The sequence below is a fragment of the bacterium genome (genome assembly GCA_021372775.1).
GTDB lineage: Bacteria > Acidobacteriota > Polarisedimenticolia > J045 > J045 > JAJFTU01.
In genome coordinates this window covers 1-51,739 of the sequence record JAJFTU010000196.1, presented here as the reverse complement: position 1 = coordinate 51,739, position 51,739 = coordinate 1, and the positions used below count along the sequence as shown (strand labels likewise).

Genomic DNA, 51,739 nt, shown 5'->3' with positions numbered 1-51,739 from the left:
GACGTGGACGCGCAGTGGGGCGTTTTCCTGCGCGCGCACCTGAAGAGCGGGGCGGACCGCGGCCGGCTCGCGCTCTGGGAGAACCGGAACCTCAAGATCGCGGCGCGGATCCGCGCCCTGACGGCGCGCTACGTCGGCAAGCGCGTGCTCGTGATCTACGGCGCGGCGCACAAGCCGTTCCTCGACGCGTATCTCGGCGCCTGCGCCGACCTGCAGGTCGTCCAGCCGGAGACGATCCTGAAGTGACCGGACGCGACGGCGGCGCCGCGGGCGCGGGGCGGCGCGGCGACGGGCGGGGGATGGTATCCTCGCCTCGGGACTGCGGAGGGCCGAACGTGACGACGAGCGACCGCGCCGACGGGCGGGCGTCCGACGCGCCGGACGAAGCCGCGCTGCTGGAGGCGATCGACCTCGCCGCGCTGCCGCGTCACGTGGGCGTGATCATGGACGGCAACGGCCGTTGGGCGCGGGCCCGCGGCCTGCCGCGGATCGCGGGGCACCGCGCCGCGATCGCCTCGGTGCGCGAGATCCTCGACGTCTCGGTCCGGCTGGGGGTCGAGGTCCTCACGCTCTACGCGTTCAGCCGCGAGAACTGGTCCCGTCCGCCGGCCGAGGTGCGGGGCCTGATGGCCCTGCTCCGCGAGTATCTCGCCAAGGAGCTCGACGGCATCCACCGGCGGAACGTCCGCTTCCGCGCGATCGGCGCGCTCGAGGACCTCGAGCCGAAGCTGCGCGCCTCGCTGCGCGCGGCCGAGGAGCGGACGAAGGACAACACCGGGCTGACCTTCCTCGTCGCGCTCTCCTACTCCGGGCGCGGCGACATCGTCGAGGCGGCGCGCGCCCTCGCGCGCGACGCGGCCGAGGGACGGCTCGATCCGCGGACGATCGACGAGACGGCGCTCGCGGCGCGGCTCAGCACCGGCGGGCTGCCGGATCCGGACCTCCTCATCCGCACCTCGGGCGAGCTGCGGCTGAGCAACTTCCTGCTGTGGCAGATCGCGTACGCCGAGCTGTGGGTCACCGACGTCCTGTGGCCCGACTTCCGGCGCGTTCATTTCCTTCAGGCGATCGCGGACTATCAGCGCCGCGAACGCCGTTTCGGCAACGTGGGGCCGACGGGCGCGGCGCGTCCGGCGGCGGCCCGCGGCCCGCGGCGGCTCGATTCGTGAAGCGACTCCTGACCGGCCTGTCCCTCGCGGCTTTCGTCATCGTCCTCGTCTGGTTCGCCCCGCCGCCGGCGGTCTGGGCGGCGATCGGCGTCGGCGCGGTCCTCGCGTCGGAGGAAGTGCGGCGGATCCTCGCCGGGATCGGGATGGCGCCGTGGCGCGAGGTGCTCTACCCCGGAACGCTCGCGCTGATCGCGGCGATGATCTGTCCCGCGCAGCCGGTGGCGATGACGCTGGCGACGTTCGCGCTGCTGCTCTTCGCCCGCGCCCTGATGCCGACGCAGCGGCCGGAAGAGGGGATGCACCGGATCGCGGGGACGCTGCTGCCGATGCTGTGGATCGGGCTGTCGCTCGGCCACGTGGCGGCGATGCTGGCCTGGGGGCTCGACGCCGCCGCGGTCGCCCGCGGCCGCTGCCTGATCCTGCTCCTCGCCGGAATCGTCTACATCGGCGACACCTTCGCCCTCTACGGCGGCAAGCTGACCGGCCGGCACAAGCTGGCCCCCGGAATCTCGCCGAAGAAGACCTGGGAGGGGGCGTTCTGGGGGATCGTCGGCTCGGTCGTCTGGGCGCTCGGCGCGCGGGCGACCTTCTTCCGCGACCTGCCGCTCGGGCACGCGATCGGCATGGCCGTCGTCGGCGGCGTCGTCGGCGTGGTCGGCGATCTGGCCGAGTCGCTCCTCAAGCGCGGGGCGGCGGTCAAGGACTCCGGCGCGCTGCTGCCCGGCCACGGCGGCGTCTTCGACCGTCTGGACAGCCTGCTGCTCGCCGCGCCGGTCGTCTACTGGTGGGATCGGCTGCTGCTCCACTGAGCGCGCCGCGGGGCGCGCCGGACGCGCGCCGTCGCCGCGAGAAGCGATCGGGCGAGGGCGGGCGCGCCCCGGTACAATTCGAATCCGCCGCGCGGCCGGCCCGCGCGCCGCCAAGGACCATTCCGTTGCCGCAACGCCTCGTCATCCTCGGTTAGACCGGCTCGATCGGCCGGCAAACGCTCGACGTCGTCTCCCGCAAGCCGGAGGCGTTCGAGGTCGCGGGGCTGGTCGCCGGCCGCAGGACCGACCTGCTCGCGGAACAGATCAAGCGCTTCCGTCCGGTCGCCGTCTCCGTGGCCGACGACGCGGCCGCGGCCGACCTGCGCGCGCGGCTCGGCGCCGAGGCGCCGGAGATCCGCGTCGGCGGAAACGGCGCGGCGGAGGTCGCGGTCGGCTGCGGCGCGGACATCGTCGTCGCGGCGATCGTCGGCGCGGCCGGGCTGGTGCCGACCTTCGCCGCCGCCACCGCGGGGCTCGTCGTCGCCCTCGCCAACAAGGAGACGCTGGTCGCCGCGGGCGAGCTGATGGTCCGCGCGGTCAAGGACAACGGGGCGCGCCTGCTGCCGGTGGACAGCGAGCACAACGCGATCCACCAGTGCCTGCGCTCCGGCGCGCGCGGCGAGGTGCGGCGGCTGATCCTCACCGCCTCGGGCGGGCCGTTCCGCGGGCGGACGCGCGCGGAGCTGGCGTCGGTCACCGCCGACGAGGCGCTGCGCCATCCGACGTGGCGGATGGGGCCGAAGGTCACGATCGACTCGGCGACGTTGATGAACAAGGGGCTGGAGGTGATCGAGGCCCGCTGGCTCTTCGACGTGCCGGGGTCGTCGATCGACGTGCTCGTCCACCCGCAGAGCGCGGTGCACAGCATGGTCGAGTTCAAGGACGGCTCGATCATCGCCCAGCTCGGCGCGGCCGACATGCGCCATCCGATCCAGTACGCGCTGACCTGGCCGGAGCGCCTCGAGGGGGTCGTCGCGCGGCTCGATCTCGCGGCGCTCGGCTCGCTGACGTTCGAGCGGCCCGACCGCGACGCCTTCCGCTGCCTCGACCTCGCCTACCACGCGCTCGCCGCGGGGGGCGACGCGCCGGCGCGGCTCAACGCCGCCGACGAGGTCGCCGTGCGGGCGTTCCTCGACGGGCGGATCGGGTTCCTCGACATTCCGGAGCTTCTGCAGCGGGTCTTGGATAGCGAGCCGACGAATCCGATCGTCGAGCTCGAGGACGTTCTGTCCGCCGACCGGCGGGCGCGCGAGGCCGCGCGCGCGATCCTCGCGGCCCTGCCGAGTCGATGATGAGCGCCCTCGTCGGTTTCCTCGCCACCGCCTTCTACTTCGTGCTGGTCCTCGGGATCCTCGTCTTCATCCACGAGTTCGGGCACTTCCTCGCCGCGAAGGCGTTCGGCGTGCGGGTCGAGGTCTTCTCGCTCGGCTTCGGGCGGCGGGTCGTCGGCTTCAAGCGCGGCGAAACCGACTACCGCCTCGCGGCGATCCCGCTCGGCGGCTACGTCAAGATGTCGGGCGAGTTCGGCGCGGAGGACGACAAGGCGCCGGACCCGAAGTTCTTCACCTCGAAGCCGCGCTGGCAGCGCCTGATCGTGATGCTCGCCGGGCCGGCGATGAACGTCGTCCTCGCGCTCGTGCTTTGGACCGGGCTGTTCATGCACGGCACCGAGGTGCCGGACCTGCCGGACGGCCCGCCGGTCGTCGAGCGGACGGAGGCGGGCTCGCCGGCGGAGAAGGCCGGCCTGCAGCCGGGGGACGTGATCGTCGAGCTCGCCGGAAAGAAGATCGACTCGATCGACGACTACGAGACCGAGCTGATCTTCCACCCGGGCAAGGAGGTCGTCTACGGGCTGCGGCGCGGCGGGAAGGGCGTCGAGGCGCGCGTCGCCGTCGCCGCGCATCCGCGCTTCGGCACCGGCTGGGACGGCGTGCGGCCGCGGATCCCGATCATCGTCGGCGACGTCGTGCCGGGCGCTCCCGCCGAGAAGGCCGGCCTAGCGAAGGGGGACCGGATTCTCGAAGTGGACGGGCGCGCGCCGGCCGGGATCGAGGCGGTCAGCAAGCTGATCAACGCCGGCGGCGCGACCGTGGCGATGACGGTCGAGCGCGGCGGAAAGACGATGACGATCGACGTCGCGCCGCAGCAGAAGGGCGCGTCGCGGATGATCGGCATCTCCGTCGGCGCCGCGCGGCGGCTGGTGCGCTACTCCTTCGGTCAGGCGGCGCTCCAGTCGGGGGAGTACGCCTGGAAACAGGCGGGGTTCCTCTTCCGCACGATCGGGGCGCTGCTCAAGCGCGACGTCGGCCTCAGCGTGATGTCGGGGCCGATCGAGATCGCCCGCGCGTCGCGCGAGCAGGCGCAGGCGGGGTTCGTCGCCTTCGTCGCCTGGATCGCCTTCATCTCGCTGCAGCTCGGCATCTTCAACCTCGTGCCGCTGCCGGTGCTCGACGGCGGGCACGTGGCGATTCTGGCGATCGAAGGGGCGGTCCGCCGCGATCTGCCGCTGGTGGTCAAGGAGCGGATTCTGCAGATCGGCTTGGTGCTGCTCCTCGCGCTGGCGGCGGTCGTGATCTTCCAGGACATCGGGAAGATCTTCGGGCGGCGCGAGCCGCCGCCGGCCGCGGCCGCCGAAGCGCCGGCCAAGCCCGCCGCGCCGAGCGCGCCCGCGGCGCCGGCCAAGCCCGCGCCGGCGCCGACGCCGAGTCCGCAGCCCGCGAAGTAGCGCTTCGTCCCGTTCGCCGCGAAAGCCCCGACGCCCGCCGCCGGGGCTTTCGCGCGTTCGGCGCGCCCCGGGCTCGCTTGTCCGCGGCGCGGAGGGCCTTGCGCGTGCGGCGTGTCGCGGGCTCGCACGTCCGCGGCGCGCGGCTCGTCGTCCGCGGTGTCCGGTGTCCGTCCGGCGTCCGTCTGCCGGCGGACGAACGCGGGGCGCGGCGCGCCGGAAGTCCGCGCCGCTCCGCGCGGCACGCCCCTTGCGTTTCCTCCCGGCGGGCGCCGCGCGCGACGCGGCGCCGAAGGGAGGACACGTGAAGAAGCTGCTGGTCGTCGCCGCTCTCGTTCTCGCCGCGCTCGCCGCGGCCCCGCAGGACGCCTCCGCGGGCGCCTCGCGCAAGGGCGCCTCCGCCGCGGCCGCCGCCGTCGCCGCGGGGCCGGTGGACGTCAACGCCGCCTCGGCCGAAGAGCTGGACAGCCTGCCGGGAATCGGCCCCGCGCTGGCCAAGCGGATCATCGACTACCGTCAGGAACACGGCCCGTTCGCCAAGGTGGACGACCTCCTCGCCGTGAAGGGGGTCGGGCCGAAGATGCTCGCCAAGATCCGCGACCGGCTGACGATCGGCGCGCCGAAGGAGAAGGCGAAGTGACGCTTCGGCGCGGCGACGGGGGGCGCACGCTGCTCGAGCTGCTGCAGGCCCTGGCCGTCTTCTCGCTGGTTTGCGGCGTCGCCGCGGCGGGCCTCGCGCCCGCCGCGGGGGGGCGCGTCGCGGAGGCCGGCGCGCGGGCGCTCGCCGCGCGCCTCTCCGGCCTCGCGGCGCGGGCCGTCGCCGAGAACCGCGAGACGGCGCTCGTCTTTCCGGCCGCGGCGAGCGAGCCGCTGCGGGAGGCGGCGGACGGCGGCCGCGACGGCGTGACGCGGCGCGGCGTCGAATCGGGGGGCGATCCGTCCGGTCCGCCCTTCACGCTCGCCTCCGAGGCCGAAGGGGCGCGGATCGCGCTTCCGGCGTGGGACTCGTTCCCCGATCCGGCCGGCGGCGCGGCGGTGCGGCGCGGGGACGCGCCGGTCCGTTGCGGCGCGGCGCGGATGTTCGTCTTCGATCCGGAGGGCCACGCCACCCCCGGAACGGTTTTCGTCGGCGACGGGGGAGATTCTCTCTGCGCGGTCGTCGTCGCCGGGGGCGGGGCGCGCGTCCGCGTGCTCTGCTACGACCGCGCCGCGCGGTGCTGGCGGCGGCGCTGACCGGCGCCGCCGCCTCGCGGCGCGCGGCGCGCGGCCGCGCGCGTTGCCGCGCCCGCGCGTCGGGTGCTACGATCCGACCTCACCCGCTCGTCGATCGGCCGCCGGCCCTCCCGGACCCGCGGCCCCGCGTGCCACTCGATCCCGCCTCCCCGGCGGGAACGCGCAGAGGTCGGGAATGGACAACGGAAACGCCACCGGCGGGAGCCTGCTGCGGACCCCGCTCTACGAGCGCCACGCCAAGCTCGGCGCGAAGCTCGTCCCCTTCGCCGGCTGGGAAATGCCGGTCCAGTACACGGGCGTCATCGAAGAGCACAAGGCCGTGCGCTCCGCGGCCGGGCTGTTCGACGTCAGCCACATGGGCGAGTTCGAAGTGCGCGGCCCCGGCGCCGGCGCCTTCCTCGACCACGTCACGCCGTCGCGCATCTCCGCGCTCGACGACATGCGCGCCCAGTACACCGCGCTGACGACGCCCCAAGGCACGTTCGTCGACGACTTCATCGCCTACCGCGTCTCCGCGGAGCGGATCCTCCTCGTCGTCAACGCCTCGAATCTCGCCAAGGACTGGGCGTGGTTCAACGAACAGGCGAAGGGGTTCGACGTCGAACTCGTCAACCTGTCCGACGAGACGGCGCTGCTCGCGTTCCAGGGGCCGAAGGCGCTGAAGATCGTCGCAGGCCTCGCCGAAGGGTTCGACGCGCTGGCCGTGAAGTACTACCACCTCGCGGTGGGCAAGGTCGCCGGCTGCGACGTTCTGGCCGCGCGCACCGGCTACACCGGCGAACTCGGCTACGAACTGTTCGTGAAGAACGAGGACGCGGGCCGTCTGTGGGACGCGCTCCTCGACGCCGGCAAGGAGTTCGGCGCGATGCCGGCCGGCCTCGGCGCCCGCGACACGCTGCGGCTCGAGGCGGCGATGCCGCTCTACGGCAACGACATCGACGACCAGCACACCGTGCTCGAGGCGGGCCTCGAGTGGGTCGTGGACTGGACGAAGCCCGAGTTCCTCGGCCGCGCGCCGCTGGCCGCGCAGAAGGAAGCCGGCCTCAAGCGAGTGCGCTGCGGCTTCGAGATCAAGGGGAAGGGGATCGCGCGCCACGGCGCCGACGTGCTCGTCGGCGGCGAGGTCGTCGGCCCCGTCACCTCCGGGACGTTCGCGCCCTGGGTGGAGAAGGCGATCGGCATGACCTACCTGCCGCCGGCCGCCGCCCAGCCCGGCACGCCGTTCGAGATCGACGTCCGCGGCCGGCGCCTGCCCGCCGAGGTCGTCCCGCTGCCGTTCTACACGCGTCCCAAGAAGAAGAAGCAGTAACCCACGAGCCAAGAAGGAGGTCCGCATGCCGCGGCCTGAAGACTGCCTGTACACGAAGGACCACGAGTGGCTGCACGTCGAGGGCGAGTTGGCGCGCGTCGGCATCACCGACTTCGCGCAGAACGAGCTGGGCGACATCGTCTACGTCAACATGGGCGAGGCGAACCGCTCGGTGAAGGCCGGCGACGAAATGGGCGAGATCGAGTCGGTCAAGGCCGTGGCGCAGGTCTACGCGCCGGTCGCCGGCGAGATCGTCGAGATCAACCCCGGCCTCGACTCGGCCCCGGACAGCGTCAACCACGACCCGATCGGCGAAGGCTGGCTCGTGATGATGAAGCCGGCCGACCCCGCCGAGCTGAAGGGGCTGATGGACCACGCGGCCTACGCGAAGTACCTCGCGGAGGCGGCGCACTGAATTGCGCGGGCCCCGCTTCGCGGCGGGGCCCGCTTTTCTCCTCAGCGCCCGTCGAGCGCCGGGCCGGCGAGGCCGGCGGCGGCGGCGAGCCGTCGCACGACCTCCAGCGGCAACCCGACGACGTTGCTCGCCGAGCCGCGGATCTCCTCCACGAACCAGCCCGCCGCGCCCTGCAGCGCGTAGCCGCCCGCCTTGTCGTACGGCTCGGCGCCCGAGACGTAGCGCTCGATCTCGTCGTCCGCGACGGGGGCGAAGCGGACCCTCGTGCGGGCCGCCTCGCACCATTCGGCGCCGTCGGGCGCGCGGAGCGCGACGCCGGTGACGACGTCGTGCCAGCGGTCGGCCAGCAGCTCGATCATCGCGCGCGCCTCCGCGGCGTCGCGCGGCTTGCCCAGCACCTTGCGGCCCACGACGACGACCGTGTCGGCGGCGAGGACGTGCCGGCCCGGACGGAGCGCGGCGGCGGCCGCCGCCTTCGCGCGGGCGAGGCGGAGCGCGCAGGCGGCGCCCCGCTCGCCGCGGAGCGGCGCCTCGTCGATCGCGACGGACGTCGCCTCGAACGGCAACCCGACGCGGCGCAACAGTTCGCGGCGCCGCGGCGAGGCGGAAGCGAGCAGCAGCGGCGCGGCGTTTGCGGCCTGATTCACGTTCCCGACCCTTTCTTTGCGCGCCTTGGGGCGCCGGCCTATTCTGACCGAGGACGAACCCAACCGCGATGATCGCCTTCGCCGTGCAGAGCAAGCGCCCCGCGCCCCACCTCGCCAGCGGCGCAGCGGGGCGGTCGCGGCGCCGTTGGTTCGGCGCCGCGTGCGCGCTCGCTTTGTCGTGCGGCGGCGCCTTCGCCGCCGGCGCGCCTCCGCACGCCGTGCTCCTCTTCACCGGCGGGGTCAAAGGGTGCCTCGAGGATCCGGGGCTGGCCCGCGCGCCGGGCGGCGGGATCGACCGCCGCGCCGGCTTCGTCAATCAACTGCGGCGGCGCTGGCCGACGACGGCGGTCGGGGTCCTCGACGCGGGCGACTTCGCCGACGCGCCGGGCCCGGCCGGCGAGCTGCGGACCCGCGCCATCGTCCACTCGATGAACCTCATGGGCTACGCGGCCGCCGGGGTCGGGGAGCGCGAGCTCGCGCTCGGCGCGGAGCTGTTCCAGCAGATCGCCGAGGCGGCGCAGTTCCCGTTCGTCGCCACGAACCTCGTGCGGGCCCGCGACGGCGCGCCTTGGCTCTCGCCGAACGCCGTGGTGCGCCTCGGCGGGATCAAGTTCGCGGTCTTCAGCGTCGTGCGCCACAACCCGGCGATGAGGCTGCCGCTGCCGGACGGCGACGCGGTCGAGACGATCGACCCGGTGCTGGCGCTGCAGCGCTACGTGGGGCGCGACGCGACCCAGATGACCGTCCTGCTCACCGACCTGCCGGTCGAGGACGCGCGGTTCCTCGCGCGCCGCGTGCCGGGGATCGACCTGATCCTCGGGGCGCACGGCGGGCGGATCACCCCCGGCCCGATCGCCGAGGGCACGACCTTCATCGTCTACGCCGGCGGGGAGGGACGCTACGTCGGCCAGGTCGAGGTCCATCGCAGCGGACCGTCGTCGATTCCGGACATCGGCGCGCGGGTGGCGAGCCTCTCCGCCGACGTGCCGGCCGAGCCGACCGTGACGAGCTTCGTCGCCGAGGTCCTGGCGCGGGCGCGCGAGCTCGAGCGGCGCGGCCGCGGGCGTCCCGAGGGGCCGCGCACCTTCCTCGGCCCGAGCGCCTGCCTGCCGTGCCACGAGCCGATCGTGAAGGAGTGGCGCGGCACCGAGCACGCCAAGGCCTACCAGACGCTGGCCCGCCGCGGGTCGTTCTCGCCCCGCTGCGCCGCCTGCCACGTCACCGGCTGGGGGCAGGCGGGCGGGTTCGCGGACCCCGGCGCGTCGCCGCACCTGCTCGACGTCTCGTGCGAGGCCTGCCACGGCCCGGCGGCGGACCACGTCCGCCAGCCCGCGCGGCCCTACGGCAAGATCTCGATCGCCAACTGCACGTCCTGCCACACGCCGGAGATGGACGCCGGGTTCAACTACTACGAGGACGTCCAGCTCGTCCGCCACAGCCAGGCCCGCTGAGCCGCGGCGGGGCGGGGCGAAATGAAAAGGCCCGCCGGACGGCGGGCCTTGCGGTCTTCAATTGTGGGGGGGCTCAGCCAAGGTTGAGCTGAAGCTGCGTGCGGAGGGTGCCCAGCCGCTCGCGGAGCTTCATCTTGGCTTCCTTTTCCAGCTGGCGGACGCGTTCGCGCGACAGGCCCAAGATCTTGCCGATCTCTTCGAGAGTCATCTCGTCGTTGCCCATGACGCCGAACCGCTTGAGGAGGATCAGACGCTCCCGTTCCGGCAGCTCTTCGAGCGCCTGACGGGTGATCTGGACCAGCTCCTTCTTGTACACGTCCTCTTCCGGCCGAGCCGTGCCGGGATCTTCCATCAGCTGGGACAGGCGCGTTTCGCCGTCGTGATCGACGAAATCGTCGAGCGACTTCTCTTTGAGCAGCCAAGGGATGTACATCTCGTGTCCTCGCTATGGAAAAGGGGGTTGCCCCTCTTTATGCAAGTGAGGTGCCAGCGAAAACGGCCCGAAACCGCCGGAAACCGACTCCGGCGCGCGCCACTTTGGCGCGACGAACCCCCTTCGTGCCCAATTGGCCTAGTTTACGAAAGGGAACGGTTCGGTTTGCCGGCCCGGAACGTTGCGCGCCGGAGGCGCGGTTGGCTCGACGGACGGTCGAGGATAACCTCATTTCGTGGAGGCGTCCCATGGGCCGGATTCACGTCCTGCCGCCCGCCCTCGCCGACCGGATCGCCGCGGGCGAGGTCGTCGAGCGGCCGGCGGCGGTCGTCCGCGAACTGATCGACAACGCCCTCGACGCGGGGGCGGGACGGATCGACGTCGACCTGGAGACGGGGGGGATCGACCTCGTCTCGGTCGCCGACGACGGCTCGGGGATGGCGCCCGAGGACGCCGCGCTCGCCTTCGCCCGGCACGCGACGAGCAAGATCCAGGACGGCGCCGACCTCGACGCCGTGCGGACGCTCGGCTTCCGCGGCGAGGCGCTGGCGGCGATCGGGGCCGTGGCGCGCGTCGAGCTGGTGACCTGGCCGCGCGGCGGCGACGCCGGCTCGCGCGTCGTCGTCGAGCGGGGCGAGCGGCTGGAGGAAGGGCCGGCCTCGCGCGCCCCCGGCACGACCGTCGCGGTGCGCGGCCTCTTCGCCGGCATCCCCGCCCGGCGCAAGTTCCTCAAGGCGCCGGGGACGGAACTGGAGCATTGCCTCGCCGCCGCGCAGCGGGCCGCCCTGGCCCGCTTCGAGGTCGGCTTCAAGCTGCGCCAGAAGGGGCGGGATCTGCTCGCCGCGCCGCCGGCGGCCGACCCCGGGGCGCGCCTCGCCGACGTCCTCGGCGGGCGCTGGGCCGAGGGACTCACCCCGGTCGAGCACGACCGGGGCGAGATCGTCGTGCGGGCGTGGGCGGGGCGGACCGACGTCCATCGCCCGACGCGGGACGGCGTCCATCTCTTCGTCAACCGCCGCCCGGTGCGCGACCCGGTGTTGATGCGGGCTGTCAACGACGCCTACCGCGACCTGCTGCCCCCGGGCCGCTTCCCGGTCGTCGCGCTCTATCTCGAGCTGCCGCCGCACGAGGTGGACGTCAACGTCCATCCCGCGAAGTCGGAGGTCCGCTTCCGGCGCCCCTCGGAGATCCGCGCCGCGATCCTCGACGCCCTGGCGAAGGCGCTGGGGCGCCGCGCGTCCATTCCCTACTTCGGCGGGGGACGCTGGAGCGCGCCGCCTTCGGCCGACGGCGGACCCGACGGGTCGGCGCAGGGCGTCTTCGCCGCCGGGTGGGCGCCCGCCGCCTTCGCCGGATCGGGCGGGACGGCGCCCGGCGAAGACGGACCCGCCGGTGTCTCGGGAGCGGGCGGAACGGCGCTCCGCGACGGCGAGGCCGCCGCGGCTTGGGACGCGGGCGTCGCGTCGGCCGGCGGGCCGGGCGCGGCCGCCGCGCCGCCGCGGGTCCGCGCCCTCGCCCAGTACCGGAACTGCTACATCGTGGCCCAGGACGAGAAGGGGCTTCTTGTCGTGGACCAGCACGTGGCCCACGAGCGGATGATCTACGAGCGGCTGCTGGCGCAGTTCGACGGCGGGCCGCTGCCGCGGCAGCGGCTGCTCTTCCCGCTGACCCTCGAGGTCGGCCCGGCCGCGGCGGAGTTGGTCGGGCGGCGCGCGGCGGAGCTGACGCGGATCGGGTTTTCGGCCGAGCCGTTCGGCCCGACGACGGTCGTCCTGCGGGAGGCCCCGTCGATCCTCGGCCGCGGCGTCGGCGAGGACGAGTTCCGCGCCGTCCTGGCGCGTCTGGCCGAGGAGGACCGCGCCGGGGCGGTCGATCTCTTCCAGCACCTTCTGGCCACGGTCGCCTGCCATTCGGCCGTGCGGAAGGGGATGCCGCTGCCGCTGGAGAAGCTCGACTACATCCTGCGCGGCCTCGACGCCTGCGCCGCCCCGTCGCACTGCCCGCACGGCCGCGTGATTTCGCTGCGGATCGACCTCTCGGCGCTCGACCGCGGGTTCGATCGCGTATCCTGAGGCGCGATGCGGATCCCGCCCCTCGCGCTACTCCCTCTCGCCCTCGCCGCGCTGGCCGCGGCGGGCGGGGAGGCGCGCGCCGCGCAACGGGTGACGTTCCGCGACTTCCGCACGCTCGTCGTCGAGGAGGTCGCCTTCGCCGGCGAGTCGGCCGAACTCACCCTGCGGGGCGGGGGACGGGCCGAAGTGGCGCGGGCGTCGGTCCTCGCCGTGGACGAGTACGTCCCGCCCCCCGAGCCGGCGGACGGTCCGCCCGCCGCCGCGGAGCCGGTCGGGCCGCCCGCGCCGACCTGGCGCGACCGGGCCGGCGCCCACGCCGCGGCGATCGAAAAGGCGTCCCGCGCCTGCCGCGTCGATCCGGCCGTGCTGACCGCCATGGCGCTCGTCGAGTCCCGCTTCGACCGCTTCGCCGTCAGCCGCAAGGGCGCCCGTGGCGTGATGCAACTGATGCCGGCGACGGCGCGCACCCTCGCCGTGCGGGACGTCTGGGACGCGGAGGAGAACATCTCCGCCGGGGCGCGCTTCCTGCGCCGCCTGCTCGACGCCTCGGGGGAACGGCTCGATCTCGCGTTGGCGGCCTACAACGCGGGCGAGGACGCGGTCCGGCGCGCGGGGGGGATTCCGGACTATCCTGAAACGCGGGCCTACGTCGCGCAGGTCCGCCGCTTGGCCGCCGCCCTGGGGGCCGGTTTGCCCCGGGGTGCGGCGCTGCTATAATCCGCGCGCCTCGAGGGGAACCATGCTGTTTGACCTCAGCGATTTGGACCCACGAGGGGTCGAACTGGACCGCGTCGTCGCCGTCCCGCCTTTCGCCTACGAAGGGGACGATGTTGAATGCGGCCCCGTGCGGCTGGTCGGGACGCTTCGCCCGACCCGGCGAGGGATCGAGTTCGCGGCCGAGTTCGAGACGGTCGCGAAGCTTCGCTGCTCCCGCTGCCTCGCGCCGGTCGAACTCTCCCTCGGGGAACGGTTCCGCCTCTTCCTCGTTCCGCCGCCGGCGGAAGCGGAGGACGAGGCGGTGGTCGAGCCGATCCCGGACGACGACCCCGACGCGGTGGATCTTTTCCCGCTCGACGGGCCGGTCGTGGACCTCGCGGAGGTCGCCCGGGAGCAGGTGGACTTGGCTCTGCCGCTGCGCGTGCTTTGCCGCGACGACTGCCGCGGGCTTTGCCCCGGCTGCGGCGCGGACCTGAACCGCGAGGCGTGCCGCTGCACTTCGGTCGGCGGCGACGAGCGCTTCGAGGGGCTCGCGCGGTTGAAGGACGCACTGGTTAAGAAGCGGACGGGGGAAGACCCCTCCGCAGGGAGATCGTAAATGCCCAATCCCAAGCGGCGTCATTCCAAGGCCCGGCGCGACAAGCGCCGCGCCCACGACGCGCTGGCCACGCCGTCGCTGTCCCGTTGCCCCAACTGCCAGGAGCTCAAGCTCCCGCACCGCGTCTGCCCCTCCTGCGGCTACTACAAGGGGCGCGAAGTCGTCGAGACCGAGCAGAACGGCTGACCTCGACCACTCGATGAAACCGCGGATCGCAGAAGGCGCCCCCGGCGGCGGCCGCATGCCGCACCGGGGCGCGCGGCGTCATGACTGAGACGTCGGCGTCCGTCGTCCCCGGCGTGGAGCGCGCGCTCGCGCTCGACGCGATGGGCGGGGACTACGCGCCGGCGGAGATCGTGCGCGGCGGCGTCGCCTTCGCGCGCGAGACGGGGCGGCGCGTCCTCCTCGTCGGACGCCGCGAGGCGATCGAGCCGGAACTGTCCGCGGCGAAGGCCGGCGACGCGCCGGTCGAGATCGTCGAGGCGTCGGAAGTCATCGGCTTCGAGGACCACATCGCCGCGGTCCGCAGCAAGCGCGATTCGTCGCTGCACGTCGGCGCGCGTCTGGTGCGCGACGGCAAGGCGGCCGGCTTCGTCTCCGCCGGCCACACCGGCGCGATGATGGCGATCTGCAAGACGGTCCTCGGCGTGATCCGCGGCGTGGACCGGCCGGCGCTGCCGGCGCCGCTGCCGCGGCTCGACGGCGGCCGGGTGATCATCGTCGACGCCGGCGCCAACCTCGCCTGCAAGGCGGAGCACCTGCGCCAGTTCGCGGTGATGGGCTCGCACTACTGCCGCCGCGTCTTCGGCGTTCCCTCGCCGAAGGTCGCCTTGCTCAGCGTCGGCGAGGAAGACTCGAAGGGGAACGAGGTCGGGCGCGAGGCGGCGGAGCTGCTGCGCGCCTCCTCGCTCGAGTTCGTCGGGAACATCGAAGGGAACAGCCTTCTGTCGGGGCGCGCCGACGTCGTCGTCTGCGACGGCTTCGTCGGCAACGTCGCGCTGAAGGTCGCGGAGGGGGTCGCCGAGACGGTCGGCGGAATGCTGCGCAGCGAGTTGACGCGCCGCCCGTGGCGGCTGCCGCTCGCGGCGTGGTTGCGGAGCGTGATGCGCCCGCAGTGGCGGCGCCTCGACTACGCCGAGGTCGGGGGCGTGCCTCTCTTGGGTTTGGCGCGCGCGGCGGTCGTCGCGCACGGCCGTTCCTCGGCGAAGGCCACGGCCAACGCGCTGCGCGTGTGCGAGGCCGTGGTGGCGGGGGGAATGATCGAACAAATTGCCGGCGAGTTCGCCGCGGCCGCGGCCGCGGCCGGGGTTGGGGCGCCGGCGACGGGAGTTGCCCGATGAGCGGAGGAACGCGTTGGGCGGCCTTGTTCCCCGGGCAGGGGAGCCAGACTGTGGGGATGGGGCGCGCCTTGGCCGAAACGTGGCCCGAGGCGGCGGAGGTCTTTCGCACCGCGGACGAGGTGCTGGGCGAGCCGCTCTCGAAGCTGATCTTCGAGGGGCCGGACAGCGACCTGCGCCTCACGCGGAACACGCAGCCGGCGCTGCTCACGGTGTCGATCGCGGCGTGGCGCGTGCTCGAGAAGCGCGTGCCGCAGCCGATCGTCGGCGCCGGGCACAGCCTGGGCGAGTACTCGGCCCTGACCGCCGCGGGCGTGCTGAAGCTCGAGGACGCGCTGCGGGCCGTGCGGCTGCGCGGCGACGCGATGCAGGACGCCGTCCCGCCGGGCGAAGGCGCGATGGCGGCGATCATCGGCCTCGACGCCGCGGCGGTGGAAGAACTCTGCCGCGAGGCGGCGGGGGACGAAGTCCTCGTTCCCGCGAACTTCAACGCCCCCGACCAGATCGTCATCGCCGGCTCGGCAGGCGCGGTCGAGCGGTTCATGCAGCTCGCTCCGGGACGCGGCGCGAAGCGCTGCGTGCCGCTCCCCGTGTCCGCCCCCTTCCACAGCCCGCTGATGCGCCCCGCCGCGGAGCGGCTGGCGAACTTCCTCGCCGGCGTCGAGTTCCACGAAGGGCGCTTCCCGATCGTCGCCAACGTGGACGCCCAGCCGGTGATGGGGGGCGAGGCCTCGCGCGAGCGGCTGATCAAGCAGGTCGCGGCGCCGGTCCGCTGGGTCGAGGGGAGCCGCAAGCTCGAGGAGGACCACGCGGCGACGATGGGGGTCGAGATCGGCCCCGGACGCGTCCTGACGGGGCTCTCGCGGCGGATCAACGACCGGCTGAAGGTCGCGCCGTTCTTCGAGCCGGAAGACCTCGAGAAGACGATCGCGCGCCTCGCCGCGGAAGGCGAGGCGGCGGCGAAGGAGACGGCGTGAGCGAAGGGATGCGCTGGCCGGGGCTCGCCGGCAAGCGGGCGCTCGTCACCGGCGGGACGCGCGGCATCGGCCGCGCGGTCGCGGAGACGCTCGTCCGCTCGGGCGCCGAAGTCGTGCTGACCGGGCGGAGCGAGGAGTCCGCGGCGCGCGTCGCGGCGGAGATCGCGGCGGCCGAGGGCGGGAAGGCGCGCGGGATCGCGCTCGACCTCTCGCAGCCGGCCGAAGCCCTCGCGCGGTTGGAGGCGCTGGCCAAGGAGACGAAGGACGACGGCGGCGTGCCGCTGGTCGTGCTGAACGCCGGGATGACCAAGGACGGCCTGCTGATGCGGATGCCGCTGGCGGACTGGAACGCCGTCCTCGACGCCAACCTCACCGGGGCGTTCGTGGTGACAAGGGCGCTCGCTCCGGGTATGATCCGCAACCGCTTCGGGCGGATCGTGGCCATCTCGAGCGTCGTGGCCCGGATGGGCAACGCCGGGCAGACCAACTACGCCGCGTCGAAGGCGGGGATTCTCGGGTTCGTGCGCTCGTTGGCCCGCGAACTCGGGTCCCGGAACGTGACCGTGAACGCGGTCGCTCCGGGGTACGTGGAGACGGACATGACCCGCGCGCTGTCGGAGGAGCAGCGCGGCAAGTTGCTGGGCCTGGTTCCGTTGGGCCGCTTGGGGCGTCCCGAAGACATCGCCGCGTCCGTGGCGTTCCTGCTGTCCGACATGGCGGCGTACGTCACCGGCGAGGTCCTCGACGTGAACGGCGGCATGGACATGTGACTTCCGGGCGCCCGAAGGGACGCCCTCATTGGAGGCAACACAGATGGCTTCTCGCGAAGAGATCCAGGGCAAGGTCGTCGACATCATCGCCAAGAGCTTCAAGCTCGATCCCTCGGCCGTGACGCTGGAGAAGTCGTTCCAGGACGACCTGGGCGCCGACTCGCTGGAGATCGTCGAGTTGGTGATGGCCCTCGAGGAAGAGTTCGGCATCGAGATCTCGGACGAAGAGGCCGAGAAGATCAAGACCGTGGGCAACGCGGTCGAGTTCATCGCGTCCCACCAAGGCTGAGCCGTGCCCGCCGCCGAGATCAAGACGGCGCGCCGGGTCGCGGTGACGGGGCTCGCGGCGATCTCGCCCTTGGGGCTGGACGCCGCGGCCACCTTCGCCGCGTTGATGGACGGGCGCTCGGGCATCGGGCCGATCACGCTCTTCGACGCCGGGAAGTTCTCCTCCAAGATCGCCGGCGAGGTGCGCGGCTTCGACCCCGAGCAGTGGATGGAGGCGCGCGACGTCAAGAAGGTCGACCGCTTCCTCCACTTCGCCATGGCGGCCGCCAAGCAAGCGATCGACGACTCGCGGCTCGACCTCGAGGCCGAGGACCGCGAGCGGATCGGCGTCGTCATCGGCTCCGGGATCGGGGGGCTGTCGCTCCTCGAGGCGCAGCACAAGATCCTCCTCGAGCGCGGCCCCGGCCGGATTTCCCCGTTCTTCATTCCCGGCATGATCATCAACATGGCCAGCGGAATGGTGGCGATCGCCCACGGCCTCAAGGGGCCGAACTGCGCCACCGTGACCGCCTGCGCTACGGGCAACCACGCGATCGGCGAGGCGCTCCGGCTGATCCAGCACGGGGACGCGGACGTCGTCGTCGCCGGCGGCGCCGAGGCGGTGATCACGCCGCTCGCCGTGGGCGGCTTCTGCGCGCTGCGCGCCCTCTCGACGCGCAACGACGAGCCGGAGCGTTCCTCGCGGCCGTTCGACAAGAACCGGGACGGCTTCGTGATGGGCGAAGGCGCCGGGTTGGTCGTCGTCGAGGAGCTCGAACGCGCCAAGGCCCGCGGGGCCCACATCTACTGCGAACTCGCCGGCTTCGGCATGAGCGGCGACGCCTACCACATGACGGCGCCGTGCGAGGACGGCGACGGCATGGTCCGCGTGATGCGGGCCGCGCTGCGCGACGCGGGCATGCAGCCCGAAGAGATCGACTACGTCAACGCCCACGGCACGTCCACCCCGACGGGGGACGTGATCGAGGCGCGCGCCGTGCGGCGGGCCTTCGGGGCCGCGGCCGACCGGCTCTACGTCTCCTCGACCAAGTCGATGACCGGGCACCTGCTCGGCGCGGCGGGCGGGCTCGAGGCGGTCGTGACCGCCCTCGCGCTCGAGAGCGGCAAGATCCCGCCGACCGCCAACCTCGACGAGATCGATCCGGAGATCGCCGACCCCGAGAAGGGGATCGGCCTCGCCGCGGAGCGGTTCGTGCCCAACAAGGGGATCGAGGTCCCGCTGCGGGCCGCGATGTCGAACAGCTTCGGCTTCGGCGGCACCAACGCGACGATCATCCTGCGCCGGCTCGACTGAGCGCGCCGAAGTTCGGATTCGTTGGAAAGCGCCCCGCTTGCGGGGCGCTTTCCGTTTATGACCCGGGCGCGCGCATCGAAGAAGAGCCCCCGCCGCGGGCCGCGCGGCGGGGGCTCTCCGAACGCCCGGAAAGGGCTCAGACCTCGGGGAAGAAGTACGGCCCGAGGCACTGGACCCGCTTGTCGTACGTTTCCTTGTCCAAGTACCAGCAGGTCGCGGCGACCGAGGAGAGGAGCGGGTTGCCGTCCTGCGGGGTGAAGCAGAAGCCGACGACTTCCCAGCCGCTCTCGGTCTCGCGGACGGCGATCGTCTGCTCGATGATGACCGTCTGGTTGAGGATGCGGCCGAAGTGGCCGTGGTCGCGCCCGAACGAGAAGACGGAGTTGGCCGACTTCTTGTGGGTCATGGCGATCCGGTCGTTGGCGCGCAGCCGCTGGATGACGTCCTCCACGGTGCACTTGTTCTTCAGCGTCAGCGAGAACCAGATCGTGTGCATGTACTGGGAGTTGATCTTCAGCGCCGAGCTGAAGAGGTTGAGGTCGTAGCCCAGCGTCTGGAAGAGGTGCCAGGCGTCGCGGGCGTGGTGCGTGCCGAACTTCTTGTCCTTGTGGCTGCCGACTTCCGGCGCGGGGACGTAGGAGCCGTCCTGCGAGATGTCGTTGGCGCGGCGGATGCAGACGAAGCGCCCGTTGACGAGGTTCGACGGGCCGCCGTCGGCGAGCGCGATGGCGTGCACGAGGACCGACACGTTGTGCGTGTTGCAGGAGACGACCTGCAGGAACTGGTCGGCGTCGCGGTCGAGCGCGGCGTCGTTGATCCCGCGCGCGTACGGCTTGCCGAAGCCGAACTCCGACCCCTGGGCGATGAAGCCGAGGGTGTTGTGCTTGAAGCGTTCGTAGTAGTCGACCTTGTTCTGGGAGCCGACGCCGGATGGAGTGCAGTCGATGACGACCGACGCGCGGTCGAGAGCCTCGTGCGTTTCGAGTTCGGGATGGAGGCCGATCTCGCGGAAGGCGTCGAAGGCTTTGGAGTCGGTGACGAAGCGCGCGCCGCGGCGGATCAGGTTGGCGACCTTGGAGCGGTCGGTCAGCAGCGGGGTGCGCTTGTGGAACGTGACTTCGTCGATGCCGAGCTGGTCCTTGAACGCGACGAGAAGGCCGATGAGCGGTTCGCCGATGGTGCCGGTCCCTACGATGTGCACGATCTTTTGGCTCATATTTCGATCTCCTCCCTCTGACGCCTTAAGCGCGAGGGCGAAAGCATAGCCGTGCGCTAGGGGCGGAAGACCGCCCGTCAAGGTACGGTCAGGATACACCAGCGGCTTGACACATTTGAAGCGCGGAAACTAGCATAGAGAGGGCGATCCAGCGGTCAGACGACAGTCCGTCCATCAAGGGGCTTTGGGCCAAGTGAGCGCGCGCGCCGACGAGCGGGAAGCACCGACTCTGCAGGAGTTCATCGCCGCGCTCGCGCCGCGGTTCGCGGTCAGCGCGCTCTGCGGCGGCGACCGGCTGGACCGCGCGATCCGCAGCGTCGCGATCCAGAAGCCCGGCCTCGTCCTGACCGGCCTCTTCCAGTACTACCACGTCGATCGGCTGCAGGTCATCGGCCGCAGCGAGCTCCGCTTCCTCGAGGAGATCGGTCCCGAGCGCGCGGCCGGCATCTGCGCGCGGCTCTGCGATCCCGCCGTGCCGGCGCTGCTCCTCGTCTCGGGGCTCGAGGCGCCCGAGCCGCTGCTCGCCGAGGCGCGCCGCGCCGGCGTGCCGATCCTCTTCACCGAGGCGACCGCCGCGCAGGTGATGGAGCTCGGCACCCACTACCTCGCGATGCGCATGGCCCCGCGGGTGCGGGTCCACGGCACGCTGATGGACCTCTACGGGCTCGGCGTCCTGATCGTCGGCGACTCGGGGCTGGGCAAGAGCGAGTCGGCGCTCGAACTCGTGACGCGCGGCCACCGCATGGTCGCCGACGACGCCGTGGACATCCGGCTGGTCGAGGACACGCTCTTCGGCGCCGCGCCGGAGCTGACGCGCCACGTGATGGAGGTGCGCGGCCTCGGCATCGTCAACGTCCGCGAGATGTTCGGCGTCGGCGCCGTGCGCGACGAGAAGGCGGTGGAGATGGTCGTCCGCCTCTTCCGTTCGGAGAGCGCGCCGTGCGACCGCCTCGGCTCGGACCGGAAGCTCTGGCCGGTGCTCGGGCAGTCGCTCCCGCTGGTCGAGATCCCCGTCGCCCCGGGACGAAACCTGGCCGTCCTCGTCGAGATCGCGGCGCGCCGCCAGCTGCTGCTGCTGCGCGGCCACGACGCGTCGCGCGACCTGCAGCGGCGGCTCGCCTCCCGGCTCGCCCCGCCCGAAGGCGGGGACGAGGAGCCGCGTCCATGACCCACGTCGTGGTGATCACCGGCCTCTCCGGTTCGGGGAAGACGCTCGCCCTGCGCTGCCTCGAGGACATGGGGCACTTCGCGGTGGACAACCTCCCCGTGCCGCTGACCGAGTCGTTCATCGACCTTTTGGCGCGCGGCGAGGGGAGCGAGCCGTCCGGCGCGATGGTCGTGGACGTGCGGGAGGGCCGGCACCTCGAGCCGTTCCCCGAGTTGCTGGCGCGGCTGCGCGAGCGGACGGACGTCCAGCTCACGGTGATCTTCTTCGAGGCGCGCGAGGACACGCTGGTCCGCCGCTTCTCGGAGAGCCGCCGCCCGCACCCGCTGGCGCAGGAGCGGGGCCTCCCGCTGGCCGCGGCGATCGCCGCGGAGCGGAAGCTGCTCGCGCCGCTGCGCCAGGTGGCCGACCGCGTCGTCGCCTCGGACGACATGACGCCGCACGAGCTGCGCCGCGTGGTGCAGGAAGCCCTCTCCGGGGCCTCGCTGCTCCTCTCGCTCAACTGCCACATCGTCTCGTTCGGCTTCAAGTACGGCCCGCCGAAGGACGCCGACATGCTCTTCGACGTGCGCTTCCTCCCCAACCCGTTCTTCGTGCCGGAGCTGCGCGGCAAGGACGGCCGGGGGGCGGAGATCAACCGCTATCTGGAAGCGCAGCCCGATTACGGGCAGTATCTGTCGCTGACGGAGGGGCTCCTCGCCTTCGTCATGCCGCGGTTCGTCGCCGAAGGGAAGAGCTACCTGACCATCGGCGTCGGCTGCACCGGCGGGCGGCACCGCTCGGTGGCGGTCGCCGAGCGGCTGGGGCGGTTCCTCGCGCAGTCGGGCTTCCCCGTGACCGTCACCCACCGCGACGTCGAACGCGAGGCGGAGCGGGTGAAAGGATGACCGAATGATCGGCCTCTTGGTCGTAACGCACGGCGGCCTCGCCGCGGAGCTCGTGGCGGCGGCGCGGCGGATCGTCGCCCAGCCGGGCGCGATCGCCGGCTTGGCGATCGACTGGGACAGCGACGTCGGCGACAGCCGGCGGAAGATCCAGGAGTCGCTGGAGGCGCTCGACCAAGGCGACGGCGTGATCATCGCGACCGACATGTTCGGCGGCACGCCGACCAACGTCGCGCTGACGTTCCTCGAGCCGGGGAAGGTCGAGGTCGTCACCGGCGTCAACCTGCCGATGGTCATCAAGTTCACCAACCTGCGCGAGCAGAAGGACCTGGCCGAGACCGCCCGGATGCTGGCGGCGCGGGGCCGCGGCGCGATCACCGTCGCCGGCGAGATCCTCGCCGGCAAGCAGGAGGGCTGAGGGCGGTGGCCGAGCGGAACGTCATGATCGTCAATCAGCTCGGGCTGCACGCGCGGGCGGCGGCGAAGTTCGTCGACCTCGCCTCGCGCTACCGCGCGAACATCGAGATCGTGCGCGGCGGCGACTGCGTCGACGGGAAGTCGATCCTCGGGCTGCTGACGCTCGCCGCGCCGCGCGGAACGCAGCTCACGCTCCTCGCGAACGGGCCGGACGCGGGCGAGGCGCTGGAAGCGCTGGCGCAGCTCGTCGGCGGGCGGTTCGGAGAGGAGCGCTGACGTGCCCGCGCTGAAGGGAACCGCCGTCTCCGCGGGGATCGCGCTCGGCAAGGCGCTCGTCGTCGGCCGCTGGGAAGTCGCCGTTCCGCGCTACCAGCTCGCTCCCGGCGCCGCGCGCGCGGAGCTGCGCCGCTACTGGCAGGCGCGCCGCACCTGCGCGGAGGAGATCCACGCGCTGCGCGAGCAGACGGCGACGTCGGTCGGCGCGCAGTACGCGGCGATCTTCGACGCCCACCTCGCGATCCTCGAGGACCGCAAGCTGCGGCGCGACGTGATGACGAAGATCCGCGACCAGCGGATGAACGCCGAGTGGGCGCTCGCCGCCAGCGCGGGGAAGATGGTCGCGGCGCTGCAGCAGGTCGAGGACCCCGTGCTGCGCGAGCGCGGTCTCGACGTGAAGGACGTGCTGGACCGGCTGCTGCGCGTCCTCGGCGGCGGCGCGAACCGGCACGCGCGCGAGCTCGACCTCTCCGAAGACACGATCATCGTCGCCCACTCGCTCTCGCCGTCCGACGCCATCTGGCTGCACCAGCCGCGGATCGTCGGGTTCGTGACCGAGGCGGGCGGCCCGACCTCGCACACCGCGATCCTCGCCAACGCGCTCGAGATCCCCGCCGTGCTCGGCGTGGAGGGGGCGACGTCGAAGATCGGCGACGGCGAGCCGCTGGTCGTGGACGGCCTGCACGGCAACGTGATCCTCCACCCGACGCCGGGCGTCGCGGCCGCCTACCGGCGCGAGCGCGAGGCGTGGCGGGAGTACGGGCAGGGGACGCGCGGCGCCGACGGGCCGGTCGAGACGCAGGACGGCGCGGCGACGCGCCTCCTCGCCAACATCGAGTTCCCCGAGGAGATGGCCACCGTGGCGCGGATCGGCGCCCACGGCGTCGGCCTCTACCGCTCGGAGTTCCTCTTCCTCTCCGTCGCCCCGAACGTGCCGGACGAGGCCGACCACTACGACGCCTACCGGCGGATCGCCGAGGCGGCGGGGCCGCGGCAGGTCGTGATCCGCACGCTCGACCTCGGCGGCGAGAAGTACTTCCACCAGGTGCTCGAGGCGGGCGAGGCGAACCCGGTCCTCGGGCTGCGCGCGGTCCGCTTCTGCCTCTCGCGCCCCGACATCTTCCGCCCGCAGGTGCGCGGCCTGCTGCGCGTCGCCGCGGAGTACGGCAACGTCTCGATCCTCGTGCCGATGATCTCCGGCGTCGAGGAGTGGCGGCAGGTGCGGGCGTTCATCGAGGAGACGCGCGCGACGCTGGAGGCGGAAGGGCTCGTCTTCCACGCCAAGGTGCCGCTCGGCGCGATGATCGAGATCCCCGCCGCGGCGATGGTCTCCGACCACCTGGCGCGCGAGGCGGACTTCTTCTCGATCGGCACCAACGACCTGATCCAGTACACCGTGGCCTGCGACCGCGGCAACCGGCGCGTGTCGTACCTCTACGACCCGTGGCACCCCGGCGTGCTGCGGATGCTCGAGCGCACGATCGCCGCCGGCCGCGCGGCGGGGATTCCGGTCGCGCTCTGCGGCGAGATGGCCAGCGACCCGCTCGGCGCGCTGACGCTGCTCGGGCTGGGGCTGCGGGAGTTCTCGTGCAACCCGCTGGCGCTGCCGAAGGTGCGGACCGCCCTCCGCGCCGCCTCGGCCGAGGACGCCGCGCGCTCGCTCGCGGCCGCGCTGAAGCTCCCCTCGGGGTTCGAGATCCGCGCGTTCCTCGAGGAGGAGTTCCGCTTCGTCCTCGCCGCGCAGCCCCCGGCGCCTCGCCGCCGCTCGGCCGAAGGGCCCTGATCCGGCGTCGTTCGCGCCGGCGAGCCGGTCGCGCCCCGCACGAACGCAACTCCCCGCAGCCGCCTCCGCGCGGCTCGGGCTAGAATCTGCCTCAGCACCGAGCAACGGAGAGGATCACGCCGTGGCCGTCCGCAGCAACGAAGAGAAGCCCGCCCGCCGTCCGGCCGACGTCTGCGCCGAACTCGACATCCAGCCGTACGTCCTCAAGTTCTGGGAGGCGGAGTTTCCGCAGCTCGGCAAGAGGATCGGGGCCAAGCGGAACTACGGCCCGGTCGAGGTCGAGATCACCAAGGAAATCCGCCGCCTGATCGAGGAGGAGGGGCTGAGCCTGCAGGACGCGCGCGCCGCGCTGGAACGGCAGTTCCCGGAGAAGGAGCCGCCGGCGCTGCCGTTCGAGCGGACGCCCGCCGAGCCGCGCGAACCTGATCCGCGCGACGACGAGCAGGCCCGCGCCCTCGACGCCGCCGTGGCGGAGAAGACGCTCCTCGAGCAGAAGCTGACGATGTCGGGGAAGACGCTCGAACGCGCCCGCGCCGAGGTGGAGCGGCTGAAGTCGGAGCTCGCCGCGGCGCGCGACGAGGCCGAGGCGGCGCGGATGGAGATCGCCGCCGGGCGCGAGGAACTCGAGACGGCGCGCGGCGAGGCGGCCGCGTCGCGGGAGGAGGCCGAGAGCGCGCGGCGCGAGGCCGACGAGCGCGAGGCGTCGTGCGCGGAAGGCGGGCCGGAGCTGGGCGAGGCGCAGCGGCGTCTCGACGCGGCGCTGGCCGACGCCGCCGCGGCCCGCGGCGAACTCGTCGAGGCCGGCGCGCGGATCCACGAGCTCGAACGCGAGGTCGAGCGGCTGAAGCCGCTGGAGACCGGCCGCAAGTCGGACGAGGCGCAGGAGCTGGCCGAGGCCGAGGCGCGGATCGAGGAGCTGGATCTCGCGCTGGCGCGGGCGCGCGAGGAGCAGGCGGACGCGGTCGCCGGGCTGCGCGCGGAGCTCGAGACGCAGCAGACGCGGATCGTCAACCTGCAGGAGGAACTGCACCGCTCCTGGGACGAGGCCGGTCCGCTGCGCGAGGCGAACGCGGCGCTGGAGGCCGAGACGGCGCGGCTCGCGGCGGAAGCCGAGGCCGAGCGGACGGACCTCGAGGCGCGGCTCGCGGCGAGCGAGAAGGCGCGCGAGGCGCTGGAGGAGCCGGCGGCGCGGGCGGCGAAGCTGGAGGCCGAGGCCGAGCGGCTGACCGCGGAGCTGGGCGAGCGGACCGCGGAGTTCGACCGCGCCACCGAAGAACGGGACCGGCTCGCCGCGGCGCTGGCCGAGGAGAAGGCCGGGCGCGCGGACGCGGAGGGGCGCGCGGCGCACGTCGCGCCGCTGCAGGCCCGCTTGGGCGAACTGGAGAAGTCGCTGCTGGCGCTGCGCGGCCGCAACGAGGCGGTCGCCGCCGACGCGGCGGCGCTCCCCGCGGCGCGGCGCGAGGCCGAGGGGCTGCGCGCGGAGCGGGACGCGGCGCTGGAGCGGATCGAGGAGCTCGAGGCGCGCGCGGCGGCGTTGGAGAACGAGCACGCCCACGCGATCGAGCGGGCGCGCGACGCGGAGGAGAGCGGCGCGACGCTCGAGGCGCTGTTGGCCGAGGCGGAAAAGGAACGCGACGAGCTGCGGCGGCGCGTCAAGTCGGACATCGCCTTCGCGCTCGAACGTCTCGCGGCGGTCGGCGCGGCGACGGAGGAGTTGGTCGCGACGCTCGTCGAGGCGGCGGCGCGACCGCCCGAGCCCGAGGCGCCCGAGACCGCCGACGAAGAAGCGCCCGCGGACGCGTCGGTCGAAGACGGCGCGGCGGAAGGCGAGGCCGCGGCGTCCGCGGACGCGCCGGTGCTCGACGCGTTCGACGAACTGGCGAACGAGGCGCTCGACGGCGGCGACGCCGGGGAAGACGCGGCGCGCGACGACCTGTGGGGCGGACCGCGCAACTGACCGCGCGCGGTCGCGGATGCGCGGCGCGAAGACGGCTTTCGCGGCGCTCGCCGCGCGAGGCGGACGGCGCGAGGACGGCTTTCGCCGCGCCTTTCCGCGCGAGGCGAACGTTGATCGCACGCGCAACGGAGTGGTGCTAGAATCCCGCGGTCTTGAAACAGCAGTCGCGGCCGCTTCCGCGGCCGGAACAGTGTCGGGGCGTGGCGCAGCCTGGTAGCGCACTTGCTTGGGGTGCAAGTGGTCGCCGGTTCAAATCCGGCCGCCCCGACCATTCAACCTAAACAGTCGTCGAGAAGTTGCGGATCGGGGCGCGAAGCGTCTCGCCGGCGCGACCGCGATTTGTCGAGTCTCTGCCCGGCGCCGGGCTCGCGGCCGTCGCGCGCCGACGCGCGAGGCGCCGCCGGCGACGTGGAGGTCCGCGCCGCCCGAGCGCTATCGGCGAAGTCGGGCCATCGCCGCGACGACGACGTCCACGCAGGCGGGGACGCCGAGGGCCGCCGTGTCGAGAACCAGCGGGCGGCGCTTCCACGGGTGGTAGTCCCGTTCGATCACCGCCCGCCAATCGGGAAGGACGAGGCCCGGCACGTCGCTCGTCCGCGTCTCGACGCGGCGGCGGTGTTCTTCGAGGTCGGAGCAAACGGTTTCCACCTCGAGAACCGCCGCGCCGGCGCGCAGGCCGACGTCCCTCCACGCGTCGCGCGTCCGCATCCAAGGATTGACGGAGTCGCCGACGACGTCCCGGCCGAGCCGCAGGTTGTCCTCCGCCGCGGCGAACGCCGCCCTGTAGCCGGCGTCGTTCAACGTTCCCCGCGCGGGGTCGGCGTCCCTGATCGCCTGCTCGATCGAATCGATGCGGAGCCAGACGGCGCCGCTGCGCGCGGCCACGGCGCGCGCGATCGAGGACTTCCCGGTTCCCGGTAGTCCGGAGAAGACGACCAGCACGGCCATGATCCGCGAGTCTCCTCGGCGTCGTCGCTCCGCGGGGCGCCGACGGACGCCGGGCGGGGCCGCCGACGGACTCCGCGAGCGAAGGCGGCGCGATTCTCCCGGGCCGGCCCGGCGGCCGCTGGAAGTCTATCCCGACGCGGCGGCGCCCGTCCGCGACCTGCGCCTCGCGCGCCGACGATCCTCGCCGCGCGACTCTCGATCACGCCGACGTCCGCGGCGCCGCGGCCGCGAAGCGATGGTAGGCTCGCGCGGTGGGGAAGGGGACGCGCCGCCTGCTGGTCGTGCTGGTCGCCGCGGAGTTCGCGGGGACGTCGCCCTGGTTCGCGACGAACGCGGTCATGGAGGACCTGCGGCGCGCGTGGGGGCTCGCGCCGAGCGCGCTGGGGCACGCGACCTCCGCCGTGCAGGTCGGCTTCATCGTCGGCACGCTGCTCTTCGCCGCGCTCGGCCTCGCCGACCGCTTCCCGTCCCGGCGGCTGTTCCTCTGCTGCGGCGTCGCGGCGGGCGGCGCGAACCTCGCGCTCCTCGCGGCCGGCTCGCTCGCGCAGCTTGTCGCCGTCCGCTTCGTCACGGGGATCGCGCTGGCGGGGGTATACCCGGTCGCGCTGAAGATCGCCGACGAGCGGTTCGGCGAGGACCGCGGGCACGCGATGGGCTGGCTCGTCGCGGCGCTCGTGCTCGGCACGGCGCTTCCGCACGGACTGCGCGCGCTCGGCGCCGACCTGCCGTGGGAGGCCGTCGTCGCCGCCGTCTCGGCGCTGGCGATGGCCGGCGGCGCGGCGGTCGGCGCGTTCGCCGGAGAGCCGACCGCGGCCGGCGCGGCGCGGCCCAAGCGGCTCTTCGTGCGCCCCGCGGAGTTGAGCGCGGCCGGCGTCCGCGCCGCGGCGTTCGGCTACTTCGGGCACATGTGGGAGCTCTACGCCTTCTGGGCGTTCGTGCCGGTCGTCGTCGCCCAGAGCGCCGGAACGGCGGCGGCGGACGTGCCGTCGCGCTCGTTCGTCGTCGTCGCCGCGGGGGCGCTGGGCTGCGGCGTCGGCGCCGTCGCGACCCGCTGCCTAGGCAGCGCGCGCGTCGCCATCTGGAGCCTCGCCGCGTCGGGCGCCTGCTGCGTCGTCTCGCCGATCGCGCTGGCGCGCGGTCCGCTCGTCGTCGCGCCGTTCCTGCTGCTGTGGGGCGCCGCGGTCGTCGCCGATTCGCCGCAGTATTCGGCGCTGGCCGCGGCGCACGCGCCGCGCGAACTGGTCGGCACGACGCTGACGCTGATGAACGCCGTCGGCTTCGGCGTGACGATCGCCAGCATCGAGCTGCTCAACGAACTCGCGCCGCTCCTTCCGACCCGCTTCCTGCTGCTGCCGCTGGCGCTCGGGCCGCTCGCCGGACTCGTCGCGCTGCGCCCGCTGCTGCGGCCGAAGCGCCGGGCGCTCACCCCGCCATGACGCGCAGGGCGCGGCGATCCATTTGAGGCGCACGTCCTCGGGATGGTAGGCGAGCGGCGCCTCGCGCCGCGCGGTGAAGACGCCGCGGGGATCGCGGAAGACCGCGCCGGTCGCGCGGACGGCGAGGTTCGTCTCGGGGATCGCGCCGCTCGGCGGAGGCCTTTGGGAGATCCAGCCCCGTCGCGGTTAGAATCAACTGCGGCGGCCGCGCGGGGCGCGTGGCGGGCTCGAAGTGATCGACCTGCCGCCGTGCCGTCGTTTGGGCGAGTCGAAACGCCGCCGGATGCTGCGGGAGCAGGAGTTCGCCGACCAAGTCGCGCCGACGAAGGAAGACCTGGCCGGCAGGAAGAAGCTGGTCGAGGAAGAGGGCCTGATCCGCTGCGTCGGGCGCAACACGCCGTTCCAATCGCGGGCGCCGGCGCGCCGGCCGTTCGAGGGCAGGAGCGATCAGATGACGGGAAAGACCGCAGTCGTGTTGGCGATGGCGCTCGCGTCGCCGGCGGCGTTCGCGCAGACCGCTCCGCCGGCCGCCGCGCCGGCCTCCGGGACGAAGGTCGAGTTCGGCGTCGAGGAACGCGTCCGCAGCGAGGCGTGGGACAACATCACCGACCACGACAGCGCGACCTACGACTCCAAGACCCAGTATCGGTTCCGCACCCGCGTGTGGTCGAAGATCAACTTCGGCTCGAAGGCCGAGGTGATGGTCGGGCTGAACAGCGAGAGCAAGAAGGCGACGCGGCCCGACACCGAGTTCAAGTGGGACGAGGCGGTCTTCGAGACGGCGTACCTCGACTACAAGTTCACCGACAAGCTCTCGGCGCGGCTCGGGCGGCAGAACCTGATGCGCGGCGAGGGTTTCGTCATCTTCGACGGCAGCTCGCTCGACGGCTCCCGCACCGCCTACTTCAACGCCCTCGACGTCAGCTGCAAGCTCGCGCCGAAGTCGACCTTGGAGTTCATGGCGATCTCCGATCCGCGCCGCGACACCTACCTGCCGCGCTTCAACGAGTCGGCGTACGGACCGAAGGGGCTCAACGAGTGGGACGAGCAGGCGCTCGGCCTCTACTACACCGACAAGAGCCTCGCCAAGACCGCGATCGAAGGGTACTTCTTCCACAAGACCGAGAAGGACGACATCCGGGCCAAGACGTCGGCGTTCTTCCAGCCGGACCGGAAGATCAACACCCTCGGCGGCCGCGTCGTGCGGCTGCTCGGCGACGGCTGGTCGGCGACGGGCGAGTTCGCCTACCAGTGGGGAACGCAGGACGCCAACCCCGCGCGCGAACTGGCCGAGCAGGACATCCGCGCCTGGGGCGGCTACGCCTACGTCAAGAAGGTGTTCGACAACCCGATGAAGCCGTCGATCCAGCTCGGCTACGTCGCGATGTCGGGCGACGACCCGACGACCGGCAAGATCGAGGGCTGGGATCCGCTGTTCTCGCGCTGGCCGAAGTACAGCGAGCTGTACATCTACACGCAGGTGCCGGAGAAGGGCGGGCCGGCCTACTGGACGAACACCGGGATGTGGCAGGCCGAGTTCCTGATCACGCCGGTCAAGAACCTGCTGCTGCGCGGCGCCTACTACAAGATGAACGCCTTCGAGGCGCCGGCGGCGCCGTCGGCGATCTTCGGGACCGGAAAGGACCGCGGGAACCTGTGGCAGGTGCGCGCGGACTACACGCTGAATTCGCGCTGGAAGGGGCACGCGCTCTACGAGAGCCTGAATCCTGGCGACTTCTACGCGGGGACCGACGGCGGCTACTTCCTGCGCTTCGAGGTCGTCTACACGACGAAGCTGAACTTCTGACGGAACGCCGGCCTGCGGCCCTTCCGTCCCTCGCCGAACGCGCCGGCTTCGCCGTGCGGTCGAAGGTCGCCGCGCGCTTCAGGCCAGATCGAACAACAGGAACTCCGCGTCCTCGAGGGCGCGGACCGCGATCATCGGTTCGTCTTCGATCGCCGCTCCGTCGCCGGCCGAGAGCGCGGTCCCGCCGGGGATGAGCTCCAGCTCGCCCGACGCGACCTGGATCCACGCGCCGCGTCCCGGCGCGAGCGGGCGCGAGACCTCGTCCCCGGGCGCGAGGAGGGCGGCGAAGAGGCGCGCGTCCTGGTGGATCGTCAGCGCCCCCTCGGCGGCGTCCGGCGCGGCGATCGGCACGAGGACGCCGCGGCGCGCCTCGAGATCGAAGGCGCGCTGCTCGTACGACGGCGCGATTCCAAGGACCGCGGGCAGGATCCAGATTTGCAGAAAATGAACCGGCTCGGCCGACGAGGCGTTGAACTCGCTGTGCATGACGCCGGTCCCGGCGCTCATCCGCTGCGCCTCGCCGCGGCGGATCACCGCGCCGGCGCCGAGGGTGTCGCGGTGCCGGAGCGCCCCCTCGAGGATGTAGGTGACGATCTCCATGTTCTCGTGCGGATGGATGGGGAAGCCCTCCCCGGGCGCGACGCGGTCCTCGTTGATCACCCGCAGCGCGCGGAACCCCATGTGCCGCGAGTCGTGGTAGGCCGCGAACGAAAACGTGTGGCGCGTGTCGAGCCACCCGTGGTCGAAGTGGCCGCGTTCCGACGAGCGGCGGACGGTGATCATCGCCGATCCTCCCCGATGCGTCCGCGCCTCCGTCGCGCGAGGCGGGCGGGCGAAGAAAAGGGGCGGACGCGAGGGCCCCGCGGTCTCTATACTGTCCGTGCAGGCAGCAGGTTGGGGGAAAATGCGAGGCGGATCGGCACTCTGTCGCGTCATTTCGCCGCGAATCGCCGCTGCGGTCGCGGCGTCGCTGCTGTTCGCCGCCGGCGCGGCGGGAGCGGCGGAGCGGCGGAGCATCGTCGTCGGTTGCGACGCCTCGATGCCGCCGTTCGAGAGCCTCGACGCCGCGGGCCGTCCCGTCGGCTTCAACATCGACCTGATGCGCGAAGCGGCGGCGGCGGAAGGGATCGCCGTCGAGTTCCGCTGCGGGGATTGGGGCGACGTCCGCCGACGGTTCGAGGCGGGCGAGATCGACGCCCTCTCCGGCCTCCTAGTCACGCCGTCGCGGCAACGCGTCGCCGAGTTCACGTCTCCTCACTCCCTCGTGACGCACGCCGTCTTCGTGCGCGGGGACAGCCGCGCGGCGACCGGCGAGGAGGCGCTGCGCTCGCCGGGGGTCGTCACGCAGCGGGGAGGCTGCGCGTGGGAGTGGCTGCACGCGCACGGCGCGACGCCGCTGCCGGCCGGATCCTCGCGCGAGGCGCTGCAGGCGCTGGCGCGCGGAGACGTCGAGGCCGCGGTCCTGCCGCGGCCGGCCGGGCAGTACGCGGCGCGCGAACTCGGGCTGCGCGGCCTGAAGGTCCTTTCCGCGCCGATTCCGCGGCATCCCTACGCCTTCGCCGTTCATCGCGGCGACGCGGAGCTTCTCGCGGCGCTCGACGAAGGGCTGTTCCTGCTGAAGGAGAGCGGGCGCGCCGCGGAACTGCGGACCAAGTACTTCGCGGCGCTCGATTCGGCGGACTTGCCGTTCTGGGCGGTGCTGAGGCGGGCGCTGGTCATCGTCGTCCCGATCGGCCTCGCGCTGATCGCCGCGGCCGGCTGGGGCGTCCGTTCGCTGCGGGTCTCGCGTCGGCGGGCGCGGGACCTCGAAGCGGAGTCGGAGGTGCGGCGGCGCGTCGAGGCGAGCCTGCGGGCGCGGGAAGATCTGCTCGGCGCCCTCTGCGACCACACCCCGGACACGATCTTCTGGATCGCGGTCGATCAAGACGGCGGCTTCAGCGTCGAGCGGATCAACCCCGCGCTCGAAAGGGCGGTCGGGCGGGGCAACGCCGACGTCGCGGGCCGGCGTCTCGAGGATGTCCTGCCGCCGGAGGTCGCCGCGCGGGCGGCCGCCAACTACCGCCGCTGCGTCGAGGCCGCCGCGTCGATCGCCTACGAGGAGACGGAGGAATGCTCCGGCCGGCCGCGGACCTGGCAGACGCAGCTCGTGCCGATCCTCGACGGCGCGGGGCGCGTGCGGCTGATCGTCGGGACGTCGCGCGACGTGACCGTGGCGCGCCAGTCGGAGCGGATCCTCCAGCAGCGGCAGCGGCTGGAGAGCCTCGGGGTGCTGGCCGGGGGGATCGCGCACGACTTCAACAACCTGCTCGGCGCCGTGCTCGGGAACATCAACCTCGCGCAGCTCGAGGAAGGTCCGGGGCGCGAGTATCTCGACAACGCGGCCGGCGCGACGCTCCGCGCGGCGGCGCTCACGCGGCAGCTCCTGGCCTACTCCGGCCGCGCGGCGCTCGGCGTGCGGCCGCTCGACGTCAATCAGGTCGTCGACGAGATGGTGCATCTGCTGGGGGTGTCGATCCCGAAGAACGTGGACCTGCGGTTCGACCTCGCCGCGGACCTGCCCGCGGTGCGCGCCGACGCGGCCCAGCTGCAGCAGGTCGTGATGAACCTCGTGACGAACGCCGCGGAATCGCTCGGAGGGCGCGACGGCGTGGTCCGCCTCGCGACGCGTTTGGCGCGGGTGGACGACCCGAACGCGATCGCGCCGCCGCACGGCGAGCCGCCGGCGGCGGGGAACTTCGTCGTTTTGGAGGTGCGCGACGACGGCTGCGGGATGCCGCAGGACGTCCTGCAGCGGATCTTCGATCCGTTCTTCACCACGAAGCAGGCCGGGCGGGGACTCGGGCTCTCGGCGATGCTCGGGATCCTGCGCGGCCACCGCGCCGGACTGAGCATTACGAGCGAGCCGGGGCGCGGTTCCTGCTTCACGCTCTACTTCCCGGCGCAGCGGGACGCGGCGCCGGGGGACGGACCGGCGCCGGACGAGGCGACGCTGCCGAAGGGGCTGCGGGCGCTGGTGGCCGACGACGAACCGGCGGTGCGCCAGGCGCTCGCCGCGGCGCTGCGCTCGGCGGGATGCGTCGTCGTCGAGGCGGAAGGGGGGCGCGACGCGCTGGCCCGCTTCGACGAGGCGCCCGACGGATTCGACGTCGCGCTCGTCGATCTGACGATGCCGGACCTCGACGGCCGCGACGTCTGCCGCGAGCTGCGCGCGCGGCGCCCGTCGCCGGCCCTCGTGCTCGCCAGCGGCTACGACCGCGGCGACGTGCTGCGGGGCATGTCCGAGGACCTCGTGGACGGCTTCCTGCAGAAGCCGTCGTCGGTCCAGGAGACGCGGCGCGTCGTCGCCGAGACGCTGGCGAAGGCGCGGGTCGAATGCGCGGACGGCGTCAGGCGCAGCGGAACTTGACGACGATCGTCTCCGCCGCCCCGATCGGCCGCACGAGGAGCGAGAAGACGCGTCCGGCGAGGTCGCCGGCGGGGCGAGGGAAGTAGAGCATCCCGCGCGCCCACTCCGCGGGCGCGATGTCCACGCGGTCGCGCCGCGCCGTTTCGACGCCGAAGAACGGGACCGCGCGGATCGTCGGATTCGCGCCTCCCGCGGCCGGGCCGAGGCGTTGCGCCGCCGCTTCGTAGAACTTCTCCGACGCCCGACGGTCGAGCGACGTCGCGCGGGAGAGGGCGCGGAACTCCTCGTAGGAGAGAAGCGGGAACGTGCGTCCGCCGTCGTCCTCGAGCCGGAACGACTCGCGGTCGAACGCCGCGCCCGACGGGCCGCGATTGGCCAGGACGAGCGCCAAGGGGAGGGTCTTCTCGGCGTCCACGGCGACGGCGGCGGTGACGTCGAGGCCGACGAAGAGGGCCTTGCCGTCGTCGAAGTAGGCGGTCCTGATCAGCCGCGGGCTGAGCCCGCCGGCTTCGTCGTACGGATGGGGGCCGCCGGCGCAGCCGGCGGCGGCGAACGCCGCAAGAAGGACGAAGGCCGCGGGGCGAACGACGGCCGCGGGGCGTCGGAACGGGGAAGCGGTCATCGTCGATCCTCCACGCCGAGCGGAGCGGAACGGCGCTTTCATGAAGGAGCCGCGGCGCCGACGGACCGCCGGTCCAAAGTGTGCGGCGACGACGCTCCCGCGGCGAGCCGCGACGTTCTTTTCGATTGCGAAGCGGACAACCCTATCCGATATTCTCGGCGTGCGAACGTCCCTGCGGCGCGCCGTCGCGGCGCTGGCGGTCCTCGCGCTCCTGACGCTTCAGGGGTGGGCGGCGCCGCACTGCGCGGCGTCCTCGGCGACGGGCCGCAGCGCGGCGCGCGCGGGGCGCCGGACGATCGCCTGCCGCTGCTGCGGCGCGGCGCCGCGGGGCGCGTGCCGCGCGGACGGGGGACGGGCGGAGCGTGGCGCGCGCCACGTCGATCCAGCACGAGCGGAGCGCGGCGCCGGCGACTGCCGCTGCGACGCCGGCCCGCGGCGCTCCGATCCTTCGTCGCCCGCCGAGCGGGACGAGGCGGCCGCCGTCTCCGCGCCGGATGTTCCGCTCGCCGCGATTCCGGCCGCCGCCTGTCCGCGGGCGGAGTCGCGGCTCGAAGCCGCCGGCGCCGACCGAGAGCCGGGCGGCGACAGCTGTTCGCGCTATCTGAGTCTCTGCACCTTCCGTCGCTGAATATTCCTTTCGCCTCGCGTCGCGCCCGCCCTCGCGGCGGGCCGGTTCTTCGTCGTCCGCGCGAAAGGAGAAGACCGTGCATTCGATGCGATCCGCGACGTCGGCGCCGACTCTCTTCGCGCCGGCGGCCGCGCTCTCGTTCCTCTTGGCGTCGTTCGCCGCTCCGGCCGCGGAGCCGGCGGCCGCGCCCGCGGCGACGGCGCCGTCCGTCGAGCAGTTCGTGACCGAAGCGCTCGCCGCGCAACCGTCGATCGCCGCGCTGCGCGCGCGCCTCGCCGCGTCGCGGGAGCTGGTCGCCCCCGCCGGCGCCCTCGCCGACCCGATGGTCGAGGGGATGTACACGGAGGCCGGCTTCCCCGGCTGGACCGTCGGCCGCGTCGAGATGTCGATGGTCGGCGTCGAGGTCCGCCAGGATCTCTCGCGGCGCGCGAAGCGCGAGGCGCGGGCGGCGGTCGCCGAGGCCGAGGCGTCGGCGCGCGCCGTGGACGTCGAAGCACTGCGGCGTCAGGTGGCGCGCGACGTGCGCGTCCTCTGCGCGCGGCTCTACGCGCTCGACCGCGGACTCGAGGCGACGGCCGCGGGCGGCGAGCTGCTCGATCTCCTCGCCGAGACGGCGGCCTCGCGCTACCGCGTCGGCGAGGGGGACCAGGAAGGGCTGGTCAAGGCGCAGTTGGAGCGGACGCGGCTCGAGGAACGGCGCACCGACCTCGCGGCGGAACGCGGAACGGCGGAAGCGGCGCTCGCGCGGCTGCTCGACCGCGGCGCGGGGTTCAGGGTCGCGCCGTTCGCGTCGCTCGACCAGCCGCCGTTCCCCGACGGCGCGTGGGACGAACTCGTCGAGGCCGGGTCGGCGGAGATCGCCGAGCGGCGCGCCGCGGTCGACGTCGCCGAGAAGCGGGCGGCGGCGGCGAAGCTCGAGCTCAAGGCGAACTTCTCGGCCGCGGCGGCGGCCTACTACCGCGGCTCGCTCGACCCGGTGGTCACGCTGAAGTTCGGCGTCGAGTTGCCGGCGCGGCGGTCGAAGAAGCAGGCGCCGCTGCTCCGCGCGGCGGAACTGGATCTCGAGGCCGCGCGGCGCGACCTCGACGCCGAGCGCGCCGCCCTGCGCGAGGAGACGGCCCGCCTCGCCGCCGACAAGGAACGCGCGGAAACGCAGATCGAACGTTACCGCGAAGGGATCCTGCCGCAGACGAGCGCGGCGTTCGAGGCCGCCCGCTCCGCCTACCTCAACGGACGCGGCTCCTTCTCCACCGCGATCGAGGACTTCAACCTCTGGCTTGACGCGCGCGGCGCACTGGCGCGGCGCGAAGGCGAGCTCTTCGCCGCGTGGGCGGAGCTCGAGGCGCTGACGACCGCCGCTCCCGCGGCGACGACGGAAGGAGAGACGCGATGAAAGGCCGGCGCGGGAAGGGACTCGTCGTTCTCACGCTTCTCGTCGTGTTGCCGCTCGCCGCCGCGCTGGTCTTCGCCGGCTGCTCCGGCGCCGGCGGACACGGCGGAGAGAAGTGGCAGTGCCCGATGCATCCGACGTACGTCAGCGACAAGCCGGGCGACTGCCCGATCTGCGGCATGAAGCTCGTGCCGGTCAAGGACGACCAAACCCCGAAGCGGGCGCTCGGCGGCGAGTCGGGCCGCGCGGAGGGCGGCGAGTCGGGTCGCGCGGAGGGCGAGGTCGAGGGCCGCGCCCCGATCGAGGTATCGGCCGCGGCGCTCGAGGCGGCGGGAGTCCGCACGGCGACGGCGACCTTGGAGACGATCGGGCGCGAGGTGCGCACCGTCGGGACCGTTGTCCCCGCGGAGCCGGAGGTCCGCCACATCCACGTCAGGATCTCGGGCTGGGTGGAGAAGCTGTACGTCGATTCGACCGGGCAGTTCGTGCGGCGCGGACAGACCGTCCTGACGATCTACTCGCCGGAGCTGCTCGCGACGCAAGAGGAATACCTCCGCGCGGTGGCGAGCGCCGGCCGCTTCGCCGCGTCCGCGATTCCCGAGGTCCGCGAAGGAGGGGCGGAGTTGGCGCGGGCCGCGCGGCGGCGGCTCGAGTTGCTCGACGTTCCGGAGAGCTTCGTCGAACGGCTCGAGCGGACCGGAACGACCAGCCGCTCAGTCCCGATCGCCGCGCCGATCTCCGGCTACGCGACGATGAAGGACGTCTACGAGGGCCAGCGGATCGACCCGGCGATGGACCTGTTCACCGTGACCGACCTGTCGAAGGTGTGGGTCGAGGCCGACTTCTACCAGAGCGAGGCGCCGGACGTGCGCGTCGGCCTGACGGCCGTCGTCAGTTCGCCCTACGACCCCACGTTGAGCTTGAAGGGCCGCATCGCCTACGTCTATCCGTTCCTGGACCGCGAGACCCGCACGCTCCGCGCGCGGTTCGAGTTCCCCAATCCGGGCCTTCGGCTGAAGCCCGAGATGTTCGTGGACGTCGCGGCGCAGCTCGAGCCGGCCGCCGGGATCGTCGTTCCGGACTCGGCCGTCGTGGACACCGGCGCCCGCCGGCTCGTCTTCGTGGACCGCGGCGGCGGCAGGTTCGAGCCGCGGCGCGTGACCGTGGCCGCGCGCGCGGACGGCAAGGCCCGCATCGCCTCCGGATTGGCGGCCGGCGAACGCGTCGTCGTCAAGGCCAACTTCCTCCTCGACTCCGAGTCCCGTCTCCGCGCCGCCCTCGCCGGCGCGGCGGACGGCGGCGGCCGGCGGGGCGACGCGCCATGATCCGGAAGATCATCGCCTTTTCGGCGGACAACAAGTTCCTCGTGCTGCTCGGCGTCGCCGCGCTGATCGCCCTCGCCGCGGCGGTCTTGCGCGAGATTCGGCTCGACGCGCTGCCCGATCTCTCGGACACGCAGGTCATCGTCTATTCGCGTTGGGACCGCAGCCCCGACATCGTCGAGGACCAGGTCACCTACCCGATCGCCAGCGCGCTCCTCGGCGCGCCGAAGGTCAAGGCGATCCGCGGCTTCTCCGATTTCGGCTTCTCCTACGTCTACGTCGTCTTCCAGGACGGAACGGACATCTACTGGGCGCGCTCGCGGGTGCTGGAATACCTCTCGAAGATCCAGTCCCGCCTGCCGCCGGGCGTGCAGACGGAACTCGGACCGGACGCCACGGGGGTCGGCTGGGTCTACCAGTACGCGCTCGTGGACCGGTCGGGGACGCGCACGGCGGACGAGCTGCGCAGCTACCAGGACTGGACGCTGCGCTACGCGCTGCAGTCGGTCCCCGGCGTGGCCGAGGTCGCCTCGATCGGCGGCTTCGTCAAGCAGTATCAGGTGACCCTCGATCCGAACCGGCTGGCGGCCTACGCCCTGCCGATCGGCGACGTCGTCAAGGCGATCCGCAGTTCGAACAACGAGGTCGGCGGGCGGCTGCTCGAGTTCGGCGGCGCGGAGTACATGATCCGCGGCCGCGGCTACGCGCGCTCGACCGCCGATCTCGAGCGGATCGTCGTCGAGGCCGGGCCGGGCGGCGTTCCGGTGCTGCTGCGCGACGTCGCGACCGTGAGCCTCGGCCCGGAAATGCGCCGCGGCGTCTCGGACCTCGACGGGAACGGCGACGCCGTGGGCGGCATCGTCGTGATGCGCCACGGCGAGAACGCTTTGAACGTCATCGACAGCGTCAAGACCCGGATCGAGGAACTGAAGCCGTCGCTGCCGCCGGGGGTCGAGATCGTGCCGACCTACGACCGCTCGAGCCTGATCGAGCGCGCGATCGGGACCCTGACGCACGAACTCAAGATCGAGATGATCATCGTCTCGCTGGTGATCCTGCTCTTCCTCTGGCACGTCCCGTCGGCGATCGTGCCGATCCTCACGATCCCCGTCTCGGTCCTGCTGGCGTTCATCCCGATGTACCTCGCCGGGATGACGGTCAACATCATGTCCTTGGCCGGGATCGCGATCTCGATCGGCGTGCTGGTGGACGGCGCGATCGTCGAGGTCGAGAACGCCTACAACAAGATCCACGCCTGGCAGGCTTCCGGCGGGAAGGGGGACTTTCGCCGCGTGCGGCTCGAGGCGCTCCAGGAAGTCGGGCCCTCGGTGTTCTTCTCGCTGCTCGTGATCGCCGTCGCGTTCCTGCCGATCTTCGCGCTGGTGGACCAGGAAGGCCGGCTGTTCAAGCCGCTGGCGTACTCCAAGAACTTCGCGATGGCGCTCGCCGCGACGCTCGCGGTCACGCTCGATCCGGCGCTGCGGATGCTGTTCGCGCGGATCGAGCCGTTCCGGTTCCGGCCCCGCTGGCTGGCGCGCCTGGCCACGGCCGCGCTGGTCGGGAAGTACCACGCCGAGGAGCGGCATCCGATCAGCCGCGTGATCTTCAAGGTCTACGAACCAGCGTGCCGCTTCGCGCTGCGCTTCCCCAAGGCGGTGACGCTGGCGGCGGTCCTGACGGTCGCGGCGAGCGTCCCGGTCTTCTTCTCGCTCGGTTCGGAGTTCATGCCCCCGCTCAACGAGGGGACGATGCTCTACATGCCGACGACGCTGCCCGGACTGTCGGTGACCGAGGCCGAGGACCTGCTGCGGGCGCAGGACCGGATCCTCAAGTCGGTTCCCGAGGTCGAGCGGGTGTTCGGAAAGGCCGGGCGGGCGGAGACGTCCACCGACCCGGCGCCGTTCTCGATGATGGAGACGACGGTCGTGCTGAAGCCGCCGGAGCGGTGGCGGCCCAAGCGGCGCTGGTACTCGTCGTGGGCGCCGGACTGGCTGAAGCCGCTCTTCCGCCCGATCTGGAGCGACCGGATCTCGCGGGACGAGCTCGTCGGGGAGCTCGACGCGAAGACGAAGATGCCGGGGGTGACGAACGCCTGGACGATGCCGATCAAGGGGCGCATCGACATGCTGACGACCGGCGTGCGCACGCCGGTCGGAATCAAGATCTTCGGCGCGGATCTCGGGGAGATCGAGGCGGTCGGCGCGAAGCTGGAGCGGATCGTGCGCCGCGTTCCCGGCACGCGCAGCGTTTTCGCCGAGCGCACCACCGGCGGCTACTTCGTGGACATCGATCCGCGCCGCGACCAGCTCGCCCGCCGCGGCCTGACGATCGAGGCGCTCCAGGACGTGATCGCGAGCGCGATCGGCGGCGAGAACATCGCGACGACGATCGAGGGGCGCGAGCGATACCCGGTCAACGTGCGGTATCCCCGCGAGCTCCGCGAGGATCTCGGCCGCCTGCGCCGCGTGCTCGTGCCGACGGCGGGCGGCGCGCAGGTTCCGCTCGGCGAACTCGCCGACGTCAAGATCGCCGCCGGCCCGGCGATGATCCGCGACGAGAACGGCTTCCTCTCGGGGTACGTCTACGTGGACATCGCCGGGCGGGACGTCGGCGGCTACGTCGAGGAGGCCAAGAAGCTCGTCGGCAACGAACTCCGGCTGAAGCCGGGTTACGCGCTGCAGTGGAGCGGGCAGTACGAGAACATGGTCCGGGTCAAGGAGCGGCTGAAGATCGTCGTGCCGATCACGCTGGCGCTGATCTTCGTCCTGCTCCTCGCGAACACAAAGTCCGCCTTCAAGGCCTCGCTCGTCATGCTCGCCGTCCCGTTCTCCGCGGTCGGCGCGGTCTGGCTGTTCTGGCTGCTCGGCTACAACGTGTCGATCGCCGCGTGGGTCGGCATGATCGCGCTCCTCGGGCTGGACGCCGAAACCGGCGTCTTCATGCTGCTCTTCCTGGACCTGTCGTTCGAGGACTACCGGAAGCGCGGCGCGCTGCGCGACGCGGGCGGCCTGGACGAGGCGATCGTCCACGGCGCCGTGAAGCGCGCCCGGCCGAAGCTGATGACCGTCGCCGCGGCGTTCATGGGGCTGCTCCCGATCATGTGGTCCACGTCGGCGGGGGCCGACGTGATGAAGCGGATCGCCGCGCCGATGATCGGCGGGCTGGCGACGTCGTTCCTGCTGGAGTTGCTCGTCTACCCGGCCGTCTACAAGCTGTGGCGACAGCGAACCGCGGCGCGCGGCGGGTCGGGAAACGAGGACCGAATTCCAGTTTCATCGCGCGGGTGATGCGGCTTATCCTGTCGCCAAGGGCGCGTTGGGCGTCGAAGCGCCGGAGCGTCGGCATGGGATTGGTCCGTCCGAGGGCACCGCGGCCACTCGCGCGGCGGCACGTCGCCGCGCCGTGGATCGTGCTGGGGGTCGCTTGGACACTTGCGCTGCTGACCGGGCTCTACGCCGCCTCGCTGGGCGAGGCGCGCGACCGGGCGCGCTTCGACGCGGCGGCGGGGGATCTGCGGGCCGCCGTCGCGACGCGGATGGAGGCCTACGTCGCCGTGCTGCGGGCGGGGACGGCCTTCTTCGCCGGTTCCGACTCCGTCGATCCGGTCGAGTTCCGCCGCTTCTCCGAGCGGCTGCAACTGACTGAGCGTTATCCGGGGATCCAGGGACTCGGCTATTCCGTGCGCGTCCGCGGCCCGCGGGAGGCGCTCGAGCGGCGGATGAGCGCGGCGCGCGGCGAGCCGTTCAAGATCTGGCCCGCGACGCCGCGCCCGGAGACGCACGCGATCGTCTACCTCGAGCCGCGCGACCGGCGGAACCTCGCGGCGATCGGCTTCGACATGTCCACCGAGCCGCGCCGGCGGGAGGCGATGGAGCGGGCGCGCGACACCGGCCTCGCCGCGGCGACCGGCGCCGTCACGTTGGTGCAGGAGATCGACCCCGAGAAGCAAGCGGGATTCCTCATCTACGCCCCGGTCTACGCGGGAGGCGGCGTGCCGGCGTCGATCGCGGAGCGGCGCGCGGCCCTCGAAGGGTTCGTCTACGCGCCGTTCCGGGCGGGCGATCTGCTGGAGACGGTCCTCGCCGAGCGCGCGCGGCGTCTCGGCTTCGGCGTCCGCGTCTACGCCGCGAAGTCGGAGGACGCCGCCGCGCTGCTGTACGAGGGACCGGGCGGCGCGCGCGTCGCGGACGGCGCGCGGAGGGCGCTGCTGCCGCTCGAGGTCGCGGGGCGCCCGTGGACGCTGGCCGTCGTGGCCGGCCCGAGGTTCGACGCGCGCCCGTTCGCGGGGCTGCCGTTGGCCGTGACGGTGGCGGGGATGGTCGTCGGGCTGGTCTTCTTCGCGCTGATGCTGGGGCAGGTGCGCGCGCGCGCCGCGGCGGAGCGGGCCCACGAGGAACTGGCCCGCTCGGAAGCCGCGCTGCGGCAGGCGCAGAAGATGGAGGCGGTCGGGCGGCTCGCGGGCGGCGTGGCGCACGACTTCAACAACGTCCTCACCGCGATCAGCGGCTATTCCGAACTCCTGCTGGGCGACTTCGCGCCGGGCGATCCGCGGCGCCTCTACGCGGAGGAGATCCGGCGGGCCGGACAGCGCGCGGCGGCGTTCACGCGGCAGCTCCTCGCCTTCGGCCGGCGGCAGGTCCTCGCGCCGCGGGTCGTGGACCTCAACGCCGTCGTCGCCCAGCTCCACGGGCTGCTGCGCCGGCTGATCCCGGAGAACATCGCGGTCGAATTCGCGCCCGATCTTTCGCTCGGCCACGTGCGCGTGGACGAGGGGCGGCTCGCTCAAGCGATCGTCAACCTGGCCGTCAACGCGCGCGACGCGATGCCGAACGGCGGGCGGCTGCGGCTGACGACGCGCAACGTCGAGACCCCGCCGGCGACGCCCGAGGGGGCGCCGGAGCGCTGGGTCGAACTGGCGGTGTCGGACAACGGCTGCGGCATGCCGCCGGACGTGCGCGAGCACGTCTTCGAGCCGTTCTTCACGACGAAGGCCCGCGGCAAGGGGACGGGGCTCGGCCTCGCGACCGTCTACGGCATCGTCGTGCAGAGCGGCGGACGGATCGACGTCGAGAGCGAGCCGGGGCGCGGCGCGACCTTCCGGCTGCTCTTCCCGCGGATCGACGCGCCGCTCGACGCGCCGGCGCGGATCGGCGAGGCGCCGCTGCGGACCGGATCGGGACGGATCCTCCTCGCGGAAGACGAAGCGGCGGTGCGCGGCTTCGCCGCCGACGCGCTGCGTCGCGCGGGCTACGAGGTCGTCGAGGCGGAGAACGGCGCGCGGGCGCTCGAGGTCTTCGAGCGGGACGCGGGGAGCTTCGACCTTCTCGTGACCGACGTCGTCATGCCGGGGATGAACGGCCGCGACCTGGCGGAGGAGCTGCGGAAGCGCGGCGCCGCGCTGCGCGTCCTCTTCGTCTCCGGCTACACCGACGGCGCGATCGGCGAAGAGCGCGACCTCGGCCCGGGGCGCGCCTTCCTGCCGAAGCCGTTCAGCGCCCAGACGCTCGCCGCGCAGGTCTCCGATCTTCTCGCGGCGCCTGCGGGCGGCGGGCCCGAGGCGGACGAGGACCGGGCGTAGCCGCCGGCCGCGCTCCGGGCGCGCGATCGCTCAGCTCGTCGTCGCCTCGGCCGGCCGTAGCGGCCCGCGGCCGCGAGGCGATCAGCGTCTCCTGAAGGCCGGCTTGGCGCGGGCGACGCGCTCCATCGCCTGCAGGTCCGGCTGCGTCAACGCGGCGGCGACCATCGGCAGGATGTCTCCCGGGCGTCCGCCGTAGACCGCGCCGTTCTCGACGTCCGCGAGCAGCGTCAGGGCGGGGGACTTGGCGACCCGCTCCGGACGGTCGCCGAACTGGACCACGAGGACGACCTGTCCCTCCGCGTTGGGGATGATCTTCAGCACGGTCAGGTCTTCGCGGCGGAACTTCTTTCGCAGCAGCCCGGTGAGGACGTCCGCGGCGTCTCGGGAACCGGAGGTCGTCATCCGCCATCCTCCGCGCCGCGGGACCCGCTTGCGGCGCCGGACACGAAAAGAGCCGGCGGAGGCCGGCTCGTCGTCGATGCCGATGGAGTGACTGGAGCCAGAGGCGAGGGTCGAACTCGCGACCTGCTGATTACGAATCAGCTGCTCTGCCACTGAGCTACTCTGGCCCTTCTTACTCTCTTCGGCAAAGCGGCGCGGATTGTATCGCGGTTCGCGGCGGCGCGCACGTCGGGGGCGGAAATTCCGGCGCGGCGGGGGCGCGGGCGCGGCGGGGACGGGGCGGGGCCGGTCGGGTTATCCTCTGCGGCGATGCGTCCGCAACGGCTGCTCGACCGCTATCAAGGCGCCCGAACGTGGGGGGACGACGTGACCGTCGTCGGCCCGCGGCTGCACTTCCACGGCGCGATCGACTCGCCGGGGACCGTCGTCGTCGCCGGAGAGGTGGACGGCCCGGTCACCAGCGGGGCGCTGGTGCGGGTCCTCGCCGGCGGGCTCGTGCGCGGCGCGGTCACGGCGGAATCGGCGTGCATCGAGGGGCGGGTCGAGGGAACGGTCGTCGTCTCCGAGCAGCTCGACATCCGGCCCTCGGCGCGCGTCAAGGGACGGGTCGAGGCGACGCGCCTTTCGATCGGCGACGGGGCGAAGGTCCGCGGGCCGATCCGCGCCGACCGGCCGATCGTGCATTACTTCGACCAGCGGCGGGACTAGCGTCGCCGCGCGGACGCCCCGCCGACGGTCGGCCGGGCGATTCCGAAAGGCGCCGAGCGGGGGGCGCCGCGCTCTTTCTCCGCGCGGCGCTTCAATTGCGTGCGGCGGGGCGGGGCCGGCCGCTATATTGGCTTCGATGAACGCCGTCGAGAGTCTTCCCGCGCGCTTCGAAACGCCGCTCGAGCGGCGGGCGCTGCTCGCGCGCGCCCTCGTCGCCGGCGCGCTCTGCGCGGGCGCCTTGGCGCTGGGGTTCGAGTCCGGACTCGACGGCGTCGTCGCGCCGACGATCGTCGCGTTGGCCGGCGGCGTCGTCTTCGGCGTTCTCGCCTTCGCCTCGTGGCGCGCCTCGCGCCTCGACGGTCCGCCGCTGGTCCTCGACGGGGCGGGGCTCTCGTTCGCCGACGGCCTCGGCGAGCGCTGCTTCCTCCCCTGGGAGCGGATCGACGACGTCGGGACGCGCGGGTCGGGGCTCTTCGTCCGCGTGGTCGTCACGCTGCGCGACGAGGACGAGCCGGAGGTGGCGATCCCGCCGCTCTGTCTCGCCGGCGTTTCGGCGGAGCGGGCCGCGCGGCTGATCGAAAGCTATCGGCGCCGCGCGCTGCACGCCTCCTGACGCCTCCCGCCGGACCTGTCCGGCCGTTCACCCCTTCGACGCGCGCGGCCTCTCTGCGCGCTTCCGCGCCGGCTCGGCGGCGTCGCGCGCGGCGCGCTCGACCCAGTCGTCGAGGGCCGCGGCGCGGCGCTCCCAGGCGTGCCGGCGCGCGGCGCGCATCACCCGCGGCCGCAGCTCCTCGATCCGCCGCGGCTCGAGCAGCCAGGTCGTCAGGCGGGCCAGCGTCTCGCGGTCGGTGCGGCAGAGCAGCGGCTCGCGCAGCGCGGGGGGCAGGATCTCGGGGTAGGAGAGGCGCGCCGGCAGCAGCGGCACGCATCCCGCGGCCATCGCCTCGACCACCGCGTAGCCGAAGTTCTCCTGCGCGGCGAGCGAGACGGCGACGTCGCCGCGCGCGAGCTGCCCCACGTACTCGGCGCGCGTCTCCGCCGCGCCGTCGCGGACGATCCGGTCGGCGAGGCGGCCGCGAATCAGGTCGAGCGGCAGCGGCTTGGCCTGCGCCGACGGGCCGAGCAGGATCAGGCGGAAGCGGCGGTCGCCGTCGGCGAGACGGAGCACGAGGCGCGCGAAGGCCGCGGGGCGCTTGTCGTCCTCCCAGCGGTGGTTCCAAACGATCGCCGGCGGGTCGCCGAGCGGGCGCGGCCCCGGCGCGGGGAAGCCGTCGAAATCGACCCCCGGCGGCAGGATCCGCACCCGCCGGAGCGCGGCGGCGAGCCCGCGCGGGGCGGGGGCGGCGACCTCGCCGAGGAAGCGCCGCGCGCCGTCGGCGAGCGAGTTCAGATGGGCGCGGGAGTTGATCGCGGCGCCGTCGGCGACGAGGAGCGAGGCGACGTGGGCCATGGCGAAGCCGCGCTCGAGCGCGACGCCGCGCGGGCGGGGATAGTCGAACTGGTTCTCGTGAAGGTAGAGCAGGAAGCGGGTGCGGGGCGGCAGCGCCGCGCGCGCCTTGAGGTGGGCGAGGTCGATGAGGCTCGTCGCCACGACGACGTCGGGCGCGCGGCGGAGCGCGGCGAGCCGCTCGCCGAGCGCGAGCCCCGCGGCGCGCATCCGCCACTTCCAGCGCTCGGCGGGAAGCCCGAGGAGCGTCCAGTCGTGGCGGCTGCGCTCGATCCAGCCGCGGGCGAACGCCTCGTGCGAGCCGCCGAGATGCGTTTCGACGAAGACCGCCCTGAGCCGCCTCTGCGCCATGGCGGCGAGTCTACGCCACGATCCGCGCCGCGCCGCGCGGCCGCTCTTCGCGCCCGCGGCGCCGCGAGGCGGGACGACGGGCGGGGCGCGCGCCGCGGCGGGTATCATGCCCGGGAAAGGCGGAGGCGATGGCGACGACGGCGGGAACGCGGCGCGGCGAGACGTGGCGGGCGACGGCGCCGGTGCGGGCCGATCTCGCCGGAGGCACGCTCGATCTCTGGCCGCTCGGGCTGCTCCACGAGGGAGCGTGCACCGTGGCCGCGGCCCTCTCGCTGCGCGTCGAGGCGACCGCCGGCCCCGCGCCGCGGCGCGGCGCGCTGCGCCTCGCTTCGCGCGACCTCGGCGCCGCGCTCGACCGTCCGCGCGACGCCCGCGGCGCCCGGCGCGGAAAGCTCGAACTCCTCGAACGGATCGCGCGGCTCTGCGGCCCGGCCGAAGGAACGACGCTGACGTCGTTCTCGCCGCTCGCCGCCGGCTCGGGGCTCGGCACGTCGTCGGCCTTGGGCGTCGCCGCGGCCGCCGCCGCGACGCGCCTCGCCGGCCGCCCCGCGCGGCGCGGCGAGATCGTGCCGCTGGTCCGCGACGTCGAGGCGCAGCTCCTGGGCATTCCCACCGGCACGCAGGACCACGAGGCGGCGTGGCTGGGCGGGCTCGTGGTCGTCGAGCAGCGCCCCGGCGGGGCGCTGGTGCGGCGGCTCGACGACGCGCTGCTCGCGGCGCTCGCGGAGCGGCTGGTGGTCGTCGATTCGGGGAAGTCGCGCTGCTCCGGCCCCTCGAACTGGGACATGTTCCGGCGGCGGCTCGACGGCGACCGCGCGGCGAAGACGGCGCTGGCGCGGGTCGCGCGGGCCGGCTCCTCGGCCGCCGCGGCGCTCGCCGCGGCCGACTGGCGGAAGCTCGGCCGCGCGATGCAGGCCGACCTCGCGGCGCGGCGGGAGTGGTCGCCGCTCGTCCTGACCGAGCGCCTCGCGGCGCTGAACGCCGCGGCGCTCGCCGCGGGGGCGTGGGGCTTCAAGGTTTGCGGGGCGGGGGGCGGCGGCTTCGCGATCGCCCTCGCCGCGCCGGAGCGGCGCGCGCGGGTCGAGGCGTCGCTGGTCGAGGCCGGGGCGGCGGCGACGTCGGCGCGCCCCTCGGCGCGGGGTCTGGTCGTGAAGCGGCTCGCCGCGGGGAGAGAGCGATGATCGTCGGTCTGACCGGTCCGAACGCGGCGGGGAAGGGCGTGGTCGCCGACTTCCTGCGGGAGCGCGGCTACGCGTACTTCTCCCTTTCCGACATCGTGCGCGAGGCGGCGCGCGCCGCCGGGCGCGACGTCGGGCGGGAGACGCTGATCGAGTTCGGCCAGAAGCTGCGGCGCGAGGAGGGGCCGGGGGCGCTCGCCGCGCGCACGCTGCCGCGCCTGCCGGCTCGGGCGGTCGTCGATTCGATCCGCGGCCCGGCCGAGGTCGAGGCGCTGCGGGGTCGGCCGGACTTCCGCCTGCTCGGCGTGGACGCGCCGGTGGAGGTCCGCTGGCGGCGCGCGCTCGAGCGCGGGCGGGAGGGGGACGTTCCCGACCTCGCGACGTTCATCGCCCGCGAGGAGCGGGAGAATCAGGCGCGGCCGGACGCGCAGCAGCTCCGCGCGACGCTCGCCCTGGCCGACGTCGCGGTCCTCAACGACGGCACGGTCGAGCGGCTGCTGGAGCGGGTCGCGGCGGTCGTCGCGGCGTGGGAGAAGCAGCTCGATCCGCCGGCCGGAGAGCCGGAGGGCGGCCCGGCCGCGTTTCGTTGACGCGACCGCCGCGCGGCGGGTAAAATGAACCACTTGGCTTTGTTATAAGGCCGCGGAGGGCGCGTGAAGGTCCCGCGAAAGAAGATGACCTTGGCGGAACGGGCGTACCTCCCCGAGATCGCCCGCGGCCTGACGACGACGATCAAGCACGCGCTGCGCCCCGGCGACCGCGTCACGCGGCAGTACCCCGAGGAGGGGTCGCCGCTGCCCGAGCGGTACCGCGGCGTGCCGGCGCTCGTGGCCGACGAAGACGGCCGGATGAAGTGCGTCGCCTGCCAACTGTGCGAGTTCGTTTGTCCCTCCGAGGCGATCAAGATCGTCCCGGCGGAGTATCCGGAAAGCAACGTCGAGAAGTACCCGGCCCGCTTCGATCTCAACATGCTCCGCTGCATCTACTGCGGACTGTGCGAAGAGGCCTGCCCCGAGGAGGCGATCTTCCTCAGCGACCGCGCGACGTTCGTCGTCGCCTCGCGCGAAGAGGCGGTCCTGCCGAAGGAGCGGCTGCTCGAGATCGGCGGGACGCGCGAAGGGATCCGCAAGTGGGCGTCCAAGTGAACGACGCGGGACTGCTTCAGGCTGAAACGGGGAGCGAGGCGATGGAGGACGGGGCGGTCGGCGGCGGCGCGCGCGCCGACGCGAAGGACGGCGGACGCGTCGAGCGGCTCGCCTCGATCAACGACCCGGCCGACCTGCGCGGCCTGGCCGTTCCGGAACTCGTCGAGCTCGCGGCCGAAGTCCGCGAGTTCCTGATCAAGTCGGTCGCGCACCACGGCGGCCACTTCGCGTCGAGCCTCGGCGTCGTCGAGCTGACGATCGCCCTGCACTACGTCTTCGACACGCCGCGCGACCTGCTCGTCTGGGACGTCGGTCACCAGGCCTACGTGCACAAGATGCTGACCGGCCGGCGCGACCGCTTCCCGACGCTGCGCCAGTACGACGGCATGTCCGGCTTCCTCAAGCGGGACGAGAGCGAATACGACGCCTTCGGCGCGGGGCACGCCTCGACCGCGCCGAGCGCGGCGCTGGGGATGGCCGCCGGACGCGACCTCAAGGGGGAGCGCGGGCGGAAGGTCGTGGCGATCATCGGCGACGGCTCGATGACCGGCGGGCTCGCCTTCGAGGCGCTCAACAACGCCGGCGCCTCGCACCGCGACCTCATCGTCGTCCTCAACGACAACGCGATGTCGATCTCGCCGAACGTCGGCGCCGTCGCCCACTACCTGACGACGCTGACGACGCACCCCTACTACCAGCGGATGAAGGGGGAGATCGCGCGCGTCCTCGGCAAGCTGCCGCCGAAGGTCGGCGCGCCGGTCGGGGAGATGGCGCGGCGCACGCTGCAGAGCGTCAAGGGCGCCCTCGTTCCCGGCGCGCTGTTCGAGGCGCTCGGCTTCGACTACTTCGGGCCGATCGACGGCCACGACATGGCGGCGCTGGTCGGCGTGCTGAAGAAGGTCAAGGAGCGGAGCGCGAGCGAGCCGGTGCTGCTGCACGTCCTGACCCACAAGGGAAAGGGCTACGCGCCGGCCGAGGCGAACCCGCTGAAGTGGCACGGCGTGACGCCGTTCGACCCGGCGACGGGGAAGCCGCTCGCCGCGCCGAAGCCGGTCGACGCGACGACGCCGCCCTCCTACACCAACGCCTTCGGCGACGCGCTCGTCGACCTCGCCGGACGGCGCAAGGACGTCGTGGCGATCACCGCCGCGATGTGCCCGGGCACCGGGCTGCCGAAGTTCCAGGAGAAGTTCCCCGAGCGGTTCTTCGACGTCGGGATCGCCGAAGGGCACGCGGTGACGTTCGCCGCGGGGATGGCGACGCAGGGGATGCGGCCGTTCTGCGCGATCTACTCGACGTTCCTGCAGCGCGCCTTCGACCACATCTTCCACGACGTCTCCCTGCAGCGTTTGCCGGTCGTCTTCTGCCTCGACCGCGGCGGCATCGCCGGCGCGGACGGGCCGACGCACCACGGCTGCTACGACCTGACCTACATGCGGCTGATCCCGGAGATGGTCGTCGCCGCGCCGAAGGACGCCGACGAGCTGGCCGACCTGCTCGAGACGGCCTACGCGCGGACCGACGGCCCGTTCTCGATCCGCTACCCGCGCGACAACTCCCCCGCGCCGCGCACCCGCGAGCCGCGCGTCCTGCCGATCGGCTCCTGGGAGCTGCTCGAGGAAGGGGACGGGACGGTCGCGCTCCTCGCGGTCGGGACGATGGTCGAGACGGCGAAGGCCGCGGCGAAGGAGCTGCGCGCCGCCGGCCACTCGCCGACGGTCGTCAACGCGCGGTTCGTGAAGCCGCTCGACGTCGCGATGCTGCGGCGGCTCGCGCCGGGGGCGCGGCTCGTCGCGACGCTCGAAGAGAACACGGTCCGCGGCGGCTTCGGCGCCGCGGTCTGCGAGGCCTGCGTCGAGGAGGGGATTCCCCTCGCCGCGCCGCCGCTGATCTTCGGCATTCCCGACCGGTTCGTCGCCCACGGCTCGCGCAAGCAGCTCCTGGACGAGATCGGCCTGGGTTCCGGCGCGGTCGCCGCGCGCCTGCTCGACAAGCTGCGCCGCTGAGCGGCGCGCAGAGGATGGATCGACGATGACGCTTCCGCGGATCGAAGTCTCGCGCCGCGCGCCGGAGACCGTGCGCGCGGAAGGGCTGTTGATGTTCCGTTTCGAGGGCGCCCCGCTCGCCCTGCCGGCGGCCGCGGACCGCGCCGCGTACGAGGCGGCGGCGCGCCGCCGGCGGCACAAGGGGGCGCGCGGCGAGACGCTCATGGTTCCGCTCGCCCCGGGCAAGGGGGCGCGGCTGCTGCTCGTCGCCGGGCTCGGCGCGGCCGACCGGCTCGACGCCGAGACGCTGCACCGCGCGGCGGCGGCGGCGGCGCGTCTCGCGCAGCAGGAGCGCGTCGGCTCGCTCGTCGTCGCGCCGCCCCGCGCCGCGGGGAAGCTCGGCGTCGAGGAGATCGTCCGCGCCGTCGCCGAAGGGCTCGCGCTGGGCGCTTACCGCTTCGAGCCGTTCCTGACGGAACCGTCGAAGCGGACGCCGCTCCTCGACAAGGCGACGATCTGCGTCGGGCCGAAGGGGCCGGGCGCGGCGGTCCTCGCGCCGGCGGCGGCCTTGGTCGCGGCGGCGAAGTGGGCGCGCGACGTCGTCAACCTCCCGGCCGCCGAGATCTACCCCGAAACGATGGCCGCGGAGATCGTCCGCGCGGTCGCGGGGACGGCGGCGCGGGCGCGGGTCTTCGAGCCGGCGCGGATCGAGCGGGAGGGGATGAACGCGCTGCTCGCGGTCGGCCGCGGCTCGGAGCGGACGCCGCGCGTCGTGCACGTCGTCTACAAGCCGCGCGGGCGGGCCAAGGCGCGCGTCGCGTTCGTCGGCAAGGGAGTGACGTTCGACGCCGGCGGCTACGACCTCAAGAACGCCGATGGGATGGACACGATGAAGTGCGACATGGGCGGGGCCGCGGCCGCGGTCGGCGCCCTCGTCGCGCTGGCCCGGATGAAGGCCCCGGTGGAGGTGCACGCCGTCGTCGGGCTGGTGGAGAACCTCGTCTCCGGCCGCTCCTACAAGCCGGGGGACGTCCTCGTGACGCGCGCCGGGAAGACGGTCGAGGTCAACAACACCGACGCCGAAGGGCGCCTCGTCCTCGCCGACCTCCTCGACTACGCCAAGACGACGGTCAAGGCGGACGCGGTGGTGGACGTCGCGACGCTGACCGGCGCCTGCTGCGTCGCGCTCGGGAACAACTGCAGCGGTCTCTTCTCGAACAGCGACGCGCTGGCCGCGGACCTCGCCGCGGCGGCGGCGCGCGCGGGCGAGAAGCTCTGGCGGCTGCCGCTGATCCAGGAGTACCGCGACGGCCTGAAGAGCGACGTCGCCGACATGAAGAACACCGGCGGCCGGTTCGGCGGCGCGATCACCGCGGCGCTGTTCCTCGAGACGTTCGCCGACGCGAAGCGGCCGTGGGCGCACCTCGACATCGCCGGGCCGGCGTTC

At 73.2% G+C, this 51,739-nt stretch carries 48 protein-coding genes, 2 tRNA genes and 1 pseudogene; 41 read left to right on the top strand and 10 right to left on the bottom strand.

Features of this window, described 5'->3' with window-relative positions; all coding sequences use genetic code 11:
- The 9 genes from LLG88_06870 to gcvH all read left to right on the top strand — a co-directional run.
- Positions 1 to 246: DUF5694 domain-containing protein (locus tag LLG88_06870; GenBank protein MCE5246627.1), on the top strand; the 246-nt coding region annotated here is incomplete at its 5' end.
- A complete protein-coding gene (locus LLG88_06865) occupies positions 243 to 1,169 on the top strand; it encodes an isoprenyl transferase (protein ID MCE5246626.1) in 927 nt (308 codons plus the stop codon). The genes LLG88_06870 and LLG88_06865, both read left to right, overlap by 4 nt.
- On the top strand, positions 1,166 to 1,978 hold the full coding sequence (locus tag LLG88_06860) for a phosphatidate cytidylyltransferase (protein MCE5246625.1): 813 nt from the start codon (positions 1,166 to 1,168) through the stop codon (positions 1,976 to 1,978). The genes LLG88_06865 and LLG88_06860 overlap by 4 nt, the downstream gene beginning before the upstream one ends.
- A 164-nt stretch (positions 1,979 to 2,142) precedes the next feature.
- On the top strand, positions 2,143 to 3,270 hold the full coding sequence (locus LLG88_06855) for a 1-deoxy-D-xylulose-5-phosphate reductoisomerase (GenBank protein MCE5246624.1): 1,128 nt from the start codon (positions 2,143 to 2,145) through the stop codon (positions 3,268 to 3,270).
- Positions 3,270 to 4,703 carry an RIP metalloprotease RseP gene (gene rseP / locus LLG88_06850; protein MCE5246623.1) on the top strand — a complete coding sequence of 478 codons (1,434 nt, stop codon included), beginning with the start codon at positions 3,270 to 3,272 and terminating at the stop codon, positions 4,701 to 4,703. Before LLG88_06855 ends, rseP begins: the two co-directional genes overlap by 1 nt.
- A gap of 301 nt (positions 4,704 to 5,004) precedes the next feature.
- Complete coding sequence (locus LLG88_06845) at positions 5,005 to 5,340, top strand: helix-hairpin-helix domain-containing protein (protein ID MCE5246622.1); 336 nt, start codon at positions 5,005 to 5,007, stop codon at positions 5,338 to 5,340.
- Positions 5,337 to 5,933 (top strand): hypothetical protein, encoded by a 597-nt coding sequence (locus LLG88_06840; protein ID MCE5246621.1) that lies wholly within the window; start codon positions 5,337 to 5,339, stop codon positions 5,931 to 5,933. Before LLG88_06845 ends, LLG88_06840 begins: the two co-directional genes overlap by 4 nt.
- 175 nt (positions 5,934 to 6,108) lie before the next feature.
- Positions 6,109 to 7,242, top strand: a complete 1,134-nt coding sequence (gcvT, locus tag LLG88_06835; protein ID MCE5246620.1) for a glycine cleavage system aminomethyltransferase GcvT — start codon at positions 6,109 to 6,111, stop codon at positions 7,240 to 7,242.
- A gap of 25 nt (positions 7,243 to 7,267) precedes the next feature.
- Positions 7,268 to 7,657 (top strand): glycine cleavage system protein GcvH, encoded by a 390-nt coding sequence (gene gcvH / locus LLG88_06830; GenBank protein ID MCE5246619.1) that lies wholly within the window; start codon positions 7,268 to 7,270, stop codon positions 7,655 to 7,657.
- A gap of 41 nt (positions 7,658 to 7,698) precedes the next feature.
- Here gcvH and LLG88_06825 read toward each other — a convergent pair whose 3' ends face one another.
- A complete protein-coding gene (locus tag LLG88_06825) occupies positions 7,699 to 8,304 on the bottom strand; it encodes a Maf family protein (protein MCE5246618.1) in 606 nt (201 codons plus the stop codon).
- A gap of 68 nt (positions 8,305 to 8,372) precedes the next feature.
- On the opposite strand from LLG88_06825, the gene LLG88_06820 reads away from it, so the two are divergent.
- A complete protein-coding gene (locus tag LLG88_06820) occupies positions 8,373 to 9,755 on the top strand; it encodes a hypothetical protein (protein ID MCE5246617.1) in 1,383 nt (460 codons plus the stop codon).
- A 73-nt stretch (positions 9,756 to 9,828) separates the two neighbouring features.
- On the opposite strand, the gene LLG88_06815 is transcribed toward LLG88_06820, so the two are convergent.
- Positions 9,829 to 10,188, bottom strand: a complete 360-nt coding sequence (locus LLG88_06815; protein MCE5246616.1) for a sigma-70 family RNA polymerase sigma factor — start codon at positions 10,186 to 10,188, stop codon at positions 9,829 to 9,831.
- Between the two features lie 248 nt (positions 10,189 to 10,436).
- Here LLG88_06815 and mutL point away from each other — a divergent pair, with 248 nt between their 5' ends.
- The 9 genes from mutL (at position 10,437) to fabF (ending at position 18,241) form a co-directional block, all read left to right on the top strand.
- Positions 10,437 to 12,260, top strand: a complete 1,824-nt coding sequence (mutL, locus tag LLG88_06810) for a DNA mismatch repair endonuclease MutL (protein ID MCE5246615.1) — start codon at positions 10,437 to 10,439, stop codon at positions 12,258 to 12,260.
- 6 nt (positions 12,261 to 12,266) lie between these two features.
- The gene (locus tag LLG88_06805) at positions 12,267 to 12,977 is read left to right on the top strand and encodes a lytic transglycosylase domain-containing protein (protein ID MCE5246614.1); all 711 of its coding nucleotides are present in this window, start codon (positions 12,267 to 12,269) and stop codon (positions 12,975 to 12,977) included.
- Positions 12,978 to 12,999: 22 nt separating this feature from the next.
- Positions 13,000 to 13,575: a DUF177 domain-containing protein gene (locus LLG88_06800; GenBank protein ID MCE5246613.1), complete on the top strand. Its 576-nt coding sequence runs from the start codon at positions 13,000 to 13,002 to the stop codon at positions 13,573 to 13,575.
- Positions 13,576 to 13,761 (top strand): 50S ribosomal protein L32, encoded by a 186-nt coding sequence (rpmF, locus tag LLG88_06795; protein MCE5246612.1) that lies wholly within the window; start codon positions 13,576 to 13,578, stop codon positions 13,759 to 13,761.
- Positions 13,762 to 13,841: 80 nt separating this feature from the next.
- The gene (gene plsX, locus LLG88_06790) at positions 13,842 to 14,915 is read left to right on the top strand and encodes a phosphate acyltransferase PlsX (GenBank protein MCE5246611.1); all 1,074 of its coding nucleotides are present in this window, start codon (positions 13,842 to 13,844) and stop codon (positions 14,913 to 14,915) included.
- Complete coding sequence (gene fabD / locus LLG88_06785; protein MCE5246610.1) at positions 14,912 to 15,889, top strand: ACP S-malonyltransferase; 978 nt, start codon at positions 14,912 to 14,914, stop codon at positions 15,887 to 15,889. Before plsX ends, fabD begins: the two co-directional genes overlap by 4 nt.
- Before the next feature lie 8 nt (positions 15,890 to 15,897).
- The gene (gene fabG / locus LLG88_06780) at positions 15,898 to 16,659 is read left to right on the top strand and encodes a 3-oxoacyl-[acyl-carrier-protein] reductase (protein MCE5246609.1); all 762 of its coding nucleotides are present in this window, start codon (positions 15,898 to 15,900) and stop codon (positions 16,657 to 16,659) included.
- 43 nt (positions 16,660 to 16,702) lie between these two features.
- Complete coding sequence (gene acpP, locus LLG88_06775) at positions 16,703 to 16,948, top strand: acyl carrier protein (GenBank protein ID MCE5246608.1); 246 nt, start codon at positions 16,703 to 16,705, stop codon at positions 16,946 to 16,948.
- Between the two features lie 3 nt (positions 16,949 to 16,951).
- Entirely contained in the window at positions 16,952 to 18,241 is a 1,290-nt protein-coding gene (gene fabF, locus LLG88_06770) for a beta-ketoacyl-ACP synthase II (GenBank protein ID MCE5246607.1), read from the top strand.
- A 136-nt stretch (positions 18,242 to 18,377) separates the two neighbouring features.
- Here fabF and LLG88_06765 read toward each other — a convergent pair whose 3' ends face one another.
- A complete protein-coding gene (locus LLG88_06765; protein ID MCE5246606.1) occupies positions 18,378 to 19,457 on the bottom strand; it encodes a hypothetical protein in 1,080 nt (359 codons plus the stop codon).
- Positions 19,458 to 19,650: 193 nt separating this feature from the next.
- Here LLG88_06765 and hprK point away from each other — a divergent pair, with 193 nt between their 5' ends.
- The 7 genes from hprK (at position 19,651) to LLG88_06730 (ending at position 26,210) form a co-directional block, all read left to right on the top strand.
- Entirely contained in the window at positions 19,651 to 20,625 is a 975-nt protein-coding gene (gene hprK, locus LLG88_06760; protein MCE5246605.1) for an HPr(Ser) kinase/phosphatase, read from the top strand.
- The gene (gene rapZ / locus LLG88_06755) at positions 20,622 to 21,509 is read left to right on the top strand and encodes an RNase adapter RapZ (protein ID MCE5246604.1); all 888 of its coding nucleotides are present in this window, start codon (positions 20,622 to 20,624) and stop codon (positions 21,507 to 21,509) included. Before hprK ends, rapZ begins: the two co-directional genes overlap by 4 nt.
- A 4-nt stretch (positions 21,510 to 21,513) precedes the next feature.
- Complete coding sequence (locus LLG88_06750; protein ID MCE5246603.1) at positions 21,514 to 21,924, top strand: PTS fructose transporter subunit IIA; 411 nt, start codon at positions 21,514 to 21,516, stop codon at positions 21,922 to 21,924.
- 5 nt (positions 21,925 to 21,929) lie between these two features.
- Positions 21,930 to 22,199 carry an HPr family phosphocarrier protein gene (locus LLG88_06745; GenBank protein ID MCE5246602.1) on the top strand — a complete coding sequence of 90 codons (270 nt, stop codon included), beginning with the start codon at positions 21,930 to 21,932 and terminating at the stop codon, positions 22,197 to 22,199.
- Position 22,200: 1 nt separating this feature from the next.
- Positions 22,201 to 23,982 (top strand): phosphoenolpyruvate--protein phosphotransferase, encoded by a 1,782-nt coding sequence (gene ptsP, locus LLG88_06740; GenBank protein MCE5246601.1) that lies wholly within the window; start codon positions 22,201 to 22,203, stop codon positions 23,980 to 23,982.
- A gap of 121 nt (positions 23,983 to 24,103) precedes the next feature.
- Complete coding sequence (locus tag LLG88_06735) at positions 24,104 to 25,939, top strand: MerR family transcriptional regulator (protein ID MCE5246600.1); 1,836 nt, start codon at positions 24,104 to 24,106, stop codon at positions 25,937 to 25,939.
- 194 nt (positions 25,940 to 26,133) lie between these two features.
- A tRNA-Pro gene (locus LLG88_06730) sits at positions 26,134 to 26,210 on the top strand.
- Positions 26,211 to 26,371: 161 nt separating this feature from the next.
- Here the strand turns inward: LLG88_06730 and LLG88_06725 are convergent.
- Entirely contained in the window at positions 26,372 to 26,881 is a 510-nt protein-coding gene (locus LLG88_06725; protein MCE5246599.1) for an ATP-binding protein, read from the bottom strand.
- Between the two features lie 257 nt (positions 26,882 to 27,138).
- On the opposite strand from LLG88_06725, the gene LLG88_06720 reads away from it, so the two are divergent.
- Complete coding sequence (locus tag LLG88_06720; protein ID MCE5246598.1) at positions 27,139 to 28,323, top strand: MFS transporter; 1,185 nt, start codon at positions 27,139 to 27,141, stop codon at positions 28,321 to 28,323.
- Here LLG88_06720 and LLG88_06715 read toward each other — a convergent pair.
- A pseudogene (locus tag LLG88_06715) lies at positions 28,306 to 28,464 on the bottom strand (DUF4037 domain-containing protein). The gene LLG88_06720 and the pseudogene LLG88_06715 overlap by 18 nt on opposite strands.
- A 142-nt stretch (positions 28,465 to 28,606) precedes the next feature.
- Between LLG88_06715 and LLG88_06710 the strand changes: the two are divergent.
- Positions 28,607 to 30,130: an alginate export family protein gene (locus LLG88_06710; protein ID MCE5246597.1), complete on the top strand. Its 1,524-nt coding sequence runs from the start codon at positions 28,607 to 28,609 to the stop codon at positions 30,128 to 30,130.
- A 78-nt stretch (positions 30,131 to 30,208) separates the two neighbouring features.
- Here the strand turns inward: LLG88_06710 and LLG88_06705 are convergent, their stop codons facing one another.
- Positions 30,209 to 30,913 carry a pirin family protein gene (locus LLG88_06705; protein ID MCE5246596.1) on the bottom strand — a complete coding sequence of 235 codons (705 nt, stop codon included), beginning with the start codon at positions 30,911 to 30,913 and terminating at the stop codon, positions 30,209 to 30,211.
- 121 nt (positions 30,914 to 31,034) lie between these two features.
- Here LLG88_06705 and LLG88_06700 point away from each other — a divergent pair, with 121 nt between their 5' ends.
- Complete coding sequence (locus LLG88_06700; GenBank protein MCE5246595.1) at positions 31,035 to 33,536, top strand: transporter substrate-binding domain-containing protein; 2,502 nt, start codon at positions 31,035 to 31,037, stop codon at positions 33,534 to 33,536.
- On the opposite strand, the gene LLG88_06695 is transcribed toward LLG88_06700, so the two are convergent.
- Positions 33,517 to 34,158 (bottom strand): hypothetical protein, encoded by a 642-nt coding sequence (locus tag LLG88_06695; GenBank protein ID MCE5246594.1) that lies wholly within the window; start codon positions 34,156 to 34,158, stop codon positions 33,517 to 33,519. The genes LLG88_06700 and LLG88_06695 overlap by 20 nt on opposite strands.
- Before the next feature lie 160 nt (positions 34,159 to 34,318).
- On the opposite strand from LLG88_06695, the gene LLG88_06690 reads away from it, so the two are divergent.
- The 5 genes from LLG88_06690 (at position 34,319) to LLG88_06670 (ending at position 43,076) form a co-directional block, all read left to right on the top strand.
- Positions 34,319 to 34,786 (top strand): hypothetical protein, encoded by a 468-nt coding sequence (locus LLG88_06690; GenBank protein ID MCE5246593.1) that lies wholly within the window; start codon positions 34,319 to 34,321, stop codon positions 34,784 to 34,786.
- Between the two features lie 85 nt (positions 34,787 to 34,871).
- On the top strand, positions 34,872 to 36,179 hold the full coding sequence (locus LLG88_06685; protein MCE5246592.1) for a TolC family protein: 1,308 nt from the start codon (positions 34,872 to 34,874) through the stop codon (positions 36,177 to 36,179).
- Positions 36,176 to 37,501: an efflux RND transporter periplasmic adaptor subunit gene (locus tag LLG88_06680; protein MCE5246591.1), complete on the top strand. Its 1,326-nt coding sequence runs from the start codon at positions 36,176 to 36,178 to the stop codon at positions 37,499 to 37,501. The genes LLG88_06685 and LLG88_06680 overlap by 4 nt, the downstream gene beginning before the upstream one ends.
- Positions 37,498 to 40,785: a CusA/CzcA family heavy metal efflux RND transporter gene (locus tag LLG88_06675; protein ID MCE5246590.1), complete on the top strand. Its 3,288-nt coding sequence runs from the start codon at positions 37,498 to 37,500 to the stop codon at positions 40,783 to 40,785. Before LLG88_06680 ends, LLG88_06675 begins: the two co-directional genes overlap by 4 nt.
- A gap of 56 nt (positions 40,786 to 40,841) precedes the next feature.
- Positions 40,842 to 43,076, top strand: coding sequence for a CHASE domain-containing protein (locus tag LLG88_06670; GenBank protein ID MCE5246589.1), 2,235 nt, complete (start codon positions 40,842 to 40,844; stop codon positions 43,074 to 43,076).
- Positions 43,077 to 43,157: 81 nt separating this feature from the next.
- On the opposite strand, the gene LLG88_06665 is transcribed toward LLG88_06670, so the two are convergent.
- Complete coding sequence (locus LLG88_06665) at positions 43,158 to 43,478, bottom strand: hypothetical protein (protein MCE5246588.1); 321 nt, start codon at positions 43,476 to 43,478, stop codon at positions 43,158 to 43,160.
- A gap of 92 nt (positions 43,479 to 43,570) precedes the next feature.
- A tRNA-Thr gene (locus tag LLG88_06660) sits at positions 43,571 to 43,645 on the bottom strand.
- Positions 43,646 to 43,787: 142 nt separating this feature from the next.
- Here LLG88_06660 and LLG88_06655 point away from each other — a divergent pair.
- Entirely contained in the window at positions 43,788 to 44,186 is a 399-nt protein-coding gene (locus tag LLG88_06655; GenBank protein MCE5246587.1) for a polymer-forming cytoskeletal protein, read from the top strand.
- Positions 44,187 to 44,322: 136 nt separating this feature from the next.
- Entirely contained in the window at positions 44,323 to 44,799 is a 477-nt protein-coding gene (locus LLG88_06650) for a hypothetical protein (GenBank protein ID MCE5246586.1), read from the top strand.
- Positions 44,800 to 44,826: 27 nt separating this feature from the next.
- Here LLG88_06650 and LLG88_06645 read toward each other — a convergent pair whose 3' ends face one another.
- The gene (locus LLG88_06645; protein MCE5246585.1) at positions 44,827 to 45,984 is read right to left on the bottom strand and encodes a DUF3524 domain-containing protein; all 1,158 of its coding nucleotides are present in this window, start codon (positions 45,982 to 45,984) and stop codon (positions 44,827 to 44,829) included.
- Between the two features lie 128 nt (positions 45,985 to 46,112).
- Between LLG88_06645 and LLG88_06640 the strand changes: the two genes are divergently transcribed.
- The 5 genes from LLG88_06640 to LLG88_06620 form a co-directional block, all read left to right on the top strand.
- Entirely contained in the window at positions 46,113 to 47,165 is a 1,053-nt protein-coding gene (locus LLG88_06640) for a hypothetical protein (protein ID MCE5246584.1), read from the top strand.
- Positions 47,162 to 47,752 (top strand): hypothetical protein, encoded by a 591-nt coding sequence (locus tag LLG88_06635; GenBank protein ID MCE5246583.1) that lies wholly within the window; start codon positions 47,162 to 47,164, stop codon positions 47,750 to 47,752. Before LLG88_06640 ends, LLG88_06635 begins: the two co-directional genes overlap by 4 nt.
- 63 nt (positions 47,753 to 47,815) lie before the next feature.
- A complete protein-coding gene (locus LLG88_06630) occupies positions 47,816 to 48,307 on the top strand; it encodes an NADH-quinone oxidoreductase subunit I (GenBank protein ID MCE5246582.1) in 492 nt (163 codons plus the stop codon).
- Positions 48,292 to 50,313, top strand: a complete 2,022-nt coding sequence (dxs, locus tag LLG88_06625) for a 1-deoxy-D-xylulose-5-phosphate synthase (protein ID MCE5246581.1) — start codon at positions 48,292 to 48,294, stop codon at positions 50,311 to 50,313. The genes LLG88_06630 and dxs overlap by 16 nt, the downstream gene beginning before the upstream one ends.
- A 25-nt stretch (positions 50,314 to 50,338) precedes the next feature.
- On the top strand, positions 50,339 to 51,739 hold a 1,401-nt coding region (locus tag LLG88_06620; GenBank protein MCE5246580.1), incomplete at its 3' end, for a hypothetical protein.

What these genes read in the sequence shown, in the direction of transcription:
- rseP (MCE5246623.1), top strand. Translation starts at nt 3,270, where the DNA reads ATGAGCGCCCTCGTCGGTTTCCTCGCCACCGCCTTCTACTTCGTGCTG.
- gcvT (MCE5246620.1), top strand. Translation starts at nt 6,109, where the DNA reads ATGGACAACGGAAACGCCACCGGCGGGAGCCTGCTGCGGACCCCGCTC.
- gcvH (MCE5246619.1), top strand. Translation starts at nt 7,268, where the DNA reads ATGCCGCGGCCTGAAGACTGCCTGTACACGAAGGACCACGAGTGGCTG.
- LLG88_06820 (MCE5246617.1), top strand. Translation starts at nt 8,373, where the DNA reads ATGATCGCCTTCGCCGTGCAGAGCAAGCGCCCCGCGCCCCACCTCGCC.
- LLG88_06815 (MCE5246616.1), bottom strand. Translation starts at nt 10,188, where the DNA reads ATGTACATCCCTTGGCTGCTCAAAGAGAAGTCGCTCGACGATTTCGTC.
- mutL (MCE5246615.1), top strand. Translation starts at nt 10,437, where the DNA reads ATGGGCCGGATTCACGTCCTGCCGCCCGCCCTCGCCGACCGGATCGCC.
- LLG88_06805 (MCE5246614.1), top strand. Translation starts at nt 12,267, where the DNA reads ATGCGGATCCCGCCCCTCGCGCTACTCCCTCTCGCCCTCGCCGCGCTG.
- LLG88_06800 (MCE5246613.1), top strand. Translation starts at nt 13,000, where the DNA reads ATGCTGTTTGACCTCAGCGATTTGGACCCACGAGGGGTCGAACTGGAC.
- rpmF (MCE5246612.1), top strand. Translation starts at nt 13,576, where the DNA reads ATGCCCAATCCCAAGCGGCGTCATTCCAAGGCCCGGCGCGACAAGCGC.
- plsX (MCE5246611.1), top strand. Translation starts at nt 13,842, where the DNA reads ATGACTGAGACGTCGGCGTCCGTCGTCCCCGGCGTGGAGCGCGCGCTC.
- fabD (MCE5246610.1), top strand. Translation starts at nt 14,912, where the DNA reads ATGAGCGGAGGAACGCGTTGGGCGGCCTTGTTCCCCGGGCAGGGGAGC.
- fabG (MCE5246609.1), top strand. Translation starts at nt 15,898, where the DNA reads ATGCGCTGGCCGGGGCTCGCCGGCAAGCGGGCGCTCGTCACCGGCGGG.
- acpP (MCE5246608.1), top strand. Translation starts at nt 16,703, where the DNA reads ATGGCTTCTCGCGAAGAGATCCAGGGCAAGGTCGTCGACATCATCGCC.
- LLG88_06765 (MCE5246606.1), bottom strand. Translation starts at nt 19,457, where the DNA reads ATGAGCCAAAAGATCGTGCACATCGTAGGGACCGGCACCATCGGCGAA.
- rapZ (MCE5246604.1), top strand. Translation starts at nt 20,622, where the DNA reads ATGACCCACGTCGTGGTGATCACCGGCCTCTCCGGTTCGGGGAAGACG.
- LLG88_06750 (MCE5246603.1), top strand. Translation starts at nt 21,514, where the DNA reads ATGATCGGCCTCTTGGTCGTAACGCACGGCGGCCTCGCCGCGGAGCTC.
- LLG88_06710 (MCE5246597.1), top strand. Translation starts at nt 28,607, where the DNA reads ATGCTGCGGGAGCAGGAGTTCGCCGACCAAGTCGCGCCGACGAAGGAA.
- LLG88_06705 (MCE5246596.1), bottom strand. Translation starts at nt 30,913, where the DNA reads ATGATCACCGTCCGCCGCTCGTCGGAACGCGGCCACTTCGACCACGGG.
- LLG88_06700 (MCE5246595.1), top strand. Translation starts at nt 31,035, where the DNA reads ATGCGAGGCGGATCGGCACTCTGTCGCGTCATTTCGCCGCGAATCGCC.
- LLG88_06695 (MCE5246594.1), bottom strand. Translation starts at nt 34,158, where the DNA reads ATGACCGCTTCCCCGTTCCGACGCCCCGCGGCCGTCGTTCGCCCCGCG.
- LLG88_06685 (MCE5246592.1), top strand. Translation starts at nt 34,872, where the DNA reads ATGCGATCCGCGACGTCGGCGCCGACTCTCTTCGCGCCGGCGGCCGCG.
- LLG88_06680 (MCE5246591.1), top strand. Translation starts at nt 36,176, where the DNA reads ATGAAAGGCCGGCGCGGGAAGGGACTCGTCGTTCTCACGCTTCTCGTC.
- LLG88_06675 (MCE5246590.1), top strand. Translation starts at nt 37,498, where the DNA reads ATGATCCGGAAGATCATCGCCTTTTCGGCGGACAACAAGTTCCTCGTG.
- LLG88_06670 (MCE5246589.1), top strand. Translation starts at nt 40,842, where the DNA reads ATGGGATTGGTCCGTCCGAGGGCACCGCGGCCACTCGCGCGGCGGCAC.
- LLG88_06665 (MCE5246588.1), bottom strand. Translation starts at nt 43,478, where the DNA reads ATGACGACCTCCGGTTCCCGAGACGCCGCGGACGTCCTCACCGGGCTG.
- LLG88_06655 (MCE5246587.1), top strand. Translation starts at nt 43,788, where the DNA reads ATGCGTCCGCAACGGCTGCTCGACCGCTATCAAGGCGCCCGAACGTGG.
- LLG88_06650 (MCE5246586.1), top strand. Translation starts at nt 44,323, where the DNA reads ATGAACGCCGTCGAGAGTCTTCCCGCGCGCTTCGAAACGCCGCTCGAG.
- LLG88_06645 (MCE5246585.1), bottom strand. Translation starts at nt 45,984, where the DNA reads ATGGCGCAGAGGCGGCTCAGGGCGGTCTTCGTCGAAACGCATCTCGGC.
- LLG88_06640 (MCE5246584.1), top strand. Translation starts at nt 46,113, where the DNA reads ATGGCGACGACGGCGGGAACGCGGCGCGGCGAGACGTGGCGGGCGACG.
- LLG88_06635 (MCE5246583.1), top strand. Translation starts at nt 47,162, where the DNA reads ATGATCGTCGGTCTGACCGGTCCGAACGCGGCGGGGAAGGGCGTGGTC.